The 55969-nt window shown below is 63.1% G+C and carries 56 protein-coding genes (2 of these 56 only partly in view); 23 read left to right on the top strand and 33 right to left on the bottom strand.

What is annotated here, in order from left to right; all coding sequences use genetic code 11:
* The 3 genes from A3M3_RS0110575 to A3M3_RS0110565 form a co-directional block, all read right to left on the bottom strand.
* A protein-coding gene (locus tag A3M3_RS0110575; RefSeq protein WP_028266296.1) for an NADPH-dependent F420 reductase crosses the window boundary here: on the bottom strand, positions 1–356 show its 5' portion. Its footprint begins 328 nt before the window's first position; only the first 356 of its 684 coding nucleotides appear in the window; its start codon is at positions 354–356; its stop codon lies beyond the left edge, outside the window.
* 76 nt (positions 357–432) lie between these two features.
* Positions 433–1047, bottom strand: coding sequence for an NADPH-dependent F420 reductase (locus A3M3_RS0110570; RefSeq protein ID WP_028266295.1), 615 nt, complete (start codon positions 1045–1047; stop codon positions 433–435).
* Between the two features lie 30 nt (positions 1048–1077).
* Positions 1078–1788 (bottom strand): SDR family oxidoreductase, encoded by a 711-nt coding sequence (locus A3M3_RS0110565; protein ID WP_028266294.1) that lies wholly within the window; start codon positions 1786–1788, stop codon positions 1078–1080.
* A gap of 130 nt (positions 1789–1918) precedes the next feature.
* Here A3M3_RS0110565 and A3M3_RS0110560 point away from each other — a divergent pair, with 130 nt between their 5' ends.
* Complete coding sequence (locus A3M3_RS0110560) at positions 1919–2497, top strand: TetR/AcrR family transcriptional regulator (RefSeq protein ID WP_028266293.1); 579 nt, start codon at positions 1919–1921, stop codon at positions 2495–2497.
* 479 nt (positions 2498–2976) lie between these two features.
* Positions 2977–3951 (top strand): aldo/keto reductase, encoded by a 975-nt coding sequence (locus tag A3M3_RS0110550; protein ID WP_028266292.1) that lies wholly within the window; start codon positions 2977–2979, stop codon positions 3949–3951.
* Positions 3952–4000: 49 nt separating this feature from the next.
* Here the strand turns inward: A3M3_RS0110550 and A3M3_RS0110545 are convergent, their stop codons facing one another.
* Both A3M3_RS0110545 and A3M3_RS0110540 read right to left on the bottom strand, forming a co-directional pair.
* The gene (locus A3M3_RS0110545) at positions 4001–4564 is read right to left on the bottom strand and encodes a YceI family protein (protein WP_028266291.1); all 564 of its coding nucleotides are present in this window, start codon (positions 4562–4564) and stop codon (positions 4001–4003) included.
* Between the two features lie 102 nt (positions 4565–4666).
* Entirely contained in the window at positions 4667–5206 is a 540-nt protein-coding gene (locus A3M3_RS0110540) for a flavodoxin domain-containing protein (protein WP_028266290.1), read from the bottom strand.
* 158 nt (positions 5207–5364) lie between these two features.
* On the opposite strand from A3M3_RS0110540, the gene A3M3_RS24690 reads away from it, so the two are divergent.
* On the top strand, positions 5365–6699 hold the full coding sequence (locus tag A3M3_RS24690) for a DUF2254 domain-containing protein (protein ID WP_197023205.1): 1335 nt from the start codon (positions 5365–5367) through the stop codon (positions 6697–6699).
* Positions 6700–6712: 13 nt separating this feature from the next.
* On the opposite strand, the gene A3M3_RS0110530 is transcribed toward A3M3_RS24690, so the two are convergent.
* Both A3M3_RS0110530 and A3M3_RS28865 read right to left on the bottom strand, forming a co-directional pair.
* Positions 6713–8122, bottom strand: a complete 1410-nt coding sequence (locus A3M3_RS0110530) for a hypothetical protein (protein WP_231497236.1) — start codon at positions 8120–8122, stop codon at positions 6713–6715.
* Positions 8123–8205: 83 nt separating this feature from the next.
* Positions 8206–8460: an ester cyclase gene (locus A3M3_RS28865; RefSeq protein WP_231497235.1), complete on the bottom strand. Its 255-nt coding sequence runs from the start codon at positions 8458–8460 to the stop codon at positions 8206–8208.
* 87 nt (positions 8461–8547) lie between these two features.
* Between A3M3_RS28865 and A3M3_RS24685 the strand changes: the two genes are divergently transcribed.
* Both A3M3_RS24685 and A3M3_RS0110520 read left to right on the top strand, forming a co-directional pair.
* Positions 8548–9681 carry a tyrosine-type recombinase/integrase gene (locus tag A3M3_RS24685; RefSeq protein ID WP_035741616.1) on the top strand — a complete coding sequence of 378 codons (1134 nt, stop codon included), beginning with the start codon at positions 8548–8550 and terminating at the stop codon, positions 9679–9681.
* Positions 9678–10022: a helix-turn-helix domain-containing protein gene (locus tag A3M3_RS0110520; protein WP_012311535.1), complete on the top strand. Its 345-nt coding sequence runs from the start codon at positions 9678–9680 to the stop codon at positions 10020–10022. Before A3M3_RS24685 ends, A3M3_RS0110520 begins: the two co-directional genes overlap by 4 nt.
* A 25-nt stretch (positions 10023–10047) precedes the next feature.
* On the opposite strand, the gene A3M3_RS28860 is transcribed toward A3M3_RS0110520, so the two are convergent.
* The gene (locus A3M3_RS28860) at positions 10048–10311 is read right to left on the bottom strand and encodes a hypothetical protein (RefSeq protein WP_231497234.1); all 264 of its coding nucleotides are present in this window, start codon (positions 10309–10311) and stop codon (positions 10048–10050) included.
* Positions 10312–10401: 90 nt separating this feature from the next.
* Here A3M3_RS28860 and A3M3_RS24680 point away from each other — a divergent pair, with 90 nt between their 5' ends.
* Positions 10402–11535 carry a hypothetical protein gene (locus A3M3_RS24680; protein ID WP_231497233.1) on the top strand — a complete coding sequence of 378 codons (1134 nt, stop codon included), beginning with the start codon at positions 10402–10404 and terminating at the stop codon, positions 11533–11535.
* Here the strand turns inward: A3M3_RS24680 and A3M3_RS27435 are convergent.
* The 6 genes from A3M3_RS27435 to A3M3_RS0110480 form a co-directional block, all read right to left on the bottom strand.
* Positions 11478–11942 carry an ester cyclase gene (locus A3M3_RS27435; protein ID WP_035741609.1) on the bottom strand — a complete coding sequence of 155 codons (465 nt, stop codon included), beginning with the start codon at positions 11940–11942 and terminating at the stop codon, positions 11478–11480. The two genes, A3M3_RS24680 and A3M3_RS27435, sit on opposite strands and share 58 nt — an antisense overlap.
* A gap of 44 nt (positions 11943–11986) precedes the next feature.
* Positions 11987–12817, bottom strand: coding sequence for a DUF2182 domain-containing protein (locus A3M3_RS0110505; protein ID WP_051423110.1), 831 nt, complete (start codon positions 12815–12817; stop codon positions 11987–11989).
* Positions 12814–13419 (bottom strand): DUF1326 domain-containing protein, encoded by a 606-nt coding sequence (locus A3M3_RS0110500; RefSeq protein WP_231497328.1) that lies wholly within the window; start codon positions 13417–13419, stop codon positions 12814–12816. The genes A3M3_RS0110505 and A3M3_RS0110500 overlap by 4 nt, the downstream gene beginning before the upstream one ends.
* A 145-nt stretch (positions 13420–13564) precedes the next feature.
* Entirely contained in the window at positions 13565–14932 is a 1368-nt protein-coding gene (locus A3M3_RS0110495) for an MFS transporter (RefSeq protein WP_028266285.1), read from the bottom strand.
* 66 nt (positions 14933–14998) lie between these two features.
* The gene (locus A3M3_RS24675) at positions 14999–15916 is read right to left on the bottom strand and encodes a hypothetical protein (RefSeq protein WP_197023201.1); all 918 of its coding nucleotides are present in this window, start codon (positions 15914–15916) and stop codon (positions 14999–15001) included.
* A gap of 187 nt (positions 15917–16103) precedes the next feature.
* Positions 16104–16610: a mycothiol transferase gene (locus A3M3_RS0110480; protein WP_028266284.1), complete on the bottom strand. Its 507-nt coding sequence runs from the start codon at positions 16608–16610 to the stop codon at positions 16104–16106.
* 120 nt (positions 16611–16730) lie between these two features.
* On the opposite strand from A3M3_RS0110480, the gene A3M3_RS0110475 reads away from it, so the two are divergent.
* A complete protein-coding gene (locus tag A3M3_RS0110475) occupies positions 16731–17054 on the top strand; it encodes a hypothetical protein (protein ID WP_028266283.1) in 324 nt (107 codons plus the stop codon).
* A 750-nt stretch (positions 17055–17804) separates the two neighbouring features.
* Here A3M3_RS0110475 and A3M3_RS28510 read toward each other — a convergent pair.
* The 3 genes from A3M3_RS28510 to A3M3_RS0110465 form a co-directional block, all read right to left on the bottom strand.
* Positions 17805–18437, bottom strand: coding sequence for a hypothetical protein (locus A3M3_RS28510; protein WP_231497232.1), 633 nt, complete (start codon positions 18435–18437; stop codon positions 17805–17807).
* A gap of 44 nt (positions 18438–18481) precedes the next feature.
* Positions 18482–19039 carry a hypothetical protein gene (locus tag A3M3_RS28505; protein WP_197023196.1) on the bottom strand — a complete coding sequence of 186 codons (558 nt, stop codon included), beginning with the start codon at positions 19037–19039 and terminating at the stop codon, positions 18482–18484.
* Between the two features lie 363 nt (positions 19040–19402).
* Positions 19403–19717 carry a carboxymuconolactone decarboxylase family protein gene (locus tag A3M3_RS0110465; RefSeq protein WP_028266282.1) on the bottom strand — a complete coding sequence of 105 codons (315 nt, stop codon included), beginning with the start codon at positions 19715–19717 and terminating at the stop codon, positions 19403–19405.
* Between the two features lie 141 nt (positions 19718–19858).
* Here A3M3_RS0110465 and A3M3_RS0110460 point away from each other — a divergent pair, with 141 nt between their 5' ends.
* Positions 19859–20614, top strand: coding sequence for an ArsR/SmtB family transcription factor (locus A3M3_RS0110460; protein WP_028266281.1), 756 nt, complete (start codon positions 19859–19861; stop codon positions 20612–20614).
* Between the two features lie 48 nt (positions 20615–20662).
* Here A3M3_RS0110460 and A3M3_RS0110455 read toward each other — a convergent pair whose 3' ends face one another.
* The gene (locus A3M3_RS0110455) at positions 20663–21016 is read right to left on the bottom strand and encodes a GNAT family N-acetyltransferase (RefSeq protein ID WP_028266280.1); all 354 of its coding nucleotides are present in this window, start codon (positions 21014–21016) and stop codon (positions 20663–20665) included.
* A gap of 124 nt (positions 21017–21140) precedes the next feature.
* Positions 21141–21920, bottom strand: a complete 780-nt coding sequence (locus A3M3_RS0110450; protein ID WP_028266279.1) for a pullulanase X25 domain-containing protein — start codon at positions 21918–21920, stop codon at positions 21141–21143.
* Positions 21921–22229: 309 nt separating this feature from the next.
* Here A3M3_RS0110450 and A3M3_RS29265 point away from each other — a divergent pair, with 309 nt between their 5' ends.
* Positions 22230–22892 (top strand): DUF6318 family protein, encoded by a 663-nt coding sequence (locus A3M3_RS29265; protein ID WP_269317273.1) that lies wholly within the window; start codon positions 22230–22232, stop codon positions 22890–22892.
* A gap of 239 nt (positions 22893–23131) precedes the next feature.
* Positions 23132–23863 (top strand): hypothetical protein, encoded by a 732-nt coding sequence (locus A3M3_RS28855; RefSeq protein WP_231497231.1) that lies wholly within the window; start codon positions 23132–23134, stop codon positions 23861–23863.
* Positions 23864–23870: 7 nt separating this feature from the next.
* Here A3M3_RS28855 and A3M3_RS0110435 read toward each other — a convergent pair whose 3' ends face one another.
* Complete coding sequence (locus A3M3_RS0110435; RefSeq protein ID WP_028266277.1) at positions 23871–24896, bottom strand: adenosine deaminase; 1026 nt, start codon at positions 24894–24896, stop codon at positions 23871–23873.
* Positions 24897–24952: 56 nt separating this feature from the next.
* Between A3M3_RS0110435 and A3M3_RS24660 the strand changes: the two genes are divergently transcribed.
* Together A3M3_RS24660 and A3M3_RS0110425 are read left to right on the top strand one after the other, a co-directional pair.
* Positions 24953–25189: a PLDc N-terminal domain-containing protein gene (locus tag A3M3_RS24660; RefSeq protein WP_051423108.1), complete on the top strand. Its 237-nt coding sequence runs from the start codon at positions 24953–24955 to the stop codon at positions 25187–25189.
* A 67-nt stretch (positions 25190–25256) separates the two neighbouring features.
* Entirely contained in the window at positions 25257–26162 is a 906-nt protein-coding gene (locus tag A3M3_RS0110425; RefSeq protein ID WP_028266276.1) for an MSMEG_6728 family protein, read from the top strand.
* A gap of 276 nt (positions 26163–26438) precedes the next feature.
* Here the strand turns inward: A3M3_RS0110425 and A3M3_RS0110420 are convergent, their stop codons facing one another.
* Positions 26439–28823 carry a Tex family protein gene (locus tag A3M3_RS0110420; protein ID WP_028266275.1) on the bottom strand — a complete coding sequence of 795 codons (2385 nt, stop codon included), beginning with the start codon at positions 28821–28823 and terminating at the stop codon, positions 26439–26441.
* Positions 28824–28938: 115 nt separating this feature from the next.
* Between A3M3_RS0110420 and A3M3_RS0110415 the strand changes: the two genes are divergently transcribed.
* Positions 28939–29235: a hypothetical protein gene (locus A3M3_RS0110415; RefSeq protein ID WP_028266274.1), complete on the top strand. Its 297-nt coding sequence runs from the start codon at positions 28939–28941 to the stop codon at positions 29233–29235.
* A 70-nt stretch (positions 29236–29305) separates the two neighbouring features.
* On the opposite strand, the gene A3M3_RS0110410 is transcribed toward A3M3_RS0110415, so the two are convergent.
* Both A3M3_RS0110410 and A3M3_RS0110405 read right to left on the bottom strand, forming a co-directional pair.
* On the bottom strand, positions 29306–29743 hold the full coding sequence (locus tag A3M3_RS0110410) for a CBS domain-containing protein (protein ID WP_028266273.1): 438 nt from the start codon (positions 29741–29743) through the stop codon (positions 29306–29308).
* Positions 29744–29807: 64 nt separating this feature from the next.
* Entirely contained in the window at positions 29808–30266 is a 459-nt protein-coding gene (locus A3M3_RS0110405) for a nucleoside deaminase (protein WP_028266272.1), read from the bottom strand.
* Between the two features lie 91 nt (positions 30267–30357).
* Between A3M3_RS0110405 and A3M3_RS0110400 the strand changes: the two genes are divergently transcribed.
* The 3 genes from A3M3_RS0110400 to A3M3_RS0110390 all read left to right on the top strand — a co-directional run bounded on the left by A3M3_RS0110400 (position 30358) and on the right by A3M3_RS0110390 (position 35595).
* Positions 30358–30750 (top strand): GntR family transcriptional regulator, encoded by a 393-nt coding sequence (locus A3M3_RS0110400; protein ID WP_028266271.1) that lies wholly within the window; start codon positions 30358–30360, stop codon positions 30748–30750.
* Positions 30747–31832 carry a DUF1648 domain-containing protein gene (locus tag A3M3_RS0110395; RefSeq protein WP_028266270.1) on the top strand — a complete coding sequence of 362 codons (1086 nt, stop codon included), beginning with the start codon at positions 30747–30749 and terminating at the stop codon, positions 31830–31832. Before A3M3_RS0110400 ends, A3M3_RS0110395 begins: the two co-directional genes overlap by 4 nt.
* A 76-nt stretch (positions 31833–31908) precedes the next feature.
* Positions 31909–35595: a TM0106 family RecB-like putative nuclease gene (locus A3M3_RS0110390; protein ID WP_028266269.1), complete on the top strand. Its 3687-nt coding sequence runs from the start codon at positions 31909–31911 to the stop codon at positions 35593–35595.
* Between the two features lie 57 nt (positions 35596–35652).
* Here A3M3_RS0110390 and A3M3_RS24655 read toward each other — a convergent pair whose 3' ends face one another.
* The 5 genes from A3M3_RS24655 to A3M3_RS0110365 all read right to left on the bottom strand — a co-directional run bounded on the left by A3M3_RS24655 (position 35653) and on the right by A3M3_RS0110365 (position 42509).
* The gene (locus A3M3_RS24655; RefSeq protein WP_231497230.1) at positions 35653–37386 is read right to left on the bottom strand and encodes an MFS transporter; all 1734 of its coding nucleotides are present in this window, start codon (positions 37384–37386) and stop codon (positions 35653–35655) included.
* A gap of 324 nt (positions 37387–37710) precedes the next feature.
* Positions 37711–38781, bottom strand: coding sequence for an alkene reductase (locus tag A3M3_RS0110380; RefSeq protein ID WP_028266268.1), 1071 nt, complete (start codon positions 38779–38781; stop codon positions 37711–37713).
* A 169-nt stretch (positions 38782–38950) separates the two neighbouring features.
* Complete coding sequence (locus tag A3M3_RS0110375; protein WP_231497229.1) at positions 38951–39769, bottom strand: hypothetical protein; 819 nt, start codon at positions 39767–39769, stop codon at positions 38951–38953.
* Between the two features lie 125 nt (positions 39770–39894).
* The gene (locus tag A3M3_RS0110370; RefSeq protein WP_028266266.1) at positions 39895–40527 is read right to left on the bottom strand and encodes a DUF6318 family protein; all 633 of its coding nucleotides are present in this window, start codon (positions 40525–40527) and stop codon (positions 39895–39897) included.
* Between the two features lie 230 nt (positions 40528–40757).
* The gene (locus A3M3_RS0110365; protein ID WP_028266265.1) at positions 40758–42509 is read right to left on the bottom strand and encodes a purine-cytosine permease family protein; all 1752 of its coding nucleotides are present in this window, start codon (positions 42507–42509) and stop codon (positions 40758–40760) included.
* Between the two features lie 218 nt (positions 42510–42727).
* Here A3M3_RS0110365 and bioB point away from each other — a divergent pair, with 218 nt between their 5' ends.
* Genes bioB through A3M3_RS0110340 form a run of 6 tightly spaced genes read left to right on the top strand, consistent with a single transcriptional unit; the run spans position 42728 to position 48251 of the window.
* Positions 42728–43756 (top strand): biotin synthase BioB, encoded by a 1029-nt coding sequence (gene bioB / locus A3M3_RS0110360; RefSeq protein ID WP_028266264.1) that lies wholly within the window; start codon positions 42728–42730, stop codon positions 43754–43756.
* Complete coding sequence (gene bsaP / locus A3M3_RS29515) at positions 43753–44004, top strand: biotin synthase auxiliary protein BsaP (RefSeq protein WP_081736767.1); 252 nt, start codon at positions 43753–43755, stop codon at positions 44002–44004. The genes bioB and bsaP overlap by 4 nt, the downstream gene beginning before the upstream one ends.
* On the top strand, positions 44001–45311 hold the full coding sequence (locus A3M3_RS0110355) for an adenosylmethionine--8-amino-7-oxononanoate transaminase (protein WP_231497228.1): 1311 nt from the start codon (positions 44001–44003) through the stop codon (positions 45309–45311). Before bsaP ends, A3M3_RS0110355 begins: the two co-directional genes overlap by 4 nt.
* A gap of 8 nt (positions 45312–45319) precedes the next feature.
* The gene (locus tag A3M3_RS0110350; protein WP_028266262.1) at positions 45320–46486 is read left to right on the top strand and encodes an 8-amino-7-oxononanoate synthase; all 1167 of its coding nucleotides are present in this window, start codon (positions 45320–45322) and stop codon (positions 46484–46486) included.
* Entirely contained in the window at positions 46483–47163 is a 681-nt protein-coding gene (bioD, locus tag A3M3_RS0110345; RefSeq protein WP_028266261.1) for a dethiobiotin synthase, read from the top strand. The genes A3M3_RS0110350 and bioD overlap by 4 nt, the downstream gene beginning before the upstream one ends.
* Positions 47160–48251, top strand: coding sequence for a cytochrome P450 (locus A3M3_RS0110340; RefSeq protein WP_028266260.1), 1092 nt, complete (start codon positions 47160–47162; stop codon positions 48249–48251). The genes bioD and A3M3_RS0110340 overlap by 4 nt, the downstream gene beginning before the upstream one ends.
* Before the next feature lie 243 nt (positions 48252–48494).
* Here A3M3_RS0110340 and A3M3_RS24645 read toward each other — a convergent pair whose 3' ends face one another.
* A complete protein-coding gene (locus A3M3_RS24645) occupies positions 48495–49901 on the bottom strand; it encodes a glycosyltransferase family 2 protein (RefSeq protein ID WP_231497226.1) in 1407 nt (468 codons plus the stop codon).
* A 235-nt stretch (positions 49902–50136) separates the two neighbouring features.
* Between A3M3_RS24645 and A3M3_RS27425 the strand changes: the two genes are divergently transcribed.
* Positions 50137–50604, top strand: a complete 468-nt coding sequence (locus A3M3_RS27425) for a very short patch repair endonuclease (protein WP_081736766.1) — start codon at positions 50137–50139, stop codon at positions 50602–50604.
* On the opposite strand, the gene A3M3_RS0110325 is transcribed toward A3M3_RS27425, so the two are convergent.
* The 4 genes from A3M3_RS0110325 to A3M3_RS0110310 all read right to left on the bottom strand — a co-directional run.
* Positions 50546–50779, bottom strand: a complete 234-nt coding sequence (locus tag A3M3_RS0110325; protein ID WP_028266259.1) for a PLDc N-terminal domain-containing protein — start codon at positions 50777–50779, stop codon at positions 50546–50548. The two genes, A3M3_RS27425 and A3M3_RS0110325, sit on opposite strands and share 59 nt — an antisense overlap.
* Before the next feature lie 62 nt (positions 50780–50841).
* Positions 50842–52032 carry a 5-methylcytosine restriction system specificity protein McrC gene (locus tag A3M3_RS0110320; RefSeq protein WP_028266258.1) on the bottom strand — a complete coding sequence of 397 codons (1191 nt, stop codon included), beginning with the start codon at positions 52030–52032 and terminating at the stop codon, positions 50842–50844.
* Between the two features lie 91 nt (positions 52033–52123).
* A complete protein-coding gene (locus A3M3_RS0110315) occupies positions 52124–54355 on the bottom strand; it encodes an McrB family protein (RefSeq protein WP_028266257.1) in 2232 nt (743 codons plus the stop codon).
* 57 nt (positions 54356–54412) lie between these two features.
* On the bottom strand, positions 54413–55969 hold the 3' portion of the coding sequence (locus A3M3_RS0110310) for a DUF5107 domain-containing protein (protein ID WP_231497225.1). Its footprint extends 375 nt past the window's final position; 1557 of the gene's 1932 nt are visible here — the last part of the coding sequence; its start codon lies off the right edge, out of view; the stop codon is at positions 54413–54415.

The following is a 55969-nucleotide window of genomic DNA, read 5'->3' as shown; positions in this document are numbered from 1 at the left end:
AACAGCGTCGGCGGCATGCCGGTGCTGAAATCGAGGGGATTGGCGATGTCCAGGATGATCTTGCCATCGAGGTTTTCGGCTCCGGCCTGAGTCAGGACGTCCAGGGACGCGGCGCCGTTGGTGGCATTGACCACGAGTTCGGCCCCGGCCGCGGCCCCGGCGAACCCTGCCAATGAGACGCCGCTGTTCTCCACGGCCCAAGCGGCGAACGGCGGGGTACCCATGGCGTCCGGCTCGGTGCGGGAAAGGGTGACCTCCGGGTCGCGGGTGCCGATGGTGACGGTGTGGCCAAGTTCGGCGAGGCGCGCTGCGATGGTGCGGCCAACAGTGCCGGTTCCAAGGATTGCGGTCTTCATGGATGGGTCTCCGTTTTCAGTGTGAATTCGAGTGGATGAACGGTCAGCTTCAGTGTGAATTCGAGTGGATGAACGGTCAGCGGGTAAGGATTTTGAATCCGAGTTCCCGGCCCATGCCCTGGCCGATGGCGAGGGAGAACCAGAGGGCGACGAAATCGTCCACAATCTTGGCCTTGTCGTTATCCCCAACGCGGATCGGACGCAGCCCGGTGGACTCTATGAGGTTTTCCGCGACTGCCTGGGCTGGACCGGCGGGACCGGTGTAGAGGAGATCGCCGTTGAGCTCGCCGTAGCGCGGGTTGGCGAAGTTCTCCCAACCGAGGCTGTTGAACGCCCGGTACGCGTGGGCGCTGGGAGCGTGTTCGGTAATCAGGGACAAGCTGTTCATGCTCGGGGCGCCGATGTTGTTGGTGGCGTCGATAACCACCTTGCCGGCCAGATGCTGGCCGTAGGCGGGGATAGCGTCTGCCATGGCACTGCCGTTGATCGCCCACACTACCGCTTCGGATGAGTTGATGGCATCCTCGATGCTCGTGAGGCTGGCCCCGGCACGGCGTGCGAGCTCAACAAGGTCATCCCGTTGGGGGTTGCGCGTGCCCATGGTGACGATGTGCCCTGCCTGAACGAAGCGGGCGGCAAGCGTTTGGCCGATAATGCCGGTGCCGATGACTGCTACGCGGATGGTGTCCATGAGGGATTCCTCTCTGTTGTGGCGGATCAATCAGACGAGCTGCACGCCGCCGTCGACGTCCAGGACGGTACCCGTAACGAAAGTGTTGCGCATGAGGAATATAGCCGCGGTCGCGACATCCGAGGGCAGCCCTGCGCGGCCGGCGGGCACGCTCGCAGCGTAGCCGTCGAGCATGCCTTGGCGCATCTGCTCAGGCATTCCCGCGTAGGCCGGGGTGTCGACCAGTCCAGGGGCGATCACGTTCACCCGGATGGGGGCGAGATCGATCGCGTTGGCCTTGCCGAACGCCTCAAGCGCCGCGTTGATTGCGGCCATCATGGGCCGTCCCGGTGCGTGCTTGCGGCTAGCAGCCCCGCCCACCAGGGTGATGGATCCGTCCTTGGCAATCCGGTCCGCTGCCGCGCGGATCGCCTCGTAGTAGCCCCAGAACTTGGTGTCCATGAAGGGCCGCACCTCATCGGTGGACAGGTCCCGGACGCCACCCATGGCGCCGGGTCCGGCCGAGAGCACCAAGTGGTCAAAGGCTCCGATCCGCTCAAACAAGGACTCGACGGAGGCGGTGGAGGTGAGATCCACGCGCTCTAGCGCCACCCCGTCGGGGAGGCTGACGTCCTCGGTGGTGCGTGCGGCCGCCGTGACCTGGGCTCCTTCCGCTGCCGCGTGCTCGACGACGGCGCGTCCAATGCCGGATGTGCCCCCGATGACAAGGACGTGCTTACCGGCGAAGTTGTAAGGGCTCATGGGGTTCTCCCGTAAGTAGGGCGTCGATCAGATGTGACGGATCGTTCCCAAACAGTTTGTGACGGAACGATCCGTCTGTCAAACTGGATGCAGGAAACATGGAAAGAAATTCAAAAGGAGTGTGTTTTTCGTGGCCCGCAAGAGTGGCGAGGAGAACCGGCGCAACGTGCTCGAGGTGGCGACACGCCTGTTCTATGAACGCGGAATTCGCGCAGTTGGGATGGACACCGTGGTCAAAGAGTGCGGCGTAGGCAATGCCACCATCTACCGCCAGTTCCCCACCAAGGATGCCCTCGCCACCGCATATGTGCAAGGACGCGCCGACGCCTGGTTCGAGCGCATGGAACAAGCCGCCGGGGAATCCCCCTCCCCCGCGGGTAAGCTAGTGGCTGTTTTTGAAGTGCTCGCGGGGGACACCGCCGGCGCCTCCTATCGAGGGTGCCCGATGCTGAACACCAACACCGAGTTCCCCGAGGGCAACCACCCGGCGCACCTCGTGTCCGTGGAGCACAAGCAGCAGGTACGGGACTGGTTCCACTCCCTCGCCGCGGACGCCGGCGCCCGGGACCCAGAGCAACTCGCGGATGAACTGCTTCTGGTCCTCAACGGCGCCTACGTCACCGCCGCGGTGCTCGACGGCGCCACGTACGGTAAGCGCGCCCTCCGCCTTGCCCGGTTCCTCATCGAGGACGCCTGCCCGGACTCGTAGTGGCATGGGGGCCTGTCCGGGCAGACCTGAGTGCTGTGCTACCCGCCGGCCGGGCCCGGGGGCAACTCGAAAGTTTGGGAACCACCATCGGTTTTCACCTGTGCTCCGATGTCCATGGACTTCGGATCTTCGACCACCATGTTTCCCGATGCGTCATTGGACGATGCATCTTTGGACAGGGCTCCTTCAATGAGCATGAGTTTCAGGTCCGGGCCGCTTGGGGAGCGTGGGAATCCGCCCAATGAGCGTCCCGCCGTCCGGCCTATAGGACCGTTCCACCATCGGTTCCCTTGGAAGCGCGCGGGAGCACTCACTGCGCCCCCAATTCCGAAAACCTACCAGTGACCCCACCCAAGCCCGTTGTCCCGCCTCCACCAACGTGCCTATAGTGGCGTCCATCGCACCCTTCTCTGAGCACCGTCCTGCCGTCCGGCACATCCTGCCGCCCGGCACGTTCTGCCACCTACAGGAGAGAACCCATGGAAAACCGCACGCTTGGTTCACTGACCGTCTCCGCCCTCGGCCTCGGCTGCATGGGCATGAGTGAGTTCTACGGCGAAGGGGACGAGCGCGAATCCCTCGCCACCATCAACGCCTTCCTCGACGCCGGCGGCAGCCTGTTGGACACCGCCGACATGTACGGGCCTTTCACCAACGAAAAACTCGTGGGAAAGGCCATTGCCGGGCGCCGCGGGGACGTAGTGATTGCCACGAAGTTCGGAAACGAAAGGCGCGACGACGGATCGTGGGTGGGCATCAACGGCAAGCCCGAATACGTCCGCTCCGCGTGCGACGCCAGCCTGCAGCGCCTCGGCGTGGACCACATCGACCTGTACTACCAGCACCGGGTAGACAAGACCGTTCCTATTGAAGACACCGTGGGCGCCATGGCCGAACTGGTCCAGGCCGGAAAAGTCCGCCATCTGGGACTCTCGGAGGCCGCACCGGACACGATCCGTCGCGCCCACGCCGTGCACCGGATCACCGCGTTGCAGACCGAATACTCCCTCTGGGAACGGGAGCCCGAAACGAAGGTCTTCCCGGTCTTGGAGGAGCTGGGCATCGGATTCGTTCCGTACAGCCCTCTGGGCCGCGGCTTCCTGACCGGGCAACTGCGCACCGAAGAAGACTTCGCCGAGAACGACTTCCGCCGGCACTCACCCCGGTTCCAAGGCGAGAACTTCAAGCGCAACCTGGAACTCGTTGACCGGGTGAAAGAACTCGCCGACCAGAAGCAATGCACGCCAGGACAGTTGGCCCTCGCGTGGCTGCTGGCACAGGGCAACCACATCGTCCCGATCCCCGGCACCAAGAAGCGCGAACGCCTGGCAGAGAACCTGGGGGCCACCGCCGTCGAACTTTCCGAACAGGACCTCATACGGCTAGACGAACTCGCCCCGGCTGGTGCAACAGCAGGAGCCCGCTACCCCAACATGTCCAGCATCGACACCTAAGCCGAGACTCTTCTGGGGGTAGCGGGCTCCGCCGGACTAACTATTGGGATTATTCGGCGGCAGTAGGCTCCGCCTGCTTGACCAAGGCAGCCTCAAGGTTGATTTTCACCTTGTCGCTGACCAGGAAACCACCGGTCTCCAGCGCCGCGTTCCACGTCAGCCCGAAGTCCTTACGGCTGATCTCGGTTTCGGCTGAGAACCCGGCGCGCGTCGCGCCGAAAGGATCAACAGCGACGCCGGTGAACTCGACTTCCAGCTCCACCGGCTTGGTGATCCCGCGGATGGTGAGATCACCCGTGAGCGTGTAGTCCTCGCCGTCGCCCTCTGCGCGGGTAGCCCGGAAGGTCATCTCCGGGAACTTCTCGACGTCGAAGAAGTCGGCGCCGCGGACGTGCGCGTCCCGGTTGGCATCACCGGAATCGAAGCTCGCCGTCTTGATGGATGCGTGGAGGGACGCATCGGCCAAGGAGTCGCGCACCCGAGCCTCTGCCGTGGCGTCCGTGAAACGTCCACGGACCTTGCTGATGCCTGCGTGCCTGACGCTGAAGCCAATCTCACTGTGGGACATGTCCAGCAACCAGACGCCGGAAGTAAGACCTGAGGGAAGAGTCATGGTGGATCTCCTGATTTGCAAGAATTCGCGTGGATCGGTCCTCTCCACCCTTGTTGAGCCGGAACTTGAAGTCAAGGATTCCAGCGCAATTCGGCCCCCTGTCTATGTCACTGGAGTAGCCAATCCGGCAACGAAGTCCTCGGCGAACCGTCTCACTCCGTCCCACTCGGTGTAGACGTAGTCGCGCGAGGTGTCCGTATCCAGGCTCTCTTTGTCGCGGGCGATCATCTGCATCAGGTGGCGTTTGATGAACCCGTAATGGGTGTAGAGCAGAGCGCCGCCAAAGAGCCCCACGTGCTTCGGCCGCCACCCGGTCTCAGTCTCGAACTTCTCCACATAGCTTTCCGCGTTTTCCTCATCTCCGCGGGCTGCGAGGCTGACTGAGAAAAACGCGGAGGGGATGCGCTCAAGCACGTTGATGTTGTTCCGCACAAAGTCCCGGATGTAGACCTCGTGCTTGCCCATATGGACGGAAGCCCCCACGACGACGGCATCGTAACCGTCCGGCAGGGGGCCTCCGGCGTCCTTGATATCCACCGTGTGCACCTCGTGGCCGTGTCCGCGAGCGACGTCGGCAATAAATTCCGCGATCTGGCCCGTCTGTCCTTCAACGGTCCCGTAAGCAATATAGATGTTGGCCATAGGGCAGTCTGACCCGCCCGCGCCCAGTCCGTGTAGGGTCCAAGGTCCTCCGGGTGCTTCCGTGGATGGAGGCCTCGGCCAGCGACCCGCCGCCCGATAGGCTACTTTTCCCCAGCCACCACTTGACTGGCGAGGACTGTCGGCCGAGAGTGTCACATGTGAGGCGTGAGGCCGTTCGGGAGTATCTTGCGAGTGCCCTGTGGGCGATGCCGACAGGCGCCGTCGTCCTCGCGATCATCGCAGGGGCGGGCCTGTCTGCGGTGCAGCTCGGTCCGGAGTCGCCCCTCGCCGTCCTGCTCTTCCAAGGGACGTCCGATGACGCACGGAACCTGCTCATAGGGATCGCGAGCACAATGGTCACGGTCATCGCCGTCGTGCTTGGGCTCACCGTTGTGGCCCTGCAGCTCGCGTCGACGCAGTTCAGCCCGCGGCTGCTGCGGAACTTCCTGCGCGACATCCCCAACCAGGTGACGCTCAGCGCGTTCGTTGCCACGTTCGCGTACAGCACGGCGGGCCTCTACACGGTCGGCATCGCCGGTGGACAGCGCACCCAGGACTACCCGCGCCTTGCGGTGAGCGGCGCGCTGCTGCTGCTGTTCGTGAGCATGGTCATGCTCGTCTTCTTCGCCCACCATCTCTCGCATTCGATCCAGGTGGACCAAGTCATGAAGGGTGTCGAGAGGGCTACGCTCAAGGTGATCGAGCGGTCATTCGTCCCGGGCGATCCGGGTGTTCACATGCCAAACCCGCCGCCTGGCGCCACAGCCTTGCCGGTACCGCAGTCGGGATATGTCCAGGCCCTCCATGTCGAACCGCTCGTCGGGGTCCTCGCGCGCCGAGGCCTCACCGTCCGGATGGTGCCTATGGTCGGCCGGCACGTCATCGCCGGGTCCCCGCTCGCCTGGGTGTGGGAGAGCAACCACGACGGCGAACGTCCCCGACCCCCCGACGCCGGCACTGATTTGCGCCGGGCACTCGCACAATGCGTGCGGATCGGTTACGAACGGACCCTTGAGCAGGACGTCGCCTTCGGGATCCGGCAACTCGCCGACGTCGCGTCCAAGGCGCTTTCGCCCGCCATCAACGACCCCTACACCGCGAACCAGGCGGTGGACCATCTCGGCTCGATCCTCGCGGCCCTCTCGCTCAGAAAGCACGGCCCGCAAGCGGTGGCGGACGCGCAAGGCACGGTGAGGCTGTATGTACCGGCCCGCGATTTCGCCTATCTCCTGGACCTGGCCCTCGGACAAGTGCGGCGGTACGGCGCGAACGAGCCACGCGTCGTCCGAGCCCTGCTGCGGGTGTGCCGTGATCTCGTGTGGTTCGGCGACGCGGCCCACCACGCCGTCGTGCGGCAGTACGTCGAGACCCTCATGAGCGACGTGACGCGGCTCGTGGCCCAGCCAGCCGATCGCGAACCCCTTCTCGCGGAGGGGGCCGCGGTGCTTGAGGCCTTCGACGCCGCGGACGGCGCGAGCGATGCCGCCAGCTAGGTCGGTGCGTGCGTCATTCGATCTCTGCTTCCGCGGCCGCGTTACGGATGCCGCGAGGGCGTCCTGCTTTGGTCCAGGCCCGGAAGAGGAGGCCTGCGATGGCGAGGGCGACGGCGAGGCTGATGATGGGGAAGCCGCGGACGAGGTTGGCAATGAGCGTGAAGGCCACGACGATAGCTCCAACGGTGTTCAAAATGAGGAGCCCCGGGTGACGGTCCTTGCGGGCAAAGAGTGCCATGGAGACCAGGCCGGCGAGGAAGCTGAGGAAGACCGCGACGGCATAGAACAGGACAAGCTCCTGGTCGTTGCCGCCGGCGATGGCGGTCACGGCTCCGGCTAGGACGATGAACACCGCGACGCCCCAATAGGGGGTGTGGTGATGATTGGTGCGGCCCAGGGAGGGAGGAAGGATGCCGACGGTCTCACCGTTGGGGTTGATGTGGCGTGCCAGAGCCTTGAGCAGGCCCGGTCCAGCCTGGAAGCCCGAGGAAGCCGCGGAGAGCAGCAGCAGGGCAGTGACCGACTGGAAGGCGGCGAACACGGGCGCCGGGGTAGCGAGGCGGGCGAGTTCGGCGATCTGCGTGCTGTGTTCCGGAGGGACGCCGACGTGCAGCTGCGCGGCCTCCAGGGCGAGGCCAAGGGTGATGGTACCGACGATGGCGAGAGTCAGCCAGAGGGTGAGCTGCCCGAAGCGGCGCTTCCCGGCGTTGTCGAGCTGCCCGAGCTGGGCAACCGCCGAGGTCGCCGCTTCCACGCCGGTGGCCATGGCCATGGCGACCGGGAAGGCAAGCACCACGGCAAGGACCGGTTGATGCCCGGGGGCGCCCGTGATCATGCCAACCGGTCGAGGCGTTGCGCCCAGACCGTAGACAAGGACGACAACGGAAACGACGATAAAGGCCACAGTCATCGCCGCGAAGACCAGCCGGCCCAGATGTCCGAACCAGGACGCGGCACCGACAAGGACCACCAGGCCCAGCCCGAGCAGCACCCGCCAGGGAGCAAGGGCGGGGAAATAAGCGATCACCGCCGAGGAGGCCGCCGAGACACTGATCGCGATAGTGAGCAGGAAATCCACCACCAGCCCGCCGATCGGGATGAAAGACCCGCCGTCTCCGAAGGCCTCACCCACCGCGGCAGCCGCCCCGCCGCCTCTCGGGTAGCGGGCGACGAGCTGCCGGTAGTTCACGACGACCAGGGCGACGATGGCCACCACCAGGCCCATCGCCGGGACCAGCAACGCCAAATCCCCGTTCAGGGCGCGCAGGGCCGCTTCGATGGCATACGCAACGGAGGAGACAGGGTCGGCCATGACCGCGAAGGCAAACGCCAACAGCAGCGCGGTGCGGGACCGCAAACCTCTTCCCAGACCACCTCTGGTGGACGTTCCGCGCAGAATTTTCACGGGGATCTCCGGTTCCATGACAGACCTATCGACCTGCCGACCAGACTTCCCGGCTCACCTGGATGCCTCCCGCCCGCTGCTAGGAGCGCGGGCGGGAGACGCTATTGGGGTACGGCGCCGATCTGCTGCATGAGGCTCAGGTTGTTCGTGGTTCCCCAATGCTCAGCCACTTTGCCGTCCTCAACGCGGATTATGTCAGTGCTGTAAAAAGGTTGTCCGCATTTTCTGCGAATATGTCCACTCTTGATAACGGCCGCGCAGGCGTAGGAATCCGCTCTGACCAGCCCGTTTACTCGCTTCGCCGTGGCAGGGATCTGCTCGGGCGAACCGGTGCGCCCTGCGCTGAACGGCTGCATAATCGGCGACTTACCAGGCGTTTTGGGCCTTGGGTTTGCATTTTTTGCATCTCGACTGCAAAACTTGCAGTCGACATAGGAGGCTTCTTGGGTGATAAGTTCGGCGGTCTCGCGTTCTTGCCTCTGCCGAATCGGGAGCCGGACCGTGACGGGTTCCTGAGCGAAGTGCTCACCGGGTGGAAGAGATCCCACTTGGCGCAGAACTTCACCCTGCAGACGACCAAGCGCCGGGTCGCCTCTGTGATGCGCCTGGCGGACTTCTCGGGCAAGTATCCCTGGGAATGGGGCCCGGTCGACGCGGACGAGCTGTTCGCTCATCTTCGCGGTGTTGAGAACCTTGCCCTTTCCACCGTCCGGGCCTACCAGACGGACATCAAGCTGTTTTGCGAGTATGCAACCAACCCTGAATACCCGTGGAACGAGAACTGCGGGCGGCTCTTCGGGACAACCTTTTCCCAGGTGATCACCGAGTTCAACAAGGCCCGACACGTCCAGGATGCCGATATGGGTCCGGAAAAGCGTGCCTTCACTCCCGAGGAGCTGCAGGCATTCTTCGACCTGGCCGACCTGGAAGTCGAACGGATTATTAACTCGGGGCGCAAGGGCGCTCTTGCCGCGTGGCGTGACGCTGTCGCCTTCAAGACCGCCTACGGCTGGGGCCTTCGGCGCGACGAGGTTCGTCACCTCAGCCTCGTGGATTTTTCCCGCAATGTTAAGGCCCCGTACTTTGGTGACTACGGCATTCTGCGCGTCCGCTTCGGGAAGCCGCAGAAGGGCTCCCCCAAGAAGCAACGGTCCGTCCTGACCCTTGTGGACTGGGCGGCCGAGGCGGTTGATGACTGGGTCAGACGCGGCCTTCCCCGGTATGGGCAGCCTGTCGGCGACCTCTTCCCGACTGACCGTGGAGGCCTGGTTCCGGAAAAGAACCTCCGGGCTCGGATGCGCGGGTTCCTTGACGAACTCGGCTTCCCGCCGGGGCTCGATCTTCACTCCCTGCGCCGGTCCTACGTCACGCACATGCAGACCGAGCACGGCTATGACACCAAGTTCATCTCAATGCAGGTTGGCCACGAACACACATCGACCACCACGATCTACACCCTGCCCTCCCCCGACTATGCCGCGCGCGAACTCGAACGCGTTCTCAACAACACCCTGCTGGCCAGCAACAGCAGGGTGCTGACCAAACCCAAAACGCCTCCCGGAAAGACACCACGATGAACCGTCAGATCGACTACCAGTTTCGCGTCAAGGAGCTGATGGCACGCGCCGGAATGCGTAACAGCCGTGATCTTGTTGCTCCGCTTCGGGAGCGCGGCATCACGCTCTCCGAGTCGCAGATCTACCGGCTCGTCGGCCAGAACCCGGACCGGATCTCGTTCCAGGTCCTGGCAGCGCTCTGCGACATTTTCAAGGTCGAAGCCAACGAAATCCTCACCTACACCGCAACGGACGCCCGCACGCAGCGCCGTCGCACCGCGGTCGGCGACGGCACGGATGTCCCCCTGCTGGCCGCCTACCGGCCGGTCCGGGCGCGCATTACCCGCCCCCATGAGCAGTGAGTTCAAGCCGCGCGGCCGTCCCCGCTCAAACAGGACGAGCGAGGGCTGCGACCGCTGCGGGAAAACCACCGGAAAAATCCGGGTCCGCTGGCCAGACGGACGCATCTGCGGCATCTGCTTCACGAACGCAACCCACCGATACGGCCGATGCCCGCTCTGCGGCGCCGACAGAATGCTCCCAGGCCGGACCGATACAGGCGAGGACACCTGCCGCGAGTGCGCCGGCATCACGACAAACCTCACCTGTGACAACTGCGGCCGCGAGGCCGAGCGCTTCCGCGGCGGTCACTGCATCACCTGCGTACTCACCACCGATCTGACAGAGCTCCTCAGGCCAAATGACCCGCCCGACCTGCGGCTAAAACGCCTGATTAAGATATTGACCGAATCCACCCGACCCGAGAGCATCTACACCTGGCTGCGCAGCAACGGTGGCCGATCCGCATCGCTGCTCAAACGAATCGGTGACCGAGAGATCGAACTCTCCCACCAGGCTTTCAACGAGCTTCCGAAGACGCCGGCAGTCGAGCACCTCCGGGCAATCCTCACCCACAACCGCATCCTGCCCGCCCAGGAAGACCGCCAGCTGGCCATGTTCGAACAATGGCTCGACGAACGCCTCAACCAACTCTCCACTACACCGGAAATCCACGCACCCATCGAGCGTTTCGCCCGCTGGCACCACCTCAAAAGGCTTCGGACAGAATCGTCCGCGACGAAGAACATGAACTACGCCGTGCGCTCGGCGAAACAGGAGATCACCGAAGCAGGAAAATTCCTCCGCTGGCTCCACGACGAGCACGGCAGGACAGCATCTTCCATCCGCCAGATCCATCTCGACGAATACCTCTCCGAGGGCACCTCGACCCGTCGACATATCAGGAACTTCATCCAATACCTCAAGCGGGAAACGCCAGGGAAGGACATCCAGGTCGCTGCGCGGCTGGCCAAAACGACACCTGTCCTCAGCCAACAGGAACGCCTGGACCTCGTCCGCAAGCTCATCGAGGCCGACAACGTCGCCGTCTCGATCCGCATCGCAGGCCTGATCTTCCTGCTCTATGGCATCCCCATCGGCAGAATCGCCATGCTCACCATCGACGACGTCGAAGTGACCGGCAAGGGCATGTTCCTCAACCTCGGCCGGTACCCAGCGCCCATCCCCGAGCTGCTGGCACCCATGTTCTGGGCCCACATCCAAAACCGCGGCGGCCAGCAGACAGTCAACCGCGACAGCCGCTGGCTCTTCCCGGGCGTCCGCGCAGGATCTCCCCGATCCCCCAACACCCACCTCCTAAAACTTCGCAGGATGGGCATCAACATCCAGGGCATCCGCAACGCCACCCTGCAATGCCTGGTCAAAGAAATCGACGCCACCTCACTCGCCCGCATGCTCGGATACAGCAAGCAGACTCTGTCCCGCCACGCCGGAGCCGCCAGCGCACCCATGGCAAGCTACGTCGTTGGCAAGAACCCCCACTTCGCCCAGGAGCGAGCCGGCAAGACGCCCTGACCGCGGGAGGCTCCGCGACAGAAGCTCCGGACAGAAGCACAGTTCCCCAAGCCAGGGAATACGCCCCAAACCGATAACCCGCTTATCCAGTTGTCGAATTCGACGCTGTTGCCCGATGCGGGAACGCCCGCCATCTCCCCGCGGTGCGTGCCCGTCAGAATCACGTAGCACGCCTCCAGGTTTCCGTCGGCCAGCCATGGCTCGATCGTCTTGACCTTGATGTCCGGGAACGCCTCCCGGACGGCGGTGACGAAGAACCGGACGCCGTCCTTGCCTGGCGGTTGCCCCGGAAGAGCCTGCTCGTGATCGATGAGGTCGTCCATCGCCAGCTCATCAATGAGATCGAGATTTCCACCCTCAATGATCTCTTTGTAAAAACGCTCGATCAGTCCAGTGCCATTTGCCATTTCCGACTCCTTAATGAATGAGACCATCCAATTTTTCCCTGAACCTACATCCCGAGCCCGGGCCCCATCACCGGCACAAAGGCGACAAACACCGCTATTAGGCCCAGCGCCACGGCGACTGAGCGGTTAGCGAACCGTTTCCACGGGAGCATCTTCTCGAGCGCAATGAACGCCCCGACCACAGCCATCCATCCGACGCTCATCACGCCGAGCGCGAAGAGTGCCACCATCAACGCCCAACAGCAGGCAACGCACCATGCGCCGTGCTCCACTCCAAGGCGCAGCGCACCAATGGGCCCGTAGCGGATGCGGTGCAGGATGAAGTCCATGGGGGTCCGGCATTTCATCAGGGAAACGTTCTTGGCCGGCGTGAGCTGGTAGACCGCCGCGGCAAAGATCACTCCCGCAGCCAGATAGCGCCCGCCAGGATCAGAGGAAAACAAGCCAGGGACCAGCGCCGCCACCGCTGTGTAGAACGCGTAGGCGGCGAGACCGAAAATTGTCCACGAGATCAGGTAACCGGCAACGAACACGGCCGTAGACCCTGACGGAGCGTAGCGTCCGGTTTCGCGGCGGTGGTGGGTGATCCGGGCGTAAGCGACCACCATGGGCGCCACCGACGGAAACATCATCGCCGCCAGCATCACAACCCAAGTAGTAAGGAAGAAGCCCAGGGGTCCCGGATCTGTCCACCGCCCCATGTCCATCCCGGAGGTTTGCACGGCAGAAACGATCCAGCTCACGGCCGCGAGGACAAGGAGAACCGCGACCAGAGCGGCCTCGCGCAGATCCACGTTGAAGACTGTGGCGCGCGGCGCACCGCTCGCCACAGTTCCCGGGATTAACCTTCTGCGCGGCACGTGCCCGGCCGTCATGCCCTTCCCTTGGGGGCGCCTTCGGCCATCTCGCTTGCGTAACTGAATTCCCCGCTCTCGCCATAGATCCCGTCGAAGTCCAGGCCGAAGAGATCCGAGTGCCCTGGCGCCTTGCCGATCATGTAGTCGGCAGCGAAGGCGTACATCGCGTTCTTGACGGTGGTGACGCCGCCACCCGGTCCGGGCAGCGTTTCCAGCGTGTAGTTCACGCTGTCTCCCACCGCGCCGGACGGGTTATCGCCATCCGAGAACGTGACGTTTGCCCTCTGAACGCCCAACCATTCGCCATATAGGGCAGCTAGATCCCCGAACGGTCCGCCGACCTCGCCGTGGAGGATGCTTTCGAGGGCGGTCGCTTGCCCTTCCGAAGCGCCTTCATCGACCACGACGCCGATCTTCCAACCGCCCGCTGTGAGGTTTGACGGGAAGAAATTGACGAAGGCGAAGTCGACACCCGAAAGGTCGGTGTCATCGAGCTTCCCATCCGCAACATGGAACACGGCGACACCGCGGCACTCGCCGTTCGTACTGTTAGGCCTGCCGTCCACCGGGCACGGACAGATCAACGCGCAACTGCAATTGGCAACATATTTTCCGGACATTTCCCAAGACATTGAGGACTCTCCTCGCTAGTTCATTCGACTAGCGGAGCTCCCCCAGAGGCAGCGCCGAAAACACTCAGACCGAGACCACGAACCTCGTAAGGCCGAGATTATTCCCGCCCCATGGGGGTGTCAATATGATTTGCTAACCCACGGCCCCCGGCCTCCGCCACATTGCCGCAAGCACGAACACCACCGCACTCAGCCCCAACATCACCAGCACCATGAGCCCCCAGTTTGCTTGGTTCACCCCGGGCCCATAGAGCACACCGATCAGCACTGTCGCCGTAATGGCCCCGAGGTAGCGGCATGTCTGGAAGATCCCGGCGGCCACTCCCCTGTCCTCCGGCCGCGCGGACACGTACAGGCCTTGGTTGGACGCGGTACTGACCACGCCGTACGGAACGCCCATCAGCGCCGTAAGCACCAGCACCAGCGGAGGCCAGAAAGACAGCGTCAGCAGCCCCAACGCCCCGGAAGCAAGCGCCAAAAGCAAGACTCCCACGATCATCACGGACCGCACGCCGAACCGTTCCATGAATCGCACCGTCACCGGAGTCATGAAGACCGACATGGCAGCAAGGGGAAGCATGAGCAGGCCGACCACGCCGGCGTCGTACTTTGCCGCCTGCTGCAGCAACTGCGGAAGCCCAAAGAACGAAAAATAATAGACAGCGCTGAACACGGCGAAACCCAGGTACAAGAGCAGGAGCGGCCGGTTCCGGCCGAGCAGCCGCAGGTCCAGGAACGGCGGGCTGAACCGCAACTCGCGCAAAGCAAATAGCCCAGCCAGGACCACCGCGACGGTCAGGAACCACCAGCGGTAGGACGGCATCACGTTAAGCAGCGCCATCATGGCCAGCGTCAGCGAGGCGATGAAAGCCAGGATGCCCGGAATGTCGGAATCGCGCAGGAGGACCGAGAGCCTGCCGCTTTCGCGTGCGACGTCGGCCGGCGCCACCCGCCGGACCACCACCAAAGCGAGGAGGGAGATCGGCACGTTGATCGCGAACAGCGCCTGCCAGCCGACCAGGCTCACTAGGAGACCCCCGACGACGGGTCCCACCGCGGCTGCCGAGGTGTTCGCCATCTGGATTCGCCCCAGGGGCCGGGTGGAGCTGAGGTTCGCCTGCCGGCTGAGCGTCGAGACCATGACGACGGCGCACGGGTACGCCGTCGCGGTCCCCACCGCCATGAGCGCCCGGGCCACGCAGACTAGGGCGAAGTTCGGCGAGAACGGCGCCAACGCACAGGAAATAGCCACCACCGCCATACCGAAAGTGAACAACCGCCGGGGACCGAAACGATCCGCGAGCCTGCCCATCAGCGGCTGGCCCGCGGCCGAGGCAAGATAGAAGGACGTGATCACCCAGGTGACCGTAGCGACGTCAAGCGCGAAGTCCTCGCGCAGCACCACCAGGGCCACCGCAATCATGGACGAGTTCAGCGGATTCAGCGCTGTCCCCAGGCTGAGTGCAGCGATCGCTAGGCCAGGGCGGGGTTTGTTGCTCACGCCCCTAAGTCTGGTCCATGGTTGCCTCGGGTCACGAAACGCGACACGAACGTCCGCGGGCAAGCCTCAGCTCTGCGCTATCGACAGCAGCGGCTTCCGCTTACCGCTGGCGTCGGTAGTCAGCGTCGGGATCGGGGGCTTCGCCGGAACAGCAGCCGGCGCAGGTGCCGGGGGTGGTGGCGGTGCCGGCGGAATGCAGGAGTAGTTGTAATCCAAGTCAGTGGTGAATTGGGTGAGTGCAACCACGCCGCCGGCCGTCAGGGGCGGGGCCGAGCAGAGTTCCATTGCCGACTCCGTAGACGTTGCTCCTGCAAGCCAGCTCTTGAGCCCGTTCAGATTGCTGTCGGGATGAAGCTGCCCGGCGATTACTCCGAACTGGTACGAGGTTGAATAGATGCCCACCGCCGCTCCAATGCTTTGCAGGTAGGCGGCCATGCCTTCAATATCGGCGGCGTTGGCCACGGTGTCCCAGGACCACGCGTTCCCGGTCTCCACGTCCAGCCACCACATGTGCTTGGCGGGGTCGGGTACGCCGTAATGATTGACGTCGTCGAACGCGATGCCGTAACCGTAGAGGTAGGCGCACGCCGCCGAAGCCGTCCCGTCGCAGCTCCCATACGGGTTTGGACGGCTCATGCCCACATCCGCATCGGACGCCGGCCACCACCCGGCCCCTGCGGGATTGGCGGTGTTGACGTACAAGGCGACTGGCGACTGGCTGGTCCCGCCCACCGAGCCGCTGGCCCAGCCCAGCTGCTCGGCGAAACAGGGGTTCGCCGTTTCCGGCCTCCCCCCGTTCACGCCGACGATCCCGAACGCCTGGCCCGAAGGTAGCCCACCTCCGCATTGAGGCCACGAAATGTCACTGCCCAAGGCTGCTGCCGGATCCGGAGACCCCATGGGTTGAGCATGCGCGGCGGAGAACGGTGTGGCTATCCAAGCAAACATAAGGCAAGCGACGGCCAGAAGTTTTGCGGCTTTCATAATGAGCGTCCTTGGCATGGTTGAGGCCCTGCCGGGTTTGGTACTGCCGGGTTTGGTACTGCCATTGATTCCCGGAAGCAATGGCAGCGAGCCTTCTTCGGCTCACAACGAAGCCTACGGACGCAAAACCGCGCAGCCTTGAGTGATCCCTACTGGACTTAGTTAACGAATCTGCGAGTGCCGGCGGTTAGGCACTTGCCCCCAGGCCCTTGACGTACGCTGCCTGCCCCACATGCTGGAGGCAATCGGCGATGGTGCTGATAATCCGCACACCTAAAGTCACGGGCGGATCCCAGCGGGTGTCGACGATGCTATCCAGGTCAGTGTCACCGAGCGTTTTCAGGAACCCGGCCGTCTGCCGGTGAACGGCGTCATAATATTCGAGCAGCAGCTCCGGCGGCGCCTCCACCGTGTCAACTTTCTCGCTCGTGTGGCCGTAGCCTGTGTCCCGTTCGGGAAGCGGCAGGTTGAAAAGTTTGGCAAATCCCTGCGAGGTCCAGACCTGTTCCAGGCCGGCAGCGGAGGCGAGCTGTACGTCCTCCACCCGGCTAAGATGCCAGATCAACCACGCGATCGAGTTTCCGGTGCCTGAAGGCCGACGGACCAAGGACTCGCCGTCGAGCCCTGCAAGGGTAGCCGCGACGATGTCACGGATCCGGCCAAAGGCATCCAGCAGCAGTTCGTTGGATTTCATCGAGTCCCCTAGCTGTGCGTTGTGCGTGAGCCCATTTTTCCACGGAAGCCACACCTCATCCGGGGATTAGCAGGCATAAGCTACACACAGGACGTCTCTTCCACCGCCGGGGAGCCCATCATGGACACTGAATTCGCCGATGTCATCGATCATGATGTCACTACCATCACGTGCATCTGCAGCAACACTGTCAGCAAGGACGGACTGATTCAGGCCGACTCAAAAGGCATCCCCGTTTACCTCGGACGGGACACGTCCGTCCCCGCCGGGCTCGCCTTATGGCCCAAAGACGAGGACCTCTACACCCTATGTCCATCGTGCGGCCGCGTGTACCGGGATGCGGTCATCGAAGAGCCCGGCACGGCTCCCGTTGCTTTCCGGGTCGATGTCACCACCGATCCGGTCGCTAAGGCGATCCGGGCTCATTGGGACCTCAACACCTAGGGATTGCCGGGGCTCGGTCGACGTTGAGTGCGAGGGCTAACGATGTCCGACCTTCGTAACAGGGTTTATCCATGGTGGGGTTCTTCGCCCCGGGGGATGTAGTCACCAACTCATCGAACGACAAATGTTGCACTAAAAAATTAACCACTCTGTAAATAGATGCGACAACTGTTGTTAGTTAACTACTTTTTAAGTTACATTTATGTCACCAACCAACAGGCAGGCCATTTTCCTGCTGTTTTGAAACAACAAGGAGCTGATTAGGATCGAAGCCATCATTTCACAGTTGATCACCATATTTGGACCCGTTGTTATGGGGTGGGCAACCACTCTCATCACCTACGTTGCCCGCACGCTTGGGCTAATCTGATCCCCAAAGGCAAGAGCCGCTCCACTATTTGGAGTCATTGAAGCCCCGCGTCCACCCTCCCGGGAGGTCGGCGCGGGGCTTCCGTGTCTAAACTTTGCGCCCGGAAGAACAATATGACCAATACTGTCATATTGTTGCTACAAGGATGCGGGCCACTCCAAGTTTGACTTTTTGAGAGAAATTCACCATCCATTTGGGATTGCCAAGATGGAACCCACAGGCGGGCCCTGAAACAACCACAATCTGCTCCACGATTCCGGCAGAGTAAATGACGACGTGGACCCGGATGTCTAGCAGCACCGGAAACACAAAAGGAAGCGGTCCCAGACAAGCTAGCCGGGGACCGCTTCACCGCGCCCTTCACAAACGAGCACTACATATCAACTGATGGTGACCACGGGTTCGCCTGCAGCCGTCAGCCCGGTCCCGGCGGTGCAGATCCCCGAGCGGACATCGCCGTCGTTGTAGATTTGCCGGAGGCAACTCCGCAGCGCCAGCTGACCCCAGTAGTTGGGGTGCAGCGATTCCTGGACGTAGTAGTCGCTGAATGCGGCGCTTGCCGTCCGGACTTCGCTGATCCACTCACTGACATCGACCGCACCCGGGCTCCGCCAATTGGCCAACGGCGTGTTGTTGAGCTTCTCCGTAGTGGAGGCGCACAGTTCGTGGCCGCTGAACAGGGTGGACACATCAACCGTTTGCACATTGGCCACTTGTGACGCGGCGATGCCGGAGGCAATAGTGGAGTTGATGGCAGGGTGGGCAGTCCCGGCGGCCCAGTCAAGGTCGGCGTTCCAGAATCCGCAGCCGTATGTACTTTGACGGCTGAATCCGCCCTCCGGGTAGGAAATATTCGTGCTACGGGGCAGCGGTGAAACATAGTTCTGAACCACCAGGCCGTAGTCGCCTGCCGCGTAGCCGGCATTGGACATGGCCTTGGCCACATTGGCCAGCGCGGTGCCGATCCGCGACGCCACGGCTGCCCGGTTGCTCGCAGAGAAGTTGCTGGCCACCGCGGCGGAGTCCTTGCAGTGACTCGGAGCCCACGAAGAGCTGGTCAAGAACATGGAGACGCAGTTTGCGATGATTCCCGGGAAACCGAGATCGTTCCCGCCGATGGATACAGCCACCATTTCACTCGGTTACCCGAAGCGAAGGTCTGCAAGGCCAGGGCCTGTCCGATATTTCCGGCGCCGTCGTCGTAAAAATCTAGTCCGGGCTTGAACTGTCCGAAGGCGTTCCACGCCGTCGCGGCCTTGGCCGCTGCGCAGGCCAGGTTGAGTGCGTTCGCCTGTCCGATCCTGATCGCCGCCGAAGATGAGCGATGGCAGCCGGCAGTTCTCTCTTTATTACCGGCGTCCAGGTAGGCGGCGGCCCCCAATGCGTCAGTCTGCGCCGCGTCACTCGAGTTGCCTGCCCAGCGGCCAGCCTCCCCCGAAATATAGGAGTCCCCGACACTCACCACCCACGCATCCCCGGCGGGAAGGACCGCCTGAACAGGCCCGGCAGTCAACCCGGACAAAACGACGCCGAGGACCAGCGATGCGCCGAGCGCCCGTTTGCCAAAAAGCCGGCGCCGTTCGGCCAACAGGGCTGGTACACGGAATAGTTTCATTGGTCATCCTTTTTCCTGCCCGCGGCAAATGCTGCGATGGACAGGTTGCCGGCCCCGGGCCGCCTCCAGCCCGACGCCGTAATCGGCAGGAAAAGTCTGATCCGAACGGAACCGCCCTGCGGATCGAATCCAGCGGACGGCTTGGGGGCGAGTCTACGGTTTAGTTACCGGCCAGTAAAGTAGAGCGAGTCGACTCATCGACGTCAGCCACACGACCAGGATGTTCCGGCCCCACATTCGCAAAGCAATCACCGCCCGCATCAGATACAACCCTCGCGGACATGAGCCCATCGCGAAGATGGGGTCGCCCGCGGCGGGAGGCACGCCGTCGTCGATGGCTGACGCGCGCCAGGGATGGCGCCGCTACTCGGCAAAAACCTGCTTGGCGACCGCCATCGCGGACATGGCCTTTGGCCAGCCCGCGTAGAAGGCCAGATGCGTGATCGCCTCGCTGAGTTCGGCCTCGCTTAGCCCGTTCGCCTTCGCCAAGCGCAAGTGCCCCACCAGCTGTTCGGTGCTGCCGCTCGTGACCAGGCAGGCAACGGTGACGAGGCTCCGATCGCGCTTGGCCAACTCGGGCCGTTCCCAGACGTCGGCGAAGAGGACGTCGTCTGTAAGGGAGGCCAATTTGGGCGAGATGTCCCCGACGAGCTGCTGGGCGCGGGATTGTTCGGTCATGGTGTTCTCCTCGTTCGTGTTGACTTCATTCCCATCGTAGAAAGACACGGGTGAACGAGGCAGGGACGGCTATTACCTGTCACCCACAGGGTGACCTCAAAACCGTTGACATGTGACTAAATGGTCACCTATTCTGGAGCCATGGACGCCGTCTTCAAGGCACTCTCCGACCCCACCCGCAGGGACCTGCTCGACGAGCTCTTCCGCGAGGACGGCCAGACCCTGAGCGCTCTTGAAGCTCGGTTCGACATGACCCGCTTCGGGATCATGAAGCACCTCAAGATCCTTGAGGACGCCGGACTGGTTGTGACCCGCCGTCGTGGTCGCGAGAAGCTCCACTTCCTGAATCCGGTACCCATCAGGCTCGTCCACGACCGCTGGGTGAGCAAATATGCAGAACCATGGGCCGCTGCATTGAGCGACCTCAAAACCAGATTGGAAAATCCCGTGGAAAAAATCTTCGAAATCTACATCAAGACCACCCCGGAGCGGCTGTGGGAAGCCATCACGGACAGCGACATCCGCAGCAAATACCAGTTCGGCAACACCCACGTCGCGGACTGGACACCCGGCGGTCACTACGAAATGCACAACCCCAAAGCCAACGGAATGGTCCTCGGCGAAGGCGAAAACGTGGAGGTCGATCCCCCGCGCAGGCTTGTCCAGACCATGCGCGCGCTCTGGGGCGAGGACGTCAAGGCCGAGGGCACCTCACGCGTCACCTGGGAGATCGAACCCGTGGGCGATTCCTGCCACCTCACCGTCACCCACAGCGAGCTGCGGGAAGGCGGCAACGACCAGATCTACGGCGGTTGGCCGATGATCCTCTCCGGCCTGAAGACGTGGCTTGAGACAGGTGAGGTCCTCACCACTCCGGGCTCGCTGATGTACTCCTAAGGGTCGACGGCGGCGCGCCCGGGCGGCCTGCCGGGAACCGGCGGTCCGTCAGGCCTTGGCGGCCGGAGCGAGAGCCGCGTTGAGGTAATCCAGGTGCGCGGGTGTCGGGGACGTCGTGTTCGCCGCGTATTCCGGGTGCTTGGTGAGAAACGCCTGAATGAAAGGGCACACCGGCACAATCCGCAGTCCTACACTCACCGTTTCACTCAGAGCTACCTCGGCGAGCTTGCCGGCAAGACCTTGTCCGCCGTACTCCTCGTTGATCACGGTGTGGTAGAAGATCCGCTGCGGGGACCCGCCGTCGTCGTACGTCTTGTACGCGGCCTTGCCAATCACGCCGCCGTCAGCCAGCACTTCAAAACGCTCGCGGTCAACGTTGTGTCGGAAGGTGGCATCAGTCATCGTTAGCTCCTTGATGGGTTCTCTGACCAACCCTAACCTCGGAGGCGGGGCGCTTTGTTCGGCTACAAGCTCCACGTTTCCTCCAAGACCGAAGGTGGACTTGGAGGAAACGCGCGAGTTACAGCTAGCCGATGACGATGTCGCGCGTGGCGTGGTCGTACGTGAAGGTGACCTTGCCGCCGTCGTGGTTTAGCTCGTGGTTGGCACCATCACGCACGCCGAACGCGCCGTAGTTCTCGTCCCACGAGCGGTTCAGTGCGATCTTGTAGGTGTAGAAACCGGCCGGCAGCGTGGCGGCGAGAGTCCAGACTTTGCGTCGGGCGTTGAACTTCATCTGGACCTCGTCGTACTGTGGGGCCCAATCCTCGGGGGCGCCGAGAACCGTGTTGAAATCACCGGCGATCGCGACGGCGGACGGCTGCTCGAGCTTCTCGACGGAGGCAGTCGCTTTGGGTGCGGCAGCCTTCTTGGGGGCCGCTTTCGCAGCGGGCGCCTTCCTGGTTGCCGTTTTCCGCGCGGGAGCCTTCTTGGGCGGCGCGGTCGGAAGAGGGGTATCTGCCGGAACAGGGGTGCCCTCGGCCAGGGCGACGGCGAACTCGTCCGGCTTAGCGAAAGCGACGGTGGCGCGAAGGCCGTCGTCGGTGATGGTCCAGCCCGAGCGCCCCTTGACCAACCAGCCGGCTTTGACCAGCTTCGCGGTCTCCGTGGTCAGGCTCTTGTGGCCGCGCGGAATGCCTCCGCTGAGAAGCTCACTCTCTCGCTCGTCCAGCGGGACGCGGACAATCGCTTCAGCCAGGATCTCGCCGGCATTCAACGACTTCTCTGACCAAGTTCCTTCAGCCAAGACGTCAAGGACGGTCTTGAGGCGGACACTGCTCTTTTCGACGGCGGATTTGGCTGCCAATGGATCTCCTTCAACGGCGAACATTCCTCCAGCAGTCTGCCAATGTTCTGTAAATTCTGGCGACTGTTCTTGGTTAACACCGTGTGTCGTGACCCACTATTACGTCCAAACGATGGAAAGTGATTGAGGAGTCTCAATTACTGATGAGTAGTAAGAGGTCTGGGCACGGACCTCGAACTGTGCCTCCCCCGGGCGTGATGTGCCTCGAACCGGAGTTATCCACATACGCCCGATGAGACAAGACGGCGCAGTGCTGGCTTCGTTACCCTTGGAACCAGTTCTGGCAATCTATCGGGGGAAGTAGAGACCATGACCTATCCCATTTCGGCCCCCTCGCGCCGAGCAAGCCGCGACGAAAACCGTTTGCGGCGGGTTTTTGCGCCGCTCGCATCGATCGTTTTCCTCGCGTTGACATTGGTCGGATGCATTGGATCCCAGGCCCCTTCGCCGCCAACGAGCTCTCCTCCCGGACCCACTGTCTCCCCCACCCCAAGTTACAAACCAGCGGACCACAAGGGCAAAGCCCAGAACGTTCCCCTGCCAGTGATGCCGGCGGAAGCCAAAGCACACACCAAAGAAGGCCTCCAGGCTTTCATGAAGCATTGGGTGGGGCTGCTCTCGTACGCATACGAAACGGGCGACACGGGGCCGCTGTTTGAGGTGACGGGGGGCGGGTGCACGACTTGTAAGAATGTGCAGTTTGTCGTGGCAGATGCGTATGCAGGCGGCAAATGGATAGTCGGCGCCCGGATGAAGTTCATTTCGGCCGATTCAGCCATGGTTGCGAACCAATATGGTCAACTTTCGGGTGCGATTACCATGCAGCAAGAGGTCGCCAAATTCATGAACTCTGACGGCTCGGTCCTTTCAACTAGCGGTGGAGGCGACGCCAAGGCGAGCCTGTTCCTAGTGGTTCCTCGAGACAGCGGCTGGGAACTTGGCGACATTGGCAAACCAAGCGGAGCAGCATGACCCGCTCATCCAGTCGGCCCCGTTCTTCCGTGCCTCGGTCTGTGACTCTAGTCCTAGCACTAGCCGCGGGCCTTTTGGCTTCAACCATTCTGCAGGTTCCTTCAGCTCAAGCCGTTGAATGCCAAGGTTCGCCACACCAAGTCAGGGTTGGTTGGGATGCGTCTGCGGCAGAAATCGCTGCCGCCTGCGCTGCCGCCGCGGGCTCCAAAGTGGTCAATCCGAACCAAGACTCCGCAGGTGTGACAGCCCCGTTTGTTGAAAGCAAAGACCTACCCGATCAATATGAGGAAGTCCGTAAGGCTTGTCTCAATGACCGTTCGTTGGGCGCGGATCCCCTCTGCAGCGTTCCGGATTTCTGTGCCAAAGATCAGACCCTGGTCCAGACCTACATGGTCTTCAGCAAGACGGGACGGGCCGTCCCGCTCGAATCGCCGCGCTGCGACCCAAAGCCAGAAGGTGCCAACAACCAGCCTTTTCCCGGGGTCTCGCTGGCAGATTTCCAAAAGCTGCCCATCGCGGCGGCTACCCTCGGGATTCAGCCGAGACCGCACACCCTCATTGGTGCCGAGACCAATGTATTCGCGGAAGCCGCCACCCAGGAAATACCCGCAACCGTCCTGGGTACCGCACTGACCGTGCGGGCAACCCCCACCGACTTCACCTTCAACTATGGTGACGGAACCGCGGTCGGACCCCAGAAATTCGCTGGCGGGTATCTTCCGGAAGACCGCTGGGGCGAGAAAACGAGGACTAGCCACGTCTACCAAGCGACGGGCGACTTCCCGGTGTCGGTCACCACGTTTTACAACGGCGAGTACCGGATAGGCAACGGCGCTTGGACTCCCATCACGGGCCAAGCACAGATCGCAAGCCCCAGCCAGATCGTCAAAGTCTGGCGTTCCCAGGTCAAGCGCTATGCAGACAACTGCATCGTCAACGCAAACGGCGAAGGCTGTCCCGGTGCCGGATAACCGCCGCTCAGTTGGCGGAAGCTTTCTCCCACTCAGACACCTCAGCCAACAGCTCGGCCTTCCGGCCATCGTCCGCGAACGATGAACGCACCGAGTTCGCGGCCAGCCGTGCCCGGTCCCCCACAGACAACCCGTGCACAGCAACGAGCTGCTCGAAGTTGTCGTCAACGTATCCGCCAAAGTACGCAGGGTCATCCGAGTTCACGCTAACGTTCAATCCCGCGGCCAACATCGCAGGCAAAGGGTGCTCGGCCAAGGTATCCACAGCACGCAGCCGAACGTTGGACAGTGGGCACACGGTCAACGGAACCTGCTCGGCCACCAACCGCTCCACCAGCGCGGTATCCTCCATGCAACGGATGCCGTGATCGATCCTCTCGGCACCAAGCAGGTCCAAAGCCTCGTACACATACGACGCCGGACCCTCCTCGCCAGCGTGTGCGATCCGTCGCAATCCAGCCTCAGCCGCGCGGCGGTACAGGCGTTCAAACTTCGACGGCGGATTGCCCACCTCGGCCGAATCCAGGCCGATCCCGGCAATCGGAGCCTTCATCGCAAGGAGTTGCTCCAAGACGTCAAGCGCGGACTCTTCGGACAGGTCCCTCAAGAAAGCGGCAATCAGGAGCGTCGAGACGCCGAACTCCTCCACCGACGTCGCGAGTGCGGACGCCACACCATTCACGCACGTCTCCAGGGCCACCCCTCGGGAGATGTGCGCCTGCGGATCCATCATGATCTCAACGTGACGCACTCCACCGGCCGCGGCGCGTGCCAAATACGCACGGGTCATGTCCGCAAAATCCTGTTCGGTGCGCAACACAGCCATGTTGGCGTAGTACAGGTCCAGGAATGACTGCAGATCCGTGAACTCGTACCGTGCACGCAACTCGTCCAAATCCGCGTACGGAAGCTCAATCCCGTTCCGCTCAGCGAGCGCGAAAATCAGCTCGGGCTGAAGCGTCCCCTCGATGTGCAGGTGCAGTTCGGCAACCGGAGGTGCCGCCGTCGTCGTCGATTCGCCAAAAGTTTCCACCCGACAAGAGTAAGTCGAATACTCAACGCTCCCCATCTCCGGCGCATACTGATCCTATGGACAGCTCCCTCGCCACATGGCTCCCCGTGCTGGTCCTCACTGCCTGTCTCGGCATCTGGACATACAGCCTGGTGGACTTCAGCCGGACCGACGGACGGGACATGCGAACCTTCTCCAAAGAGGTATGGATCGTAATCCTGATACTGGGAAGCGTTGCCGGCGGAATTGCCTGGCTCGTGGGCGGAAGGCCCCACCCGCCGGGCGTCCAACGGCGCTCATCACGGCCCCGATAGTACGACTCAAGGCAAGTCCACACCGCGCCAACTTGGTTCTGCGTCCTCCGGCCCTCAAACTGAAAGGATGCAGACCTTCCTCCCGTTCCCCGATTTTAAGCAAAGTGCTGCCGTCTTGGACACCGCAAGGCTTGGCAAGCAGCGTGTCGAAGCACTGCAGATCCTCCGCGCACTGGTGATTCCCGAGTTCGGCCGGCCCTCCCACCCCGCTATTCGCATGTGGATGGGTTACGTTCCCGCGCTCACTCTCTACGGCCTGGCCATGGTGGACGAATGGGTCGCCCGCGGAAACCCGGACAACACCCGCGCCAGCATCACCGAGTTCGCACCCCAGGCAGCACACCCGGACTACGTCTCGAAGATTCCGATGCCGCCATGGCTGGGCGATCCCGATTTCCACCTGAGCCAGCGCTCCAAGCTGCTCCAAAAGGACCCTCGCTTCTACGCCGAGCTCTTCCCCGACACTCCGACGGACTTGGAATACCTCTGGCCGGAACCTCGCCACGAGTTTATTCCCGAAGACCCTTATGACGACTTCATCTGGGTCCTCCGCGCCCCGGTGGGCGAGGTTGACCCCGAAAAGATCGAGCAGGTGGGCATGCCGGCCGCAGGCAAGGCCAAGGCCGCCACCAGCGACGGCGACGGGTACCAATTCGTGTACGCTTCCGAAACGTCCCGCCGCCCGGGCAAGACCGCCCGGAAGGCACCAAAGCGACTCGAAAAGAAGCCCACCCGCAACCGCCAGCGCCAGGACGAGGCCTTCAGGACACTCCCCGGCAACACGCCGGTCCTCATCCCCATCGAGGGCGGCGCCAGGTTCGCCATGGGCAAGATCCACGGACGGCCGATCACCCTGGAAGACGGCCGTTTCGGCCGCAACTTCGAGGTCACCAAAATCATCGACCGCTCGGACTTCGACTACCCCGCCTTGTTGCAGGATCCACGGGCGTTCTTCCCGATCCCAGCGCCGTAATCCAGGCACCCTAGTCCCGGCACCGTAGCGGGTCCCCAGCGACGCGAACGGCAGCTGAGCTCGACGCTCGCTCACCTTTAAGGCACTACCGACGCACGCTCCTGCACATAAGAACTGACCCTTAGAGTCCGAAGTGACACTTGTGCAGGAGCGTTCGCCATTCGGGCACCAAAGATGCAGGAGCGTTCGCCATCCGGCCACCAAAGATGCAGGAGCGTTCGCCATCCGGGCACCAAAGATGCAGGAGCGTCGGCTCTAGGAGGCGCCGACCCTGAGCTACTTTCCCAGCCCGGCCCTGCGGAGGGCTTCAGCCATAGCCGTGTTGACCGGCGCCTGAGGAGCCGTCTTCGCAGGAGCCGCCTTCCGAACCGGCGCAACCTGCGGCGCAGGGCGCCGCTCGCCGCCCCCACGCTCGCCGCGCCCACGGCCGCCGCCGCGCGAACCGGACCCGCCCGCGGTGCCGGGTTCGTCGTCGAGCCTTAGCGTGAGGGAAATCCGTTTCCGCTCCGGGTCAGCCTCCAAAACCTTCACGCGCACCACTTGTCCGGATTTCACGATCTCGCGGGGATCGGACACGAACTTGTTCGCCAGCGCGGACACGTGCACCAAGCCGTCCTGGTGCACTCCGACATCCACGAAAGCACCGAATGCCGCCACGTTGGTAACAGTGCCTTCCAGGATCATGCCGGGCAAGAGGTCCGAAATCTTCTCGATGCCCTCGGAGAATGTCGCCGCTGCGAAGGCGGGACGGGGATCGCGGCCGGGCTTTTCGAGCTCGGACATGATGTCGCGGACAGTGGGCAGGCCGAACGTCCCATCCACGAACGCCTGCGGATCCAGCGAGGAGACGGCAGCTCCACGCGCAGCGGCCACGATCTTCCGGGCCACCGAGTACGCTTCGGGGTGCACACTGGACGCATCCAGGGGTTCGGCTCCCCCGGTGATCCGCAGGAAGCCCGCACACTGCTCAAACGCCTTCGCGCCCAGCCGCGGCACCTTCTTGAGGTCGGCTCGCTTGGCGAACGGGCCGTTCTCGTTGCGGTACGCCACGATGTTTTCACTCAGGAGCGGCCCGACGCCGGCCACCCGGGCCAGGAGCGCGGGCGACGCCGTGTTCACGTCCACGCCCACCGCGTTCACGCAGTCCTCGACGACGGCATCCAGCGAACGGTCCAGCTTCGCCGCCGTGACATCGTGCTGGTACTGCCCCACCCCGATCGACTTGGGCTCGATCTTCACCAATTCCGCCAGCGGATCCTGCAGGCGCCGGGCGATGGACACAGCACCGCGAAGGGACACGTCCATGCCGGGGAGTTCCGCAGCGGCGAGCGCGGACGCCGAGTACACCGACGCGCCGGCCTCGGACACCACGAGTTTCTGCAGAGTAGGGCCACCGGACGCGGCGAGCGTCTTGATGAGCTGAACGGCGAGCTTGTCCGTCTCGCGCGAGGCCGTTCCATTGCCAATGGCCACCAGCTCGACGCCGTGCTGCCGTGCCAGGCGCTCCAGCGTCACCAAGGCCTCGTCCCACTTCTTGGCAGGAGCGTGCGGATACACGGTATCGGTGGCCACGACCTTGCCGGTGCCATCAACCACGGCCACCTTCACGCCCGTGCGAAGTCCCGGGTCAAGGCCCAGCGTGGCGCGGTTTCCGGCCGGGGCCGCGAGGAGCACATCGCGGAGGTTGGCCGCGAACACACGGACGGCTTCGTCCTCGGCCTGTGCGAACATCCGGCCGCGAAGGTCGTTGCTCAACCGGTCCAGGATCCGCGAGCGCCACGCGATTTGCGCGGTCTGCACAAGCCACGAATCGGCGGGACGGCCACGCTCGGCGACCCCGAGGCACTTGGCCACAGCGTTCTCGTACCGGCCTCGCGCGGCGGCCAGGGCGTCGTCGTCGGCTGGTTCTGCCTCGGCGAGATCCAGCTCAAGGACGCCGTCGTTCTCACCGCGCAAGAGCGCGAGCACGCGGTGGCCGGGCATGCCGGAAGGCACCTGGGAGAACTCGAAATAGTCCTTGAACTTCTGTCCTTCGGTTTCCTGGCCCTTCTTCACCCGCGATACCATCCGGCCCTGTGTCCACAACCGCTCCCGCAGGGTTTCCGCCAGATCGGGATCCTGGGAAACCCGCTCCACCAGGATCGAGCGGGCGCCGGCGAGGGCAGCGGAGGCGTCGTCAATAGAATGCTCGGCGTTCAGGTACTTGGCGGCCTCGCGCTCAGGCTCGAGCTGCGGGTTCGCGAGAAGCGCGTCGGCGAGCGGTTCGAGGCCGGCCTCGCGCGCGATCTGCGCTTTGGTGCGTCGCTTTGACTTGAAGGGCAGATAGATGTCCTCCAGCCGGGATTTGGTATCGGCCCCGACGACGGCGGCCTCCAGTTCCGGAGTCAGCTTGCCTTGGGCGGCTATCGCTTCAAGAACCGTTCGACGGCGGTCCTCCAGGTCCCGCAGGTACCTCAGCCGCTCCTCGAGCTCGCGCAGCTGGGTGTCGTCGAGCGTCCCGGTGACCTCTTTGCGGTACCGGGCGATGAAGGGGACGGTGGATCCGGCGTCAAGCAAGTCAACGGCGGCTTTGACCTGCCAGGACTTCACGCCGAGCTCTTCGGCGATCAGGGCGTGGATGGCGGCTTCTGCTGACTGGTGCGGGGGAAGTTGGGTCACCATGCCATTTTGCCCTACGGATTTGCCCTAGCTGAAGATGGCGGCGAGTGCTGTAGTGGAAAGAGCTGCCACTCGCACGGCCGCCGGTCAGGAATGCTACTCACGGAAGAGGCGCATCATGGAAGAACTGCTCATCATCCTGCAGGACGGTTTCGACTCGGATGACGTAGAAGTCACGGTCAATCACAAAGAGGCCCACCACGAGCGCGATGTGTCCACCAGGGAGATGCTGGGCATGGCTGCGGAGATCTCCGTGGAGTTGCCGGCAAAGGGGTCCACGGTGGGGGTCGAGGTCACCAGCCGGAAGCTAAGCGCAAGCAAGAAACTCCATGGAAAAGCAAAGTGCCTGCTGGTGTCGATCGAGGACGGGGAGTTGGTGCTTCGGGAAGGCACCGGCCGGGAGGCGTTCCTCTAGTTTGCGGGTCTCCATCAACGCGCAAGCGCCACGGCCGGAGGGCCGTGACGCTTGGTGTGGAAAGTTGCAGTCAGCCCAGTTGCGCCATGGGGGATTTGGCGGAGATGTGCTCTACCAATTCACCGACGCGCTCCTCGGTGTAGTTACGGGCGATGTCGCCCTGACTGATGATGCCTACCAATTTGTGGTCGGTGATGACCGGAAGGCGCCGGACCTGGTGCTTCTCCATCAGATCGATGGCGGCGTCGATGCTGGCATCGGCATCGATCCAGATCGGCGTCCCTTGGGCGAGATCTGCCGCGGTCTTGCGGTCAACATCCCATCCATCGGCAACGCACTTGACCACAATGTCGCGGTCAGTGATGAATCCTTTGAGCTTTCCATCGCTGCCGCAGATCGGTAGGGAACCGACGTCCAGATCGCGCATCATGATGGCCGCGTCGCGAAGCGACTGGCCTTCTTTCACGCACTGGACATTGGTGGTCATGAATTCGCGCACAACACTCATGAGTCCTCCTTGATCGATTGGTTATCGACGCGGACCCCCCGGCACCGACGCCGATGCTGTCAGCCTACTCCGCAATATCCTCGGCCCACAGCTCCGGATTCTTCTCCTGGAAAGTGCGCATCATGTCCACGCACCGCTGGTCGTCCAGGACCACCACCTCCACGCCCCGTGACCGGAGAAGCTCGAACTCACCCTCGAATGTGCGGGCCTCCCCCACCACCACGCGCGGGATCTTGAACTGGATGATGGTGCCGGTGCACATGGCACACGGTGCAAGGGTCGTGTACAGCGTGGTGTCCCGGTAGCTCCTCTGCCGTCCGGCAGCACGGAGGGCCGCCATTTCTCCGTGCGCGATCGGATCGCCGTTCTGGACTCGCTCGTTGTGCCCGCTCGCGATCACCACACCGTCACGGGCAAGCGCTGCCCCGATGGGAATGCCGCCTTCGCCAAGGCTCTTCCGGGCGGCTTGGTAGGCCGCTTCGAAGGCGGCATCTTGGGAGGATTGCGTGTCAGACCGGGTCATTCGGAGCCTGCTTTCCGGGTAGCGGGATTGACGTTGCCGCCTATCCCCGATTGTTCTATAACTTATAGAATAAAGACAGGAGGTGGGAGAGATGATCCTCAACGTCGACCTGGCCAGCGAGGTGCCGATCTACCAGCAGCTTCGCGATCAAATCGTGGAAGCGATCGCCGAGGGCGAGCTGAGCGAGGGCAGCTCGTTGCCGGCCACCAGGACGCTCGCTGCGGACTTCGGGATCAACTTCCACACCGTGAACAAAGCCTATGACCTCCTGCGCCAGCAGGGCCTGGTCCGACTCAATCGAAAAACCGGCGCGGTAGTGACCCCGGTGGTCGCGCATCCGCCGTTCCCCGCGGAGTGGACCGCCAGGGCACGGACCCTCCTGGCCGAGGCCGTCGCCAGGGGATTGCCGGCCGACGAGGTTCTCCAGAGCTGCCAATCAATACTCGATTCATTCAGAACTACGCAGCCGGAAGACATGCCATGACCCTTGCAATCGCCCTGAGCTCCGCGTTGGTGGCACTAGTGCTCGCCATCGCCCTGATGCTGCCCTCGATCAACAGCCCGACCGTGCCTTTCGGGGTTCGGGTACCGGCGCAGTATGCCGAGGACCCGGCGATCGTCAAGCAGACCCGTATCTACCGATGGCGGGTTCTCTTCAGTGGGATCGTCGCCGCCGGAGTATGCCTTGTCATGTACAGCCTGACCGGCGAAACGTTGCTCCTGCCGTTGTCGGTACTGCTGCTCGTCGGTTTCTGGTACGGCTGCTTCTTCCTGGCCAACCACGAGATCCGGACCGCCAAGGCTGCCGGGGGCTGGTTCCAAGGTCTGCATCAAGGCATCGCGGTGGACACCGGGCTGCGAACCGATCCGCCGCGGTTTCCCTGGCTCTGGCTGGCGCCGGCATTGATCGTCACGGCCGCCACCGTGGTGATCGGCGTCATCCTCTACCCGTCAATGCCCGAGGTACTTGCGGTGCACTACGGTGCGAAGGGCATGCCCGACCGATTGGCCGCCAAAACGGTCGGCACCGCCTTCTCCCTGGTGTTCCTGCAGATCGGCGTGACCGCACTTCTCGTGGGTATCGCGGCGGCCGTCTTCTTCGGCAGCAGGCCCGACATCGACCCGGCGCACCCGGTAGCTTCAGCGCGCTGGCACCGCCGGTACATGTCATTGGGCGCCAAGGCATTGCTCGGACTGGCCGCGATGATTGACCTGGCGATGCTGGGATCATCACTGCTGATGTGGTCCGGGACTGTCGCTGCGTGGGCGCCGCTGGTAATCGTGCTCCCGATCCTGGCCGCCGTCGCGGTAACCGTCGTGGTCCTGGCCAGGAACAACCGCGAGCGGGACGCAGGCGAAGAGGACACCGGCCTGACCCACCGGGAGGACGACAAGTACTGGCGAGGCGGCCTCTTCTACATCAACCGCGAAGACCACGCGCTGCTGGTCCCGCGTCGCTTCGGTCTGGGGTGGACCCTCAATTTCGGCAATCCCCGGGCAGCGATGCTCCTTGCCGGCGTGATTGCGCTGCTAGGCCTGGTGATCACGCTGCGTTTCGGCGGCTGACCCCAGCTGCGCGGCTGCTATCTTGTCGGGCCCCACTGATAGCTTGGCTTCATCAGCTCAACGGTCTGGGGGCACGGTGTTTCTTCTCGATTCAGAACATGCAGGGCATGGGCAGGACCTGGTGTTTTCCGCCAGCGACCTCGTCACCGCCTCCACCTGCGAGTACCAGTTGTTGCGCACCTTGGACGAGAAGCTGGGCCGCTCATCGAAACCCGTCTTCGACGTCGACGAAATGCTGGAGCGCACCGCCGTACTGGGTGATGTTCACGAACACCGGGTGCTCGACCGTTTCGTGGCGGAGTTCGGGTGGTGGGACCCGCATGCGGGCACTGGAGTGTACGACGTCGTTCCCGCCAAAGCGATGGACCGCGCCACCCTGCAAACCAAGCATGCGGAGTCCATCGAGGCGTTGCGCTCCGGCGCCGAGGTGGTTTTCCAGGCGGCGTTCTTCGATGGTCAGTTTCACGGGCGCTCGGATTTTCTCGTCAAGCAACCCGACGGGAGCTATGCGGTTTTCGACACCAAGCTCGCCCGCCATGCCAAGGTCACGGCCCTGCTGCAACTGGCCGCCTACGGCGAGCAACTACTCAAAGCGGGGATTACTCCGGCCCCGGATCTGACCCTTGTCCTTGGGGCCACCATTCAGCGGGACGCTGCTGGAACGGACGGCCATGGCGGCTTCGACTACGTGCACAGCAACCACCGGCTCTCCGATGTGCTGCCCGTGTTCCGAGAACGCCGCGACCGTTTCCTAGTTCTGACGAACGCCCACCGATCGCAGCCTGAGCCCATCCAATGGGGTGCGCCCGGGATGACGGCCTGCGGCCGCTGCGACTATTGCAAGGAACAAGTGCGACTGCACCGGGACCTGCTGATGGTGGCCGGAATGCGGATCACCCGCCGCAAGAAGCTCATGGACAGCGGCATCTTCACCATCGACGCCCTCGCGGGGATGCCCGACGCCGCCGATTCCGCGACGCGACGCCTGCAGGAACAGGCCCGTCTCCAAATTGGAACGGCCACACCCTCCGGCACCGTCAACTACACCGACAAGAAGGGCACAGCCAAGAGCATCAGCTATTCCGTCCTGGAGTCCAATTCCCTAGCCCGGCTCCCCCGGCCCGACGCCGGAGACATCTTCTTCGACTTCGAAGGAGATCCCCTGTGGCAAGACCCTGTGACCGGCCGTTGGGGTCTGGAGTACTTGTTCGGCGTGGTTGAAAATCCCACGGAATCGGGAAGACAGCCTGTATTCAAACCGTTCTGGGCGCACTCCCGGGCTGAGGAACGGCAAGCGTTCATCGACTTCCTTGACTACGTGGAAGAACGGCGAATGAAATATCCGGACATGCGGATCTACCACTACGCCGCCTACGAGAAGACCGCGCTGCGCAATCTCTCGGTCATGCACACCGTGGGCGAAGCCGCCGTGGACAACCTCCTTCGCGAAGGGGTGCTGGTGGACCTCTACGACACCGTGCGGCACAGCATCCGCATCTCCGAAGACTCCTACAGCATCAAGAAACTCGAACCCCTGTATATGGGCGAGCACTTGCGCTCGGGTGACGTGACCGACGCCGGAGCCTCCGTGGTTGCCTACGCCAACTACTGCGCGGCCCGGGACGCGAACCGGGAGAATGAAGCGGAAACAATTCTCGCGGGCATTTCCAACTACAACGAATACGACTGCCTTTCCACGCTCGAACTGCGGAATTGGCTTTTGGGCCTCGCCGCGGAGCGCTCCATTGAACCCGGTGTTCCCGCTGTTTCAGATCCCGAACTACCGGCCGAGACCGAACCGGCCAAGTACCAGGCTGCGCCCGAGGAAACAGCACTCCTGGACTACCTTGCACAATTGCCGGAGGAGGCACTTCGCAGCGATGAAAATCGGGCGGTGGCCATGGTGGCGGCCGCTGTCGGCTTTCATCGACGGGAAGACAAGCAATTCTGGTGGGGACACTTCGACCGCCTGGACCGCCCCGTCTCCGAATGGGAAGACGCCAGGGACTGCTTCATCGTGGAAGGCGGTGAAGTGCTGCAGGACTGGGTCAAGCCAACGCCACGCAGCAATCCCGCACGCAAGGTGATGCTCTTCGGGCACGCTGCCGACGGCTCCGGCTTCGCGCCCGGCAAGAAGTATTTCCGGATGTACGGGCCTCCACTCCCGGACGCCTTCCTCGGCAAGAAAGAAAGCACCCTCGGCAGATCGGGAATGTCCGGCACGGAGGTGATCCAAGCCGGCGATCTCGACGCCCTGGATGAAGGCCTCAACCCAGCGGATTCCGACGACGGTGCCTTCGAGGGCGCCTTCGAGGGGGCTGATGTCGTGATCATTTCGGAGCGGTTGCCCAAGGGAGCATCCGAATACTCCCAGCTGCCCATGGCCCTGACGCCCGATGCTCCCATCAACACGGACGGGCAAAGAAAGGCCTTGAGCGAGCTCGCGGTCAGAGTGCGTTCCAACCTGCCAGGGTGGCCGAAGGATCCAGCCTTGGACCTGCTGCGCCGGGTGCCGCCGAGGCTTGCGACACTCACGGAACTGCCCGCCGTCGAACCTGGCGACGACGGCTATATTGACGCCATTACGGCGGCCGTCCGGGATCTCGACCAGTCGTACCTCGCCGTGCAAGGGCCGCCCGGGACCGGCAAGACCCACGTAGGCTCGCATGTTGTCGCGGGGCTGGTGGGTCAGGGGTGGAAGGTGGGCGTTGTTGCGCAATCCCACGCCGTGGTGGAGAACATGCTCCACGCTGCAGTGAAAGCCGGGGCAGACCCCGCGCTCATCGCCAAGGAAATGAAGCACGGGGATCCCGTCCCGTGGGCCCAGCAAAGCAAGGACGACATTGAGCGGCTGCTTGGATCCTCTGGAGGTTGTCTGATTGGCGGTACCGCGTGGACCATGACCGGGCGGACCGTTGCAGCCGGGTCACTGGACCTCCTGGTTATCGATGAAGCCGGTCAGTTCTCCCTGGCCAATACCCTCGCCGTGAGCCGGGCAACAAAGAGGCTCCTCCTCCTCGGCGACCCCCAGCAGCTACCCCAAGTCACCCAAGGCAAGCACCCGGAACCGGTGGATGAATCTGCCCTCGGCTGGCTTGCCCACGGCCAGCACACACTGCCCCCGCACCTCGGGTACTTTCTGGCGACCTCGTGGCGGATGCACCCGGATTTGTGCGCCGCAGTGTCCGAGCTGTCCTACGATGGCCGCTTGCACTCAGCGCCCGCCGCTACCACGCGCCGGCTGTCAGGAGTTCGCGCCGGCGTCGAATGCGTCTACGTTCCCCACAGCGGCAACTCCACCCAGTCGCCCGAAGAAGCAGCAGAGGTAGTCCGGCAGGTCAAGGAACACCTTGGTTTGGAATGGCTGGACCCCAGGGAATCACCTGAGGGGCGGCCGTTGCTCGAAAAAGACATCCTCGTGGTCGCGGCGTATAACGCCCAGGTCCAGCTCATCCAGCGCGAACTGAAGGCTGCCGGACTTCGAGGCGTTCGAGTGGGAACAGTGGACAAGTTCCAAGGCCAGGAAGCTCCCGTGGTGATCGTCTCCATGGCTGCGTCCGCTGCCGCGGAGGTGCCGCGCGGCATGGAGTTCCTGCTCTCCCGCAACCGGATCAACGTGGCGGTGTCGCGCGGTCAGTGGCGTGCCGTCGTCGTGCGCTCACCGGAGCTGAGCAACTACCTGCCCACCCGGCCGGAAGGGCTGGAGCAATTGGGCGGTTTTGTGGGCCTGTGCCACCGTCCCCGCCCAACTAGCTCGCATTAGTTGTCTTTATAAGGGCTCAGAACGACAACAAATGCGAGTTAGTTGGGCACCTGGGCTTCATTCGGGACCACCCCGACGTTCCGTGTACTCATACTTCCCGCCACGCAGTGCCGAGGCAAAGGCGGCCACCAGACACGCGGCAATGGCAAAGGCAAACGCCACGGCCAGCCCTTCGGCGAACGGCCCGGAGATCAGACTTGGAAAAAACGAACGGCCGGTGAGAAATGCCTGGTCCTTGGCCGGAAGAGCGCTGAGCACCTTGGGTCCGAGCAAGGCCTCCACGGGGTTGTATCCCAGCAATGAGGAGAAGAGCACAGATACCGGGGGCAATTGAGCGACCTTAGCGGCGTCTGCGGCGGCGACTCCGTGCGCCGTCAGGCCCGAACTCAACGTCTGCGGCAGCGTCCGGGCAAGTCCGGCGATCATGAGCGAGAAGAAGATCCCGATCGAGAGCACCATGGCCGAGTTCTGGAAGGTGGTGCTCATGCCCGCGCCCACGCCTCGGCGGTTAGGCGGCAGCGCGTTCATGATTCCGGCCCGGTTGGGTGCGGCGAACAGCCCCATGCCCAGGCCATTGACCAGCAGGGCCAGCGAGAACGGCAAGTAAGTGAAGTTCACCGGCAGCACCAGAAGCCACAGGAAGCTGGCTGCGGCCACCACCATGCCCAAGGTGGCCAGCAGCCTGGCTCCGTGGCGGTCGGAAAGCCATCCGGAAAGCGGTCCTGCGATCAGGAACCCCGCGGTAAGGGGCAGCATGTAGATGCCTGCCCAGAGCGGCGTGGTTTCAAAGCTATAGCCATGCTGGGGTAGCCAAATTCCTTGCAGCCAGATGATCAGGATGAACATCAGCCCGCCCCGCCCTATGCCGGACATCAGCGATGCCAGGTTTCCGGCAGTGAATGCCCGGACGCGGAACAGCGCCAGATGGAACATGGGCTCGTCCACTTTCCTCTCCACGAGGCAGAACACCACCAGCACCGCGGTGCCTCCGATCAGCGCCGCGAGGACCCACGGGTTGGTCCAGCCCATGGTGTGGCCGCCGTACGGTTGGATGCCGTAGGTGATACCTACCAGCACGGCCACCAGACCCACCGCAAATGTTCCGTTGCCCCACCAGTCGAGCTTGGCCGGCTGCCGGATCCCCGTGTCATGCAGGCTCAGGTACGCCCAGACAGTGCCGGCCAACCCCACTGGCACGGAGACAAGAAACACCAAACGCCAATCCAACGGACCCAGAAGTCCTCCGATGATCAGGCCCAGGAATGATCCTGCAATGGCGGCCACCTGGTTCAGACCCAGGGCCAGGCCGCGCTGGTCGACCTTGAAAACGTCGGTGATGATCGCGGCGGAATTTGCCATCAGCATGGCGCCGCCGACTCCCTGCAGGACGCGCATGATGATCAGCCAAAGGACACCCGAAGTCCCGGAGAGCCACGTTGCCGACAGCAGCACGGAGAACACCGTGAAGACGGCCAGACCAGCGTTGTACATCTTCACCCTGCCGTACATATCGCCCAGCCGGCCGAAGGTAACCACCAACACCGCGGTAACCATCATGTAGCCCATGACAAGCCAGAGCAGCAGGCTCGTGTTGCCCGGAGCCAGGGGGTCGACCTGGATGCCGCGGAAGATGTCGGGCAGCGCGATCAACATGATCGAGGAGTTGATGGTCGCCATCAGTACACCCAGCGTGGTGTTAGTCAGAACTGTCCATTTGTAGTGCGGGCTGGCGACCGCATGCTCGATCCGGGCCTGGCGCTTGTCCCTGATGATTTGGGTCTTAGTCGCCACCACAACCACCCCTTCCCGGCCCAAGGCCGCTTCGGGACTGTTACTTCACTAAAAACCTTAGACCCAGAGGCCGCCGAGGGAACTACCCGGAGGCGAGTAGTTTGCGAGGGTGGTAGCTCATCGAGTTTTCCCACGGGTTCGTACGACATTTTGCTGGATCATTCCTCTCGCCCGGTCTGGTTTGCCCGTGATTCCGGAGGCTTCGAAACGTGCCACCCGGAATGATCCAGCAGAATGCGACCCCACGGGGAAAACCCCGTCCCCGGAGTTAAACGGGCGACGGCGGCACCCTCCCCAGGTGCCGCCGTCGCCGTTTCAGGGGTTCTAGTTGGTGTAGAACGGGTAGTCGGTGTACCCCTCGGCGCCGTCAGCGTAGAAAGTGGAGGGATCAGGCTCGTTGAGCGGGAGGCTCTCACGCCACCTCCGGGCAAGGTCCGGGTTGGCGATGGCGGCGCGGCCAACCACCACGGCATCGGCGAGTCCCTCGGCCACGAGTGCCACGGCTTCGTCCCTGGTGGTGACCACGCCGAAGCCGGTGTTGACGAGGAACGTGCCGTTGAAGCGCTCGCGCAGGCCTTGGACAAGCTCACCCTTGGGATCATGGTGGAGGATGCTCAGGTAGGCGAGGTTGAGCGAGGCGATGGTGTCCACCAGAACTTCATAGGTGGAGCGAACATCGGCGGGGTTGGTCTCCGCGATTCCCTGGACAGAATGCTCCGGCGAAATACGGATACCTACCCGGTTGGCCCCCAAGGCTTCAACCACTGCGTTGACGGTCTCGATCACGAAACGGGCCCGGTTTTCCGGGGAACCGCCGTAGCTGTCCGTGCGGACGTTGGAATTAGGTGCCAGGAACTCGTGCAACAGATATCCATTGGCCGAGTGCAGTTCAACGCCATCGAACCCTGCTTCGATGGCGTTCCGGGACGCCGTGACGATGTCCTGGATCACGGCAGGAAGTTCATCGGCGCTCAGTTCGCGCGGCACCGGGTATGGTTTCTTGCCATTCGGCGTGCGGACTTCGCCGTCGATGGCGATTGCGCTGGGTGCCACGATCTCATGACCCCCGGTGATGTCCGGATGGGAAACGCGTCCCCCGTGCATGACCTGGGCGAAAATACGGCCACCCTCGGCATGGACAGCGTCGGTCACCTTCTTCCAGCCTGCGATCTGTTCGTCGGTAACCAGGCCGGGCTGCCCGACGTATGACTGGCCGGCCGGCGTCGGGTAGGTGCCCTCGCTGACAATCAGTCCCAGGGAAGCCCGCTGCCCGTAGTGTTCCGCGACCAGCGAGCTGGGAATTCCTTCAGCTCCCGAACGGAGGCGGGTCAACGGCGCCATGACCAAACGATTAGGAAGTTCAAGTTCGCCGAGAGTCAGTGGGGAAAACAACATGGGCAATGCCTTTCAAAGCGGGAACAGGTCCACTTGCGGTAACTGCCACGCGCTTGCAACTATTCCTCTTGAGACGCGGATCTCACGACGACGGCGGCACTCGCCTCCCGCGGAGGGGCCCGACGCCGCCGTCGAATGCTGCGTGTCTTGCCGCAGACCTCCGCCGAAACTAGGGGCCGCCCGGGCAACCCTCGCCCCGCGGATTCACGATGCAGTTGTCGGCATAGTTTCGCGTGATCGACCGCCAGACGCTCACTTTCTGCGACGGCGAGGCAAACTGTCCCGTGCCAGGAATCGGCAAGTTCGGACCACCGTTCACGGAGTAGGTACCGCGGAAGGTGGTAGTCACGGATAACGGAAAGTCACCTGTCTTCTGGTAGACATGGCTGGTTCTCGTCTTTTGGCCCCATTCCTCCTGTGAAAGTGGGCCGCCAGCAACAGGCGTCGGTCCGAGGCTGTTGCCATCGCCGTAGGTGTATGTGTATTCCACCGGAGTTGCCTCTATATGGACCTGTTGACCAAGGATCGTCACGGCGAATTGCTGCTCAACGGCGTCAGCATAAATGTTGGTTTCAGCGCCTAGGAGTGTGTGGGGGCTTGGCTGGGCCGTCAGGTCCGCTGGCTTGATCGGGAGGGCGCGAAAGTCGTTGGCGATTCTCGCGGCGATTCTCGGCAGAAGATGTTCTGGCTTTTGCTCGTACAAGCATGACGGACCATTGTTGCCCGACTTCCAGTCAGTCCACGAAGGAGTCGAAATCGACTTCGGGGAGACCTTCCAAATGACCGGAGTTCCGCTACTCCCGCCAGACTCACGGGGCGGACATTGAACCTGCCCTGGAAGGCACTTCTTGTCGAAGGCATCACCGGCAACCTGGCATTGGAGATCTGCTTTATATTGGTTCGGATCGTCGCCGACATGGTTTGGAGGGGCTGGGACAATTTCGCCGGACTGAGGGTCCCGGATCCAATTCTCAGAACCGACGCTCACACCGCTTTTCCTGAATCCAATGGTGATCGGCGGCTCTGTGCGCTCGGCATTCGCCGAGGCTGCGGAACCAACCCACGACAAGAAGACTAATGAGCCTATCAATAGGTCACGTACAGTTCGCATCGCTATCGAATCAATCCGAGATCTGTGACCATCCAACCATCCGAATTGAATGTGGCCACTAGTTGGCTACCACTATTGGAAGCTTCAGTAGCTTCTTGGTAGAGCGTTCCATCCGCCTTGTGGATCTCGATTTGCTGCTGGATTACCTGCACAGTTGCCTGCCGAGATTCTGGTCCGGTTCCGGGCTTTCCAGCCACCACGGGTGTTTCGATACGTCCGCCAACGATCCACTTTCCGTCTGCCCAGGACTGACCAATCGATTCTTGAAGGCCATCACAAAAGACGCAGTTAGCACCCGTGGACCGCTTGATGGCAGCAGTATCCCCAGTCTCATAGGCATACGAAAGCGCCTGGAACCAGTACCTCGCAAACGCCTCCACGCCCTCCTTGCTGTTCGCCTTCGCGGCCTCCGGCAGCACCGGAAGGGGCACATTCTCCGCTTTCCCCTTAGCGTCCGCGGGTTTGTAGGTACCGGTCGGGGTCGGAGAGGGCGTAGCCGTGGCACTGGCTGAAGCAGAAACTGTCGGTGACGCAGACTGCGGCTGGGTACTGTTCCCGCACGCAGTCAGCGTCAACGCCGTTGCAAGGCTGCCAATGATGAAAGAGCGAACAAAAAACGGGGTGCGTGGAGTCATGGTTTTCTATCCCCAAATAGTTTTCAAGACTAAACGTTTCCCAAAATGGTAGCTCACTTCCCTATCTTGGCGTGAAAGTTATCCACAGGCTCCGGTTCGCTACCCCGCATCGTTTCAACAGCGAGGCACGGCACAACAAGCACAACAAAACAACCAAAGGCCTCGACGACGGGACCGCGGCCAGGCCGCCCACCCGCCGTCGAGGCCTACGGGACCTGTCGAACTCCCGCCTACCTTTGAGCTGGCAGGACCAACTCCCCTGACTTATCCGTAGACAAAGCGAGCGAAGAGATGAACTGCGGCTCGCCGTCCGGCCCGTCCTGGGCAGAGCGGACCATGTCCGGACGCTCGAACTCCAGGCCCGTCACGTGGCACAAAAGCTTGGCGTCGCTCGGGTTGCCGTCGGCGTCGAACATGGGCAGATCGATACCGTCGTGGCCACGGCGCAGGTAATACTTTCCGCGAGTCAGGAGAGCCAGCACCGGCGGCAGCACGAGAGCCAGTCCGACGGCGAAAATCGGCGAGTATGGCTGGACAGCCGAACCGAAGGCACCGAAGAACACGGCAATCGACACAGTGGCCGAAGCCAGCATCGAGATGAAGCCCACCGGGTTCACGGCGTAAAGCATGCCGCGGCGGAACTCGGGAACCTTCGGCGAAACCTTGAGCAAGTATTTGTTGATGGCAATATCGGACGCAACGGTAACCACCCACGCCATGGCGCAATTCGCATAGAAACCAAGAATGGTGTTCAGGAACTCGAACATATTCGCTTCCATCAGCACTAGCGCAATCACGAGGTTCACCACCACGAACACCATGCGGCCCGGATAGCTCTTGGTCATACGCGTGAAGCTGTTTGTCCACGCGAGCGAACCGGAGTAGGCGTTGGTCACGTTGATCTTGATTTGCGAAATGACAACGAGCACCACAGCCAAGGTCATCGCCAGCCAGGGCGGCATCATTTCCTGGTACACGCCAAGGAATTGGTGCACCGGCTCGTTGGCATGCGCGGAGGCGGCTGGATCCAGCGTCGCGATCAGATAGATGGCAATGAACATGCCCACGATCTGCTTGATCGCGCCGAAGATCACCCAGCCCGGACCGGCCAGGATCACGGCACGCCACCAGGCACCGCGGTTCTCGGCGGTCTTGGGCGGCATGAATCGCAAGTAATCGATCTGTTCCGCGATCTGCGCCATGAGCGACAGGCAGACACCCGCGGCCAGCATCACGGAGGCCAGGTTGGTGCCTTCAGCGCCGGACTTGCCCGTGAACGCGAAGAATTTCCCGATGCTGTCCGGATGCGAAATCACCAAATACCCCACGGGAACCACCATGAGCAGGAGCCACAACGGGGTGGTCCACACCTGCAGCTTGGACAGGGCCTTCATCCCGTAAATCACCAGAGGAATGACAATAAGCGTAGACGCCGCATAACCGAGCCACTGCGGAATCCCCAGCCCAAGTTCCAGCCCTTGCGCCATGATGGAACCCTCGAGCGCGAAGAAGATGAACGTGAACGTCGCGAAAATAACGTTGGTGACTACCGAGCCGTAATAGCCGAATCCGGACCCTCGTGTGATGAGGTCAAGATCAATGTTGTACCGGGCAGCGTAGTAAGCCAAAGGAAATCCTGTGGCGAAAATGACCACCGCGGCCACCACAATTCCGAGAATAGCATTCACTGTGCCATAAGAAATTCCGATATTCGCTCCAATAGAGAAATCAGCCAAATAGGCAATTCCGCCGAGCGCACTCGTCGCCACCACGCCCGCACCCCACCTGCGGTAGGACCGTGGCGCGAACCGGAGGGTGTAGTCCTCCAGGCTCTCCTTCGCGGCGCTCATCGCATCGGCATTGCCCGCCGTGCGGCTCCCGGCAGCTATCGCCTCGGAAGGTTCGACGACGGCGACCCGCACCGGGGAGCCACCCGCCGTCGGTGGTTCAAGCACTTGTGTTGTCTTCGAATCGTCAGTCATCCCCGCAACTTTCCCCGTCTGGACATCGCCTTTGACGCTATCGGCGGCATGAAACCACGAGGTCACCACGATGTTTCTACGCTGTAATTTATCCAGCGAGTCGGCCGCCAAGATTGCTGCTCCGGGTTTGTGGACGTCCAACAAAATCACGAGACCACGCGCCCATTACCGTCATGAAGGAAACGCACTAATCCTGCAAATAGCGGCCGAGGAGCACCATGATCACCCAGCCAAACCCATCGCACACCTCCAGCTATCCGATTCTGGAGACAGCCCGGGAGCAAGTATTCAGGAACGGCCAAGGCCTGGACGAATCCCAGTTACTTGAGATTCTGGAGCTCCCGGACGAGGCCATCCCCGAAGCGCTCCAGCTCGCTCACGAAGTCCGCCTGGCACACTGCGGCGAGGACGTGGAAGTGGAGGGCATCATTTCCATCAAGACCGGAGGGTGCCCGGAAGACTGCCACTTCTGCAGCCAGTCTGGCCTCTTCGACAGCCCGGTCCGCGGCGTCTGGCTCGACATTCCCGAGCTCGTCAAGGCCGCCAAGGAAACCGCGGCCACGGGGGCCACGGAGTTCTGCATCGTCGCAGCCGTCCGCGGCCCGGACATCAAGCTCATGAACCAGATCAAGTTCGCGATCGACCGCATCAACCAAGAAGTGGACATCAATATCGCCTGTTCGTTGGGCATGCTCACCCAGCGCCAAGTGGACCAGCTCGCGGAATGGGGCGTCCACCGCTACAACCACAACCTGGAAACCGCGCGAAGCTACTTCCCCGAAGTCGTCACCACCCACAGCTACGAGGAACGTCTGGACACCTGCAACATGGTCAAGGCCGCCGGCATGGAACTGTGCTGCGGCGCCTTGATCGGAATGGGCGAAACCACCGCCCAACGCGCCGAGCTCGCCAGCCAACTCGCAGCCCTCGAACCCCACGAAGTCCCGCTCAACTTCCTCAACCCGCGGCCCGGTACACCCCTCGAAAACCAAGGAATCATGGACGGCAAGGACGCCCTCCGCGCGATCGCAGCGTTCCGTCTAGCCATGCCCCGGACCGTCCTGCGCTACGCCGGTGGCCGGGAACTGACCCTGGGCGACCTCGGCACCCGCGAAGGGCTCATGGGCGGGATCAACGCGGTGATTGTCGGCAACTATCTCACCACTTTGGGCCGTCCGGCCGACGCCGATCTCAAGCTCCTCGTGGAGCTGAACATGCCCATCAAGGAACTCCAGAAATCGCTATGAACTCCGAAGCCACAGCGAACTTCTGCGGCCACTGCGGCGCGCCGGCACCGCAAAGCGCGCCCGCACCACAAAGCGAGCCCGCACCGCAAAGCGAGCGCCCGACGTCGGACGCTCACCAAGACTGCCAGCGTCGCCTCGCGATGGAACCGCCTCGCTATTGCGCTGTGTGCCGTCGCCGCATGAAGGTCCAGGTCACGCCACTGGGCTGGACCGCTGAATGTTCGCGCCACGGACGGCTCGTGCCATGAACCTCATCCAACGAGACCGGGCAAGCCTCTGGCATCCGTACGCTCCCGCGTCGGGGACGCTGCCGTTGTGGGAAGTCGAAGATGCCGACGGCGTGACGCTGCGGCTCCGCGACGAAGCCGGCCGAAGCCATGAGGTTCTCGACGCCATGTCCTCCTGGTGGTCTGTCATCCACGGGTATCGGAATCCGATCCTGGATGCCGCGGCGAAGCGCCAATTGGGCAGGTTCAGCCATGTGATGTTCGGCGGCCTCACCCACGAGCCTGCTGTCGAACTAGCGGAAAGGCTCGTGGCGCTTGCCCCTTCCGCCGCTGACCGTCCACGGTTGGAGCGAGTTTTCCTGGCGGATTCGGGCTCGGTGTCCGTGGAGGTGGCCCTCAAGCTCGCGGTGCAATTCCAGACTGCTTCGGGCTTCCCCCATAGACAACGCTTCCTCAGCGTCCGCGGCGGCTACCACGGGGATACCTTCGCGGCGATGGGTGTCTGCGACCCTGTGGACGGCATGCATTCAGCCTTCCCCGGACTCCTCGCTGCCAATGTGTTTGCCGCGCGACCACCAGCGGCGGGCTCGCCACCCGAGGAGATCGCGCAGTGGCAGTCACACGTCGAGGACCTTGCTGCGGAACGCACCAATGAACTTGCCGCGATCATCGTGGAGCCCGTGCTTCAGGGCGCGGGCGGCATGTTCATCTACGCCGCCGAATGCCTGCACATTCTTCGCGACATCGCCGACCGGCACGGGACCCTCCTGATTCTCGACGAGATCGCCACCGGTTTCGGGCGTACCGGCGAACTGTTCGCCGTCCAGCATGCCGGCGTCGTTCCAGATATCATGTGCGTCGGCAAGGCACTAACCGGCGGTTACCTCACGCTGGCGGCAATGCTGTGCACGGGCGCGGTCGCGGCACGGGTTTCGAGCGGCGACGCGGGCGCCTTGCTGCACGGGCCCACGTTCATGGGCAATCCCCTAGCTTGTTCCGTCGCCAACGCGAGCCTGGGGATCCTCGACGGCGGCGCGTGGCGTACGGACGTGGCACGGATCGGCTCGGGCCTGGCGGCCCGTCTCGAGTCTGCCCTGGCCCTCGACGCCGTCAACGAGGTCCGTACGATCGGCGCCGTGGGCGTCATCGAGTTGGGCACGGAAGTGGACGTCGCCGCCGTGACGCGCGCCGCCGTCGGGCATGGAGTGTGGGTGCGCCCGTTCCGGAATCTCGTCTACGCGATGCCGCCCTATGTCAGCACCATCGAAGAGATCCGGCGGATGGCCGACGGCATGGTGGCTGCCGTGGCCGAGGTGCACGGCCCATGAGCCGATCCATGAACGCGTGGCTGGAAAAGCAGGCCGCGGTCCGCGAGCGCCGGGGACTCGTCCGCACGCCCACGACCCGAAAGGCAGCAGACACCTCGGTGGACTTGGCGAGCAACGATTACCTGGGCCTCGCGACGGACCCGAGGTTGGCCGAGGCTGCCCGGGAGGCGATCGGCCGTTGGGGAACCGGCGCTATGTCCTCGCGGCTGGTTGCCGGTACCACGGCACTGCACCTGGAGCTCGAAGCCGGACTCGCGAACCTCACAGGGATGGAAGCCGCGCTGGTCTTCTCTTCCGGGTATCTGGCCAATCTTGGCGTCACGACGGCGCTCGGCGGTCCCGGAACCCTCATTGTGGCCGACGAACATTCTCACGCTTCCCTCGTTGACGGTTTCCGGTTGAGCCGTTCGAGGGTGGAAACGGTCCTGCACAACGGCCTTGCCGCAATCGAACAGCTCCTGCGTCACCGCACGGAACCGAGGGCCTTCGTCGCCGTCGAGTCCATCTACAGCGTCTTCGGCGACGCCGCCCCGCTACCCCAGTTGCTGGCCTTGGCAGAAGAATACGACGCAGTGCTCCTCGTGGACGAAGCCCACAGCCTCGGGGTTGCGGGTCACGGCGCATTTCAAGGCCACGGTTCGGTGGCCGGAACAGATCTTTCCGGCCACCCCAACGTCGTACTGACGGCAACGCTTTCCAAGTCGCTGGGCAGCCAGGGTGGCGTGGTTTTGGGCAGCGCGCTGCTCCGCGAACACCTCATCAACAGGGCGCGCAGCTTCATCTTCGACACCGGGCTTGCCCCGTCGTCGGCAGCGGCAGCCTTGGCCGCCGTCGAAATCATTCGCGCGGAACCCTGGCGTGCTGTGGCAGTCCACCGGAACGCAGCCAGCCTCACGGCGGGACTTGCGCCGGCGCTCCTGGGGCCGGGGACCGTCGTCGCGCACGTCGGGAAACCGGCCGGTGCCGTGCAGTCCATTCCCATGCCGTCTGCCGCTGCTGCCCTCGCGGCAAGCCAGGCAGCACACCGGGCGGGAGTCCGCGTCGGCTGCTTCCGGCCGCCATCAGTGCCCGACGGCGTCTCGCGCCTCCGGCTGACGGCGCGGGCCACCCTGACGGCCCACGACATCGACCACGCGTGCGCAACGTTGCGCCGCATCTTGGAGGAAACTCAGTGAAACTAACTCACATAGTGCTGGTCACCGGAACGGACACCGGCGTCGGCAAGACCGTCACGACGGCGGCACTCGCGTCCGCGCTGCAGGCGAAGGGCCGGTCGGTGGCCGTGTACAAGCCGTGCCAGAGCGGCGATGCGGCAGGCGACTCCGACTGCACCGAAATCACCCGCTTGGCCGGACCGCTCACGGCCGAGGCCGGCGTCGTGCTTCAAGAACCCCTCGCTCCGGTGCCCGCGGCCGCGCTGGACGGGGTCACGTTGCCGCCGCTGGCGGCACACGCTGCACGCGTCCGCGAACTTGCCAGCACCCACAACCACGTTCTGGTGGAGGGCGCGGGTGGACTTCTCGTGGAGTTGGACGCCGACGGCGGCACGCTGGCGGATCTGGGCAGGCACCTTGGACGGGATGCGAGCTTTGTGGTGGTTGCCCGTCCCGCGTTGGGAACCCTGAACCACACCGCACTGACGCTCGAAGCCTTGGAACGCAGGGATCTGGCCATCCAGGGAGTGGTGCTGGGTTCATGGCCGGATGAACCCGGCTCGCTGGAACACGGCAACCGGGCGAGCCTTGGCGCGTTGCGGCCCCTCCTTGGAGTGATCCCCGAGCACGCAGCGGACCTTCCCCCGGTGACTTTCCGTGAAGCGAGCACACACTGGTTGAGCGGAGTCTCCGCATGAACAACACCCGGACATGTCCCTACATGGTGATGAGGGAGCCCGCGGTGGTGCGAGAGGTCCTGCAGCGGCCTGAAGACTTCAGCCCGGCGAACGCCCTCATCGCGGTGACACCGCTGTCCGGACCGTCCTTGCGGGTCCTGCAGCGTGCCCGCTTCGCCCTGCCGCCGGTGCTGGCCAGCAACCACAGCGATTCCCATGCCGGCATCCGGAAGGTGGTGGCGGGGTTCTTCACGCCGGCAACGGTGGGCGCTTTTGAGCCGCGTATACGCGGAATTGCACGGGATGCCGCGCTTGCTGCGGTCAAAATTCTGGAGACGGCCGGGCAGGTGGATCTTGTGCAGGCCGTGGCAGCATACCCACCGGCAATCGTGATGCTGGAACTTCTGGGTTTGCCCGTTCGCGATCTTGCGGAGTTGAAGGCCTGGAGCCTGGACTCGCTGGAACTCTTTTGGGGCTGGCCGGACGCCGGGCGGCAACTGGAACTGGCCCGCAGCGCGGCGGACTTCTACGGCTGGCTGCGGGAACTCGTCCTCGAAGCGGTTGCGTCGCCTGAGCGGAACCTCTTCAGCTCCTTGGCCAAACACGGGCTTAGCACTCCCGAGATCTGTTCCCTGGGGTACTTCCTGTTGATCGCCGGTCAGGAAACCACCACGCAATTGATCAGCACCGCGTTGTTCAGGCTTGCCGAGGGATCCACAGGATTTGCTTGGCGGGACGCCGCCTCCGGCCCCACATCCCGGGACCTCATCCGGCACATCCTGGCCACAGAATCTTCCGTTCCCACCTGGCGTAGGATTGCTGCCCATGACACCGTGCTCGACGGGAACCAGATACCCGCCGGGGCCGAGATCCTGCTGGAACTCACGGGAAACCACGAGTCATCGGGCCAAGGTCCAACGGCCTACGGACTGGCCTTCGGCTCAGGCATCCACCGCTGCCTCGGTGCGAAGCTCGCGGAACTGGAGGCCGCCGTCGTTGTGCAGGAAACCGTAGCGGGGCTGCAAGGCATCCGTTTGGCAGACACGAAACCCAAGTGGCTCCGCCTGCTGTCCTTCCAAGCTCCACGCACGGTCAGCGTCGAGCTCTAAGGAAGTCGGTGGCTGGGTTGACTGCCGGGGCGTCCGGGTGGATGCTGCGGGTCTCCGTTCGCTTGTTCCGGGTGTGAATCCAATCGCCGGGGTGCACTTTCGGCAAGATTTTAGCGATCGCCAACGCTGCATACATCAAGGTATTGATCGCAACAAAGGTCGCCAAAACCGCAAACCAATCGGAGTGCAAGATTTCCTCGGGAAGGAGGATACCGGTAGGAAGAGAAGCGGAATTAGCCATGTTTAAGCCTTCGGGGATTCGCCGGGCTGTGCACGGCTAAGGTGTTTCCATTTGGCCTGCCGGCCGAGGGAGATGTCGATGATTCCCTTGACGTACACGACGTTGAGAAACATATCGAAAAACAATTCTGGAAAAAGGGTAGCCGCCAAGATCCTGGCCCGCCAGCCGCCTTTCCATGCCGTGACAACTCGCTCTGTCGAGAAGACAATCCCGATTCCCAGCCAGAACGGAAACCAAACCCAGTTATCCAGCGACAGCACCATCAAGACAATGAGCAGAAGGTAGGCGCTGAGGGCGATGACTCCGTAGCCAATGCCGAACTGCTGCGCCCAGTAGCGAAGTGTCTGGGGCGTGGCGCCGTACGCGCCAAGGTTTTCGAGGGCTCCCCGTTGCCAACGGAGTCTTTGTGCCCACAAGGTGCGGAAGTTCGGCATCAGCTCGGTGACCACGGTGCACTGCATGGGTGAAATCATGAGTCCGCCGAGGGACTTCAAAGCAATCGTCAGCTCATTGTCTTCGGTGAGCGATGCTGTGTCGTAGACGTCTCCGTGAATTCCCGGGATCGATTCACCACGGCTCTGGGCAACTGTGCGCAGGGCCCGGGGACGGAAGATTGAGGCCGTACCTGTCAGCACGAAGACGCGGCCACGCCTGCGTCCGATTTCACGCGAGTACCGTATGTATTCGTTGCGTTGGAATTGGCCGATAATTCCGTAGCCTTCCTCGCCATAGAAAAGACCCCCCACGGCCATCAGGGCCCTGTCATTGCTCAGCCGCGCCACTGCGACTTCCAGGAATCCGTCGTCAAGGCTGGTATCGGCGTCCATGACCATGACGACGTCGTTATCCCCTTGGCCTGGCAGCAGCCACTTCAGCGCCTGGTTGAGGGCGCCGGCCTTCTTCTTCGTGTTGCCCACGGATTCAAAGACCTCAACCCCGGCCTCACGGGCAAGGGCGACAGTTGCATCCGTACAGTTGTCGGCAACAACGATCACGCGTTCCGGGCGGTGCGACTGGGACAAAAGCGAAGCGATCGTCGCCGGCAGCGAAACTTCTTCGTTGTGCGCAGGGATCAGGACGGTCACCGTCACCGGGCCGGCATACACTCCGCGGGTTTCCGCCATGACAATTTTTGGAGCCAACGGTGTCTGGGGATTCGCGGAGCGACGCGATCTGTTGGCAATGCGCCGCTCTAGCAAGGCCACGGCAACGGAAAGCAGAAGCGCGAAGGCGATGGCCGCGAAAATCACGCGGGGCTGCGGTGCCTCGGTGTCGTAGAGCACGCTCCAGACGCCAAGGACGATGCCCTCGGCCCGCGACGGCACCGCTGAGTTTCCCGTTGAGGCAATAGCGAACCACAAGAGGGCAGCAGCAGTGCCGACGGTTACCGCGATAACAATGCCGACCATTCGCTGAAACAGCCCTCGCCCCATGGGTCGAAATGCTAACAGCCATCCGTCGCGGGTAGAACCTTACGTTTCTTCTTCAAGCAATAAGTTGACATCGCGGCCTCGGCCTCCGCAACGCTCCTGCACTTTTAACCCTTATTCGCGCAACGCTCCTGCACCTGATGTGATTGAGCGTCGGCGGAAAGACCCACAAAAGTGAGCGAGCGTCACGGGGTGCGCTGCGTAGACTGGGGACATGGGCGAGAGCCACGATCTTCTGACGCCTGAGCAACGCAGCCGGAATATGTCCAAGATCCGGGGGAAGAACACGAAGCCCGAGCTCTTGGTCCGTCGGCTCCTGCACGCCAAGGGGTACCGGTACCGGCTCCATGGCAGGACCACGGGCGGGAAGTTGCCCGGCAGCCCGGACCTCGTTTTCGCTGGCCGCCGCAAAGTGATTTTTGTGAACGGTTGTTTTTGGCATTTCCACGACTGCAAGGCCGGACAGCACGCGCCAACGGCCAATGCGGACTTCTGGGAAGCCAAACGAACCCGCACCCGGGAGCGCGACGCCGCGCAGCGGGATCTGCTGAGAGCCTCAGGTTGGGAGGTTCTCACCGTGTGGGAATGCGAGCTGCGGGACCGTTCGGCTTTGGCGGATCAGCTTATGCAGTTCCTCGACGGCGGCCGAACAGGAAGTAGCTCAGCGGCCCAAAGAAGTTGATGAAGCTTGCAGCCCGCCACAGGGCCTTGCTTCCCCTGATCTGGGCCTCCGGGGTCTTCGAGATGCTACGCTGTGCCGCCACAAGCAACGCCATTTGTCCCGCCCCCACGATCATGACGCCTGCGCGTTGCCCAGGGGTCATGTCCTTCCAGGATTTCTTCTTCTTGCCGCTCATAGTGCCTCCATCTGCAAAAGACTGCCCCCTCAGGCTAACCCAGCTGCCGCCCCGAAGGAACATCACAGAAGCGCCTGTCGCACGACTTCTCCCCAGGACTGCCGGGCCAGGTCCGTGACGGCGGCAAGAATCTCCGCCGGTGGCTGCGACAAATCCAAGGGATACTCCACAATATCGATGTCCGTATTGAGGATCCTCCGCAGTTTCATCTCTCCCTTGCCCGCGTAGACCAGCCACGCCGTGGGCACTTGAAGCGCAGTGCAGTAGGCCAGGAGCTGGTAGTGGTCAGCGTTCAGCGATGCCCCGGAATCCGTGGCTGCCTTGTATTTCGAGTCGTACACCACCACGGGCCTGCCTCCCAGGAAATGCACGGCGTCCGGGCGCACCGTGAGGCGGTCCGAATCCCGCACGGCTTCGTTGAGGGTGGCGCCATATTGGAGCCGCATTTCCCCGGGATGCGCCCGCATGGACTGACGTAAAGCCACACCCACGAACTCCTCAAACACAAGGGACATGTCCACAACAAACGAGGCGGTCTGCTGTTTGCCCTCGCCCGCTTCGGCGGAGGCGTTCCGCAGAATGAGCTCGGCCAAGCGGAGCACGGGGTGGTAGCGGAGATTCATGCGGTTGGCCTGCCACCGCGGGAGGGGCGCCCCGGACTGCAGCCGCGTGACGGCGTCGAGCTTTCCCTTGAGCTGCCGCAAGCGGCTGAGCACGTTCTGCCGCACTCCAGGGACCTTGCCCATCCGTTCAAGCGCGGCACGCAGGATGCGGTTTTCGGCAATGTCCTCGGTGAATTCGTCATACGAGACTTCCAGCGGCACCAGCATCCCGGGGCGGCGCGAGATCTGGTCCGAGATCCGGATACGGCCCTTGACCGTCCGGAGAGACTCGTCCACGGTGAGGTACCCCTGCAGCGGGCCGCGGCTGAGGGCCCGCTCGGCCAGCTGGGCGAGGGATTCCGCGAGAGCACTCCACAAGTCCCTGTGCTCCACGGCGGCCACCGATTCCTCGCGGAAGCCTTGGTCCCCGGCGTAGCTGAGCAAGAAGAGCAGACGGCTCAAGCCCAGGCGGTCCTTCGGCCGTACCTCGAACTGGACGGTCGGCGTCCGCACGGACCCGATCTTGCCCACGGGCTCGATCCGGTAGATGCCCATGCCCATGGTCGAAGCCTTCGCGAGCCCGCTGGAGTTAATCAGCGCGGCGGTATCCGGGTCAAGCTTGTCCACGATGCCGCAGGAGAGTTCGTCCATCACGATGTGCCGGACGGCCGGGACCTTCGTGGAGGCTCGGACCGCCGGCTTTCCGATGCCCGGGGCCCGGACCGGCCGCGGCGGAGCAGTCTTAGCGGGCCGCAAGTCGACCCAACAACTGGTCCAGACCGAAGCGCTCCTCCAACTGGGCCCGGTTCAATTGACCGTGGTAGTGCTCCTCCAAGAGCGGCATGAGCTCATATTTCCAGATTCGGCGCAACCCGGCCGGGTTCCGGGCCGCGTTCTTCATGAAGTAAGAGGGGCCGATCATCAGGTCGCGGTCCCAATCGTCAATGGAGTCGTTCAGGGCGTCAAGCAAGTCCGCGTTGAGGGTGTCCAGGCCGCGTGCCGTGAGGAACCGCCGGAGCGAACCGCGGATCGGTTCCACCTTCGGATGCAATTCCACGAACGCGAAGCGACGGCGGATGGCCGCGTCCATCATGGCGATGGAACGATCAGCCGTGTTCATGGTGCCGATGATGTAGAGGTTGTCCGGCAGGCTGAACGGCTCGTTGGGGCTGTACTGGAGGTAGATGCGGTCGTCGCGGTATTCGAGCAGGAAGTACAGCTCACCGAAGACCTTGGCCAGATTGGCCCGGTTCATCTCGTCGATGATGAGGAAGTATGGTTTGTTGGAATTCCCGGGCTTCGCGGCTTCTTCAGCGAGGCGCCGCAGCGGTCCGGCCACGAGCTTGAAGGAAACCTGGCCGTCGTCGGTCTTGTCCGGCCGGTACCCCTCGAAGAAGTCCTCGTACGCGTAGGAGGGGTGGAACTGCACCAACTTCACCCGCTCATCGGTGCTGTCCCCTGCGAGCTCGGCAGCCAAATGCTTGGCGAGGTAGGTTTTGCCCGTGCCCGGAGGGCCGTAGAGCACCAGTTGACGGTTCTCCTCCAAGAGCTCGGCAATCTCCTTGAGCGGCTCGAGTTCCATGTGGAGGGACGCTGCGAACTCTTCAGTGAGGGGGCGGAACCCTTCAATCACGGGCTCGACGACGGCGTCCGGGGCGGCGGCGTCCTCGCCATCGGATTCGGCTTCGGCGGGAAGGAGTGACTGCAGCGACTGAATGACCCGGGTGACGTCGACGACGATCCCCGAGGTGGAGAGCTGGCGCTGGACGTGCCGGGGAGCTTCGGCAATCGGGTGCGTCTCGTCGAACCAGCGCACTTTGCGGCGGAGCCGGCGGTTGTCCTCGTTGTGTTCGGGTTCGCCCAGGACAACCCCGATCCGGATGGCTCCTGAGTTCTGGAACAGCGCGAGGTCGCCAGGCTTCATCACGGTCAGGAACGCGAAAACGGCGGTTTTGGTGTCTTCCCGCTCCACGTAGCCCAGATGCTTGTAGTCCTCGTCCACGGCATGCTGCACCACACCTGCTGTCACACCGGGGGTGAGTTCGCGGAGGTGTTCGACGTCGAGCGTTGCCTTTTCCTCGTCCCGCCACGCGGCGAGCAGCTCGGCGGAGTCCTGATGGGTGCGCAGCAGCCAGGCACGTCGGCCGGGATCTCCCACTTTGCGCCACTGGCTGACGAGCTGGCGATCGTACCAATCGATGCGCTGGCCGGCCTGTTCATCCAAGTGCAGCCGGATGCGGTGGACGTCCGCGGTGATGTCTGTTTCGCTTTCGCCGTGGGCACCGCCAACGAGCGAGGCGAAGGCGTCCCGAATTTCGCGCCGCTCGACGTCCGCCACCACAGGCTCGAAGTAGCTGGGCCACGCCAAGTATTCGATGCTCCGCCGTATGGCTGGCTGGTCCTCGGGTGTGGCCGCCGCGAGTTCGTGGAATTTCAGCGGGTCCTTGAGGGCTTTGTTGATGCTCGCGTTGGACTGACCATCCACGTGCGCCACGAAGCGGCAGAGCCACGTGAGATGGTCCCAGATGGTCCAGTTGAACTCCGCGGTGCGGTCACGGATGACGCCGTGATCGGTCATGCCCTGGTACAGCTCCTGGGGCAGCTCGAGCTCCGGATCGAGCCAGGACGCGGCCTCGGCAACGCGGGCGCGCTTGACCTTGAGCGACTTGACCTCATGCGCCAGCGGCAGGGACTGCAGGAAAAGGAGTTCGACGGCGAGCAACTTGGCCTCGCGGGATGCCCCTTCCAGGTTTCGGCGAAGATTGGTCATCATGGGCACCTTGGAGTCTCCGACGCCGCGTTCGAGCCGTTCCAAGAGTTCGGCGGCGGCGTCCACGGTCCAAGTGCGGGTAGCGGCGTCGAGCGCCGAAGCCTTGCCTTGCAGCCCCGGGCCCAACACAAACCACGCCGCATCTTCGATCTCCTTGGAGATACCGGGTGCACGGGTCAGTGGGGTTTTGGTGGAGGGAGTCACCCTGCCAACTTACATGGTTTGGCTGGATGCCTGCATCCGGAAAGTTGGCGCCCCCGTTCAGTGCATGGCAAAGCGGTACCCGGCAGGCACCGGCTCATCGGGGCATACTTGCTGCCACAAGGCGGCGATTCCGTCTTCACCTTCACGGATGTCCGGCATCTCGACGCCCGCCCGCAAAATCGCTGCCGCCTCCGGACTCCTGCCGACCCCCGCGAGCGCGAGCGCCGTCAGGAAGCGGACGCGTCCGACGTCGGACATTCCGGCAGGTGCCTCGCTTGCCAAGGCGAGTGCTTGGGCGGGGTTTCCGTGTCCGATGCTGAGGTTCATGGCTTCGCTGAGCAAGGGGAGGTTGGAGGGCTCCAGCCGGCTCGCCGCGGCAAGTTCAGCCAAACCTTCGTCAGTCTTGTCGGTGGCAAGCAGCGCAAGGGCCCTGCCCCGGTGGGCGAGGACCTTGGAACGTGGCGAGAGGGCGTCGGCACCCAGGGCCGCGCCGTATCCGGCGATCGCACCGCCGAGGTCCTGGCGGGCGTGCTTCATCGTGGCCAGATGGAACCGGGCTTCCGCTCCCCCATCGTTTGCCAGCAGTTCTTCCCAATCGGCTCCAGCCACGAAGCTCCCGGCGCCTGTGAAGGTCCCGCCTTCCAACAGGCAATGCCACGGGCCTGTTTCCTCGACAGCTCCCAGCTTTACGTCATTGGCGAAAGGGGTGCCGATTTCGTCCACCCAGGCTTTTCCTGAGTGCCGGCGTCGGGCGCTCTCCAAAGCACCCCAGGCGCTACCGCGCACCAACATCTCGTCCGGCGGCAGCGCGAAGTTCCGCGTGGCTTCGGCCAGCGCGTCTTCCAACTCCGCGTCAGGCACAAGGTCTTCGAGCCGGGCGCCGGCATGTGCCACCGCCGCATCCCAATTCCGGCTGTGGGAGGTTGCGGGATCGAGCCTGGCATTTCCGTAGGCCTCCACCCAAGACCATTCGGCCCGGGCGGGCATGGCCAGATGCTCGAACTGGGTTTGCGCCAACCCTGCCTGGATTTCGGCGTAGGGGCCCGCCCCGGGGCTGAGCCATTCCTGCCAGCGCTTTCCGCCGTCGCTCTGGCCCCAGACGAACAGCTTCTTCCCCCGCAGGAGGCTTGTGGAGAGCATGGCGAGGCCGTCGCCGTCGTGGTCTACCGCGGCGATCCAATGCCGGTGCCCCGGCTGGATATCGAAAAAGAAATCCGCTGCGTGCGGGCTGTTGACCAGCCATGTGGCATCCGTGCCCTGGTGTTCCGTGGGCCGGACACGGGAGATATCCGTGGTGTAGTCGCTTCCGAAAGCCTCGGTCGCGGGGGCTATCACGCGGGTTTCGGGCGTTTCCGGAACGGCGGCATTGCTCCACCAGTACATCGGGACATCGTGGTCATGGGGGTTCCTGATCCGGACCGCGGTGAGGAGCACGTCCGAGTCCTCCGGAAGCCACATGTCCACTTGGAAGACCACCCCGCGGAGGCGCTCAAACTCCCACATCCTCAGGACCTCGTGCCCCTCCGGCGTCTTGACGATGGCGGTATGCATCGGATCGCACGTTGTGGGCGAGTGCCCGCGGGTGCCGATGTTCCATTCGAGGCCGCCGGCGAA

The sequence above is a fragment of the Arthrobacter sp. MA-N2 genome (genome assembly GCF_000517125.1).
Classification (GTDB): domain Bacteria; phylum Actinomycetota; class Actinomycetes; order Actinomycetales; family Micrococcaceae; genus Arthrobacter; species Arthrobacter methylotrophus.
The sequence above is the reverse complement of the archived record's forward strand: the minus strand, read 5'-3'. Positions and strand labels throughout refer to the sequence as shown.

Excerpts from the sequence above, each read along its gene's own strand:
- A3M3_RS0110415 (WP_028266274.1), top strand. The coding sequence starts at position 28,939 with ATGGAAGAACTGCTCATCATCCTGCAGGACGGTTTCGACTCGGATGAC.
- A3M3_RS24645 (WP_231497226.1), bottom strand. The coding sequence starts at position 49,901 with ATGGTCGGCATTGTTATCGCGGTAACCGTCGGCACTGCTGCTGCCCTC.
- A3M3_RS0110465 (WP_028266282.1), bottom strand. The coding sequence starts at position 19,717 with ATGACCGAACAATCCCGCGCCCAGCAGCTCGTCGGGGACATCTCGCCC.
- A3M3_RS0110420 (WP_028266275.1), bottom strand. The coding sequence starts at position 28,823 with ATGGTGACCCAACTTCCCCCGCACCAGTCAGCAGAAGCCGCCATCCAC.
- A3M3_RS24660 (WP_051423108.1), top strand. The coding sequence starts at position 24,953 with ATGGACAGCTCCCTCGCCACATGGCTCCCCGTGCTGGTCCTCACTGCC.
- A3M3_RS0110475 (WP_028266283.1), top strand. The coding sequence starts at position 16,731 with ATGGACACTGAATTCGCCGATGTCATCGATCATGATGTCACTACCATC.
- A3M3_RS0110480 (WP_028266284.1), bottom strand. The coding sequence starts at position 16,610 with ATGAAATCCAACGAACTGCTGCTGGATGCCTTTGGCCGGATCCGTGAC.
- A3M3_RS27435 (WP_035741609.1), bottom strand. The coding sequence starts at position 11,942 with ATGGCAAATGGCACTGGACTGATCGAGCGTTTTTACAAAGAGATCATT.
- A3M3_RS28505 (WP_197023196.1), bottom strand. The coding sequence starts at position 19,039 with ATGAAACTATTCCGTGTACCAGCCCTGTTGGCCGAACGGCGCCGGCTT.
- bioB (WP_028266264.1), top strand. The coding sequence starts at position 42,728 with ATGATCACCCAGCCAAACCCATCGCACACCTCCAGCTATCCGATTCTG.
- A3M3_RS0110395 (WP_028266270.1), top strand. The coding sequence starts at position 30,747 with ATGACCCTTGCAATCGCCCTGAGCTCCGCGTTGGTGGCACTAGTGCTC.
- A3M3_RS0110365 (WP_028266265.1), bottom strand. The coding sequence starts at position 42,509 with ATGACTGACGATTCGAAGACAACACAAGTGCTTGAACCACCGACGGCG.
- A3M3_RS0110380 (WP_028266268.1), bottom strand. The coding sequence starts at position 38,781 with ATGTTGTTTTCCCCACTGACTCTCGGCGAACTTGAACTTCCTAATCGT.
- bsaP (WP_081736767.1), top strand. The coding sequence starts at position 43,753 with ATGAACTCCGAAGCCACAGCGAACTTCTGCGGCCACTGCGGCGCGCCG.
- A3M3_RS0110505 (WP_051423110.1), bottom strand. The coding sequence starts at position 12,817 with ATGACGGCCGGGCACGTGCCGCGCAGAAGGTTAATCCCGGGAACTGTG.
- A3M3_RS29265 (WP_269317273.1), top strand. The coding sequence starts at position 22,230 with ATGACCTATCCCATTTCGGCCCCCTCGCGCCGAGCAAGCCGCGACGAA.
- A3M3_RS0110425 (WP_028266276.1), top strand. The coding sequence starts at position 25,257 with ATGCAGACCTTCCTCCCGTTCCCCGATTTTAAGCAAAGTGCTGCCGTC.
- A3M3_RS0110410 (WP_028266273.1), bottom strand. The coding sequence starts at position 29,743 with ATGAGTGTTGTGCGCGAATTCATGACCACCAATGTCCAGTGCGTGAAA.
- A3M3_RS28865 (WP_231497235.1), bottom strand. The coding sequence starts at position 8,460 with ATGCAGCCGTTCAGCGCAGGGCGCACCGGTTCGCCCGAGCAGATCCCT.
- A3M3_RS0110550 (WP_028266292.1), top strand. The coding sequence starts at position 2,977 with ATGGAAAACCGCACGCTTGGTTCACTGACCGTCTCCGCCCTCGGCCTC.
- A3M3_RS0110540 (WP_028266290.1), bottom strand. The coding sequence starts at position 5,206 with ATGGCCAACATCTATATTGCTTACGGGACCGTTGAAGGACAGACGGGC.
- A3M3_RS0110500 (WP_231497328.1), bottom strand. The coding sequence starts at position 13,419 with ATGTCCGGAAAATATGTTGCCAATTGCAGTTGCGCGTTGATCTGTCCG.
- A3M3_RS0110405 (WP_028266272.1), bottom strand. The coding sequence starts at position 30,266 with ATGACCCGGTCTGACACGCAATCCTCCCAAGATGCCGCCTTCGAAGCG.
- A3M3_RS0110545 (WP_028266291.1), bottom strand. The coding sequence starts at position 4,564 with ATGACTCTTCCCTCAGGTCTTACTTCCGGCGTCTGGTTGCTGGACATG.
- A3M3_RS27425 (WP_081736766.1), top strand. The coding sequence starts at position 50,137 with ATGGGCGAGAGCCACGATCTTCTGACGCCTGAGCAACGCAGCCGGAAT.
- A3M3_RS0110455 (WP_028266280.1), bottom strand. The coding sequence starts at position 21,016 with ATGACTGATGCCACCTTCCGACACAACGTTGACCGCGAGCGTTTTGAA.
- A3M3_RS0110520 (WP_012311535.1), top strand. The coding sequence starts at position 9,678 with ATGAACCGTCAGATCGACTACCAGTTTCGCGTCAAGGAGCTGATGGCA.
- A3M3_RS0110370 (WP_028266266.1), bottom strand. The coding sequence starts at position 40,527 with ATGACTCCACGCACCCCGTTTTTTGTTCGCTCTTTCATCATTGGCAGC.
- A3M3_RS0110460 (WP_028266281.1), top strand. The coding sequence starts at position 19,859 with ATGGACGCCGTCTTCAAGGCACTCTCCGACCCCACCCGCAGGGACCTG.
- A3M3_RS24675 (WP_197023201.1), bottom strand. The coding sequence starts at position 15,916 with ATGAAAGCCGCAAAACTTCTGGCCGTCGCTTGCCTTATGTTTGCTTGG.
- A3M3_RS0110320 (WP_028266258.1), bottom strand. The coding sequence starts at position 52,032 with ATGGACGAACTCTCCTGCGGCATCGTGGACAAGCTTGACCCGGATACC.
- A3M3_RS0110325 (WP_028266259.1), bottom strand. The coding sequence starts at position 50,779 with ATGAGCGGCAAGAAGAAGAAATCCTGGAAGGACATGACCCCTGGGCAA.
- A3M3_RS0110340 (WP_028266260.1), top strand. The coding sequence starts at position 47,160 with ATGAACAACACCCGGACATGTCCCTACATGGTGATGAGGGAGCCCGCG.
- A3M3_RS0110530 (WP_231497236.1), bottom strand. The coding sequence starts at position 8,122 with ATGGAACCGGAGATCCCCGTGAAAATTCTGCGCGGAACGTCCACCAGA.
- A3M3_RS0110565 (WP_028266294.1), bottom strand. The coding sequence starts at position 1,788 with ATGAGCCCTTACAACTTCGCCGGTAAGCACGTCCTTGTCATCGGGGGC.
- A3M3_RS0110570 (WP_028266295.1), bottom strand. The coding sequence starts at position 1,047 with ATGGACACCATCCGCGTAGCAGTCATCGGCACCGGCATTATCGGCCAA.
- A3M3_RS0110350 (WP_028266262.1), top strand. The coding sequence starts at position 45,320 with ATGAACGCGTGGCTGGAAAAGCAGGCCGCGGTCCGCGAGCGCCGGGGA.
- A3M3_RS0110400 (WP_028266271.1), top strand. The coding sequence starts at position 30,358 with ATGATCCTCAACGTCGACCTGGCCAGCGAGGTGCCGATCTACCAGCAG.
- A3M3_RS0110355 (WP_231497228.1), top strand. The coding sequence starts at position 44,001 with ATGAACCTCATCCAACGAGACCGGGCAAGCCTCTGGCATCCGTACGCT.